Here is a 57,671-nt window from a genome sequence, read left to right as displayed (position 1 = left end):
GATAATAAAAAGTCTATATTTTCAACGTCCATTACTAAATCTTGCATCCACAATGTAGCTCTTTTTCCTACTGTAGTTAATTGAGCTGGTTGAAAATGTGTAAAGCCTAATGTTGGCATGTCTTTATATTCTAGAGCAAAATTTTTCAAATGATTTAGAACTGTAACTATTTTATTTTTAATTAGATCTAAAGCATCTCTCATTATTATGATATCTGTATTATCTCCAACATAACAAGATGTAGCTCCTAAATGGATGATTCCCTTTGCACTTGGACATTGAAGACCATATGCATATACATGACTCATAACATCATGTCTAACTTCTTTTTCTTTTTTAGCTGCCTCGTCATAATTTATATCATTGATATGTTCTTTTAACTCTTTTATTTGTTCCTCAGTTATATTTAATCCGAGTTCTCTTTCTCCTTCTGCTAAAGCTACCCATAATTTTCTCCAAGTTGTAAACTTCATATCATCAGAAAAAATAAAACTCATTTCCTTTGATGCGTATCTTGAATTTAAAGGTGTGCTATATAAATTTCTCATCAAAAAACCTCCACACGAATATATTTTATACTTTTTCTTTCAATATTCGTATTATATCATATTTTTTTCATTTTTGCCTATTTAATTTTAGAATTATTTACACTCTTTTGTATTTAAATTTATTTTACATTTTTGTTATTATTGTCTCTAAGAATCATATATATATACTAGTGATCATATTAAAGATTGGAGTGAAGAAATATGTGTAAGATAAGTATCTTAGATAAACTTTCCTTTTTATTAGTTCTTATAGGTTCATTAAATTGGGGAACAATAGGCTTGTTTAACCTAAACATAGCAAAATTAATTTCTATGAATATTACTATAATAGAAAGGTTTATTTACATTGCAGTATTTTTAGGTGCTTTAGATTTGTTTTCATTGCTATTTAGATGTAATTTAATAACGGATGAAGATTAGACTTCCACTAAAGATCTGCATGAGTAATCGATATCAAAAATTGTACTTATATAAATCATATAATACTTATAATACTGATGTACCAAAAAAGGTTCCATATTAATAATATGGAACCTTTCGTGGTATATTAGTCTTCTAAAGTTTGAACTAATTTAACTATTTCTTCAACAGCTAAAGCTTCGTCATCTCCTGAAGCTACAACCTTGATAGTAGCATCCTTAGTTACTGCTAAAGATAATACTCCGATTAAGCTCTTTACATTTGCTTTCTTGCCGTTATATTCTATGCTAACGTCTGACTTAAATGAAGAAGCCTTCTTAACTAATAATGTTGCTGGTCTAGCATGAAGACCAGATGAATTTTTTACTGTAACCTCTTTTGCTATCATTATATACACCTCTTTACAAAAAATTAATAAATATAGCATTTAACTATTATAGTATAATCGTTTTTATTGATAATTTCAACTGAAAAATTGCTGCTCACATCAGAATTTCGAAATAATTTTAATTATCTAGGTTGTACTATTAATTTTATGGCTGTTCTTTCTTCTCCATCTATTTGTATATCTGTAAAAGCCGGTACACATACTATATCTTTTCCACTTGGTGCAACAAATCCCCTTGCTATTGCAATAGCCTTAACAGCTTGGTTTATAGCACCTGCGCCAACCGCTTGAATTTCTGCAATGTTTTTTTCCTTTATTATAGCTGCTAGTGCACCTGCTACAGAATTAGGATTTGATTTTGTTGATACTTTTAATACTTCCATTTTTGTTATTCCTCCTAGAATTTAATATACAAATCGTTTACATTAAATATATTCTATATAATTCCTAAAATTCCTTTTAGAATTACTAAATTATTTTTTTCTTTCTAGGTATTTTGTTTCTTGCATATTCAATCATAGTTTAAATGAATTAATTCCACCTAATCTATAATAAAACGAAGTATATTTCATTGCTTAACAAAATATACTTCACTTTTTTATTTAGCAAAATCTACTGCTCTAGTTTCTCTTATGACATTAATTTTAATTTGTCCTGGATATTCAAGTTCTTCCTCGACACTCTTAACTAAATTACGTGCCAATTCAATCGTTCCAGCATCATCTACTTTATCTGGTTTAACCATAATTCTAATCTCTCTACCAGCTTGAATGGCATATGACTTTTCTACACCTTCATGTGAATTTGCAATTTCCTCTAACTTTTCCAATCTCTTAATGTATGCTTCCAATGTCTCTCTTCTAGCGCCTGGTCTAGCTGCTGATATTGCATCTGCTGCTTGAACTAGTACCGCTTCTAAAGATTGCATTTCTACATCTGAATGATGCGCTGCTATTGCATTTATTACTAATGGCGATTCGTGATACTTTTTAGCTAGATCTCCACCAATTAGAGCATGAGGCCCTTCTTGTTCTTGATCAACAGCTTTACCAATATCGTGTAGCAATCCTGCTCTTTTAGCTAAAGTAACATCTAAACCTAGCTCTGAAGCCATTAAGCCAGCTAAGTATGAAACTTCTATGGAATGCTTTAACACATTTTGCCCATAACTTGTTCTATACTTTAATCTACCAAGAAGTCTTATAATTTCAGGATGTAGTCCATGTACACTAGTTTCAAGAGCTGCTTGCTCTCCTTCTTCTTTTATACTACTTTCTACGTCCTTAGTTGCTCTTTCAACCATCTCTTCGATTCTTGCTGGATGTATTCTGCCATCCACTATTAACTTTTCTAGTGCCATTCTCGCAACTTCTCTCCTAATTGGATCAAAACTAGAAAGAATGACTGCTTCTGGAGTATCATCTATAATTAAATCAACTCCTGTTAATGTTTCCAAGGTTCTAATGTTTCTTCCTTCTCTACCTATTATTCTACCTTTCATCTCATCATTCGGTAGTGCAACAACGTGTACAGTTGATTCAGACACATGATCGGCAGCACATCTTTGGATCGCAGTCGTAATTACTTCTCTTGCTCTCTTGTCTGCCTCTTCTTTTGCCTTACTTTCAATATCTTTTATCATTAAAGCTGCATCGTGGGTAATTTCTTTTCTTATTTCATCTAAAAGAATCTCACGTGCATCTTCACTAGAAAGAGCCGATATTCTTTCAAGTTCTGCTCTTCTTTCTTCATAAAGCTTCTGTACTCTTGCTTCTACTTGATCTACCTCAAGCATTCTTTGATTGATTGTTTCGTCTTTCTTTTCAAGAAGTTCACTCTTCTTATCAAGTGATTCCTCTCTTTGGATTACTCTTCTTTCAAGCCTTTGAATCTCATTTCTTCTCTCACGAGATTCCTTATCAAAATCATTTCTTAATTTATGAAGTTCTTCTTTTGCCTCAAGGATTGACTCTTTTTTAGCTGATTCCGCTTCCTTTTTAGCTCTAGTCAAAACTTCTTCTGCTTCATTTTCAAGCGATTCAATCTTAGCTTTTGACGCATTTTGAATCGTTTTATAAACCACTATTCCTAATATTAATAGAACAACTATATCTATTAATATCATAAACGCTAGTTGCACATAAACACCTCCCAATTTAATATTTTCTCATTATATTACTAACAAGAAAGTATAGTAGGTGCCATATTCTTCTCACTGCATTCGGAATATGATAAACCAGTATTCCTTTTTATTCTATATTAAAAACAAAATTATGTCAAGTTTGCGCATATATCTGTTACGTGCTGTATTATGCTGTTAAATACTTAATATAGCTGCATATATATGAGTTAACATAATATATGCAGCTATATATTTATTAATAAATATTATAAAGTAAATTTATATCTATATTTAAACTTTCTATTTATTCAATACATTTTATTATTTTGTTTCTACATCAACTTTATCTTTATCTTTTATATCTTCCTTTGTTCTCTCTGGTGCAGCTCCCTTAAATAATTCAGCAGCCGGAAGATTATACTTTTCTCTAATTTGATTTTCTATATCTAATGCTACCTCTGGATTTTCTTTTAAATATATTTTAGCATTTTCTCTTCCTTGGCCTAATCTTATGTCTCCATAAGAAAACCAAGCTCCACTTTTTTGAACAATCTCTTCTTTCACTCCAACATCCACTATGTTACCAGTTCTTGAAATACCCTCATTATACATGATATCAAACTCTGCTTGCTTAAATGGTGGCGCAACTTTATTTTTCATGATTTTTATTCTTGTTCTATTACCAATAATAGCATCACCTTGTTTTATAGAATCTATTCTTCTAATGTCCATTCTTACTGATGCATAGAATTTTAATGCTCTTCCTCCAGTTGTTGTTTCTGGCGAACCAAACATAACTCCAATTTTTTCTCTTAATTGGTTAATGAAGATTGCAACACAATTAGTCTTATTTATTGATCCTGCAAGTTTTCTTAACGCTTGTGACATAAGTCTTGCTTGAAGGCCCATGTGCGAATCTCCCATTTCACCTTCAATTTCAGCTTTAGGTACTAATGCTGCGACTGAATCTACTACTAAAACATCAATAGCTCCAGAACGAACTAAAGCTTCTGCAATTTCAAGACCTTGTTCTCCTGTATCAGGTTGAGAGATTATTAAGCTATCTACATCAACACCAAGTTTTTTAGCATAACTAGGATCTAGAGCATGTTCTGCATCTATATATCCTACAGCTCCACCTTTTTTTTGTGCTTCCGCTGCTACGTGAAGCGCAATTGTAGTTTTCCCTGAACTTTCTGGCCCATAAATTTCAATAATTCTTCCCTTAGGTAATCCACCAATTCCAAGGGCTATATCTAAATCTAAACATCCAGTTGATATTGCTTCCATATTTGAAACATTATGATCGCCTAATATCATTACTGATCCTTTTCCAAATTGCTTTTCTATATGACTCATTGCACTTTCAATTGCTTTTAATTTTTCCGCATCTATATTTCCCATAATACTTATTAGCTCCCTTCTATCGAACTTATGTTCTGTATTTATTATAAATTAATTAAAGACTATAGTCAATAATTAATTCTAAGAAAAGCCCCTTCTTTGCTAGCAAAGAAGGAACCTTTTTAATTCATATCCATTTTTTTATATTTCTAAACATGGACCTTATATATTTTATTTATCGTAAGAAACAGCTTCTTTATTTTTCTTAAAGTAATCATAACCTGAAATTAAAGTTACTATAACTGCAATCATAAGCGCTATATTTGGAACTATTCCAAAAAATAGTTTTAGATAATGATTATCTATAACAAAAATTTTCAAAAGCCTTGCGTCATGTATATTAATTTTTAATAACAACAAAATTATTGCTATTATTTGTATGACCGTTTTGATCTTCCCCCACCAACTTGCAGCTATAACTCTTCCTTGCGCTGCTGCTATTGATCTTAAGCCTGAAATAGCAAACTCACGAGCAATTATAACAACTGCAGCCCATGATGGTACTACATGTAATTCCACTAAGGAAATTAATGCAGCTGTTACCAACAACTTATCTGCTAAAGGATCCATAAACTTTCCAAAGTTAGTTATTTGATTTCTGCTCCTAGCAATATATCCATCTAACTTATCAGTTAATGATGCTAAAATAAATATAAATGTAGCTATAAAGCTACCATAAGGTATATCTTTAACAGCTATAAACACTAAAAATACAGGAACTAAAAATATCCTAATTAAGGTTAACTTATTTGCAAGATTCATCCACAACAACTCCCACTAAATCATAATCCATATTCTCTATTATTTTTACCTTTACAAATTCACCATTTTCTATTTTTGCATTTGATTCAAATAATACATTTGCATCTATATCAGGAGCCATTTCATAGCTTCTTCCATAATAGCACTTTCCATTATATCCCTCAACAAGAATATCATATAACTTTCCAATTTTCAATTTATTTATTTCTTCTGAAATATTCTTCTGTAAAAGCATTAGAGCTTTTTCTCTTTCTTCTTTAACGCCTTCTTCTATTTGCCCATCCATTTTAGCTGCTGGAGTATCTTCTTCTTGGGAATAAGTAAACGCTCCTACTTTATCGAGCTTATATTCTTTTAAGAAATCAATAATCTCATTAAAATCTTCCTCAGTTTCGTTTGGAAATCCCACTATAAATGTTGTTCGTATAACAATTCCAGGAACTTTTTCTCTTAAAATTTGTATTTTATTTATTATATCTTTTTTGCTAGTTTTTCTTCCCATAAGTTTTAAAATCTTATCACTTATATGCTGTATAGGTATATCTAAATATTTTACAACTTTTTCATTACACGCAATTTCGTTTATAAGTTCATCATATATCTCTTCCGGATAACAATAAAGAACCCTTATCCATTTAATTCCTTCAATTTTAGATAATTCCTTAAGAAGAACATGAAGATTCTTTTTTCCATAAATATCACTGCCATATAAAGTAGTATCTTGAGCTATTAGTATAATTTCTTTTACTCCACTCTCACTCAAATCTCTTGCTTCATTTATAATATTTTCCATCTTCCTACTTCTAAATTTTCCCCTTATTTTAGGAATTATACAATATGTGCAGAAATTATTACATCCTTCCGCTATTCTTATATACGCGCTCTCTCTTTGAGTTGTAATAATTCTCTTTCCTTCATTAATATTTTCATCTGAATAATTTAAAAGTTCCGTTGCCAATTTATTTCCTTCTATGAATTCAGTTATAATTGCATTTATTTTATTATAATCATTAACCCCTAGCATTATATCTATTTCGGGTATTAATGTTCTCAACTCTTCTCCGTGTCTTTGAGTAAGACATCCTGTAGCTATAAGCAGTTTGCATTTATAGTTAATTTTATAATTAGCCATCTCTAAAATTGTATCAATGGATTCTTGTTTAGCACTCTCTATAAATCCACATGTATTCACTATAATTATATCTGCATTTTTAGGATTATTAGTTATCTCATATTCATCACTCATCTTGCCTAGTATTATTTCTGAATCAACTCTATTTTTGTCACAGCCTAAGCTTACCATTCCAACTTTATATTTGTTTGAAGCCTCTTCATTGTATTTTTCTTTATTCTTAGCTATTTCTATTTTAATTTCGCTCAACTTCTTATATCCTCCTACGTTCTAATAGTCTTAATTATAACAAATTAGAACTACATTTTACAAGTTGCTATTATATATACTGCTCCTATATCTCATAAAAATCGCTTATTATTTTAGTTTAAGAGAGTTAGATTAAAAAAGTTAACACAAAGTTTAATTTTATTTCATAATTAATTTAAGATTAAAATCTTAAAATCCGAAAATATTCTTCATTAATTTTCATCTTCATGTTCTTCACCTAATAGCTGCTGCTTTGTAATAAGTACCTGCCTTGGCCTGCTTCCATCTTTTTCTGATATAATGCCTCTTTCTTCTAACTGGTCCATGATTCTAGAAGCTCTATTAAATCCTATCCTAAACTTCCTCTGAATAAACGAAGTTGATGCTTGACCATACTCCACTACAACATTTATCACTTCATTAAGTAATTCATCTACATCACTATTATTCTCATTTGTATCTACAGACCTTGAATCTGCTGCATTATTAATATGATCCATTATATCTTCTTCATAGCTAGTATCACCTTGTTCACTCTTAATAAATGATATAACTTGCTCTACTTCTTCTTCAGATATGAAACAACCTTGAACTCTAAGAGGTTTACTTTCTCCTACTGGATAATATAACATATCACCTTTTCCTAAAAGTTTTTCTGCTCCAGACCCATCTAAGATAGTTCTAGAATCAATTTGAGATGATACCGCAAATGATATTCTAGATGGAATATTAGCTTTAATTACCCCTGTTATTACATCTACTGATGGCCTTTGAGTTGCTATAACCAAATGCATACCTGCCGCTCTTGCCATTTGTGCTAATCTTCCAATGTAATCTTCCACATCATTAGGACATACCATCATAAGATCAGCAAGTTCATCTACTATAATAACTATATATGGGAGTTTTTGTTCTATTATACCCTTATTGAATAATTCATTATACGACTCCATATTTCTAACTCCTGAGTCTGCAAAAAGTTTATACCTATTGGTCATTTCATTTACTGCCCAGTTTAGAGCTGCAGCCGCTTTCTTAGGATCCGTAACAACCGGAATTAAAAGATGCGGTATTCCATTATAAACATTTAACTCAACAACCTTTGGATCTACCATCAGAAGTTTAACTTCTTCTGGATTATATTTATATAACAAACTTATTATAAGAGAGTTTATACATACACTCTTACCAGAACCAGTTGCCCCTGCAATTAGTGTATGTGGCATCTTACTTAAATCTCCCACAACACATTTCCCTGAAATATCTTTTCCTAGAGCAAATGCAAGCTTTTTCTTAGACTCGATAAATTCATCATTTTCTAGAACTTCTCTCAAGAAGACTGGTGTTTGTTTTCCATTTGGAACTTCTATACCAACTGCCGCCTTACCTGGAATTGGAGCTTCTATTCTTATTCCCGACGCCGCTAATCCCAAAGCTATATCATCCGATAGATTTACTATCTTACTAACTTTGACGCCTGGACTTGGCTGAAGTTCGAATCTTGTAACTGATGGACCTTTCGTAACTTGAGTAACCTTAGCATCTACTCCAAAATTAGATAATATTTCTTCAAGTTTATTAGCATTCTCTATTAATTCTTTTTTATCACTGCTATTAAGTTTTGTATTTGAATTTAATTTTAATAATTCAAAACTTGGATGCTTATATTCTTTAGTTTCTTTTTGTTCCATAATATGTTCTTGTATCTCTTTATTTACCACTTCTTTAACATCATTATCTAAGTTTTCTTTTTTCTTAGTATGGCTTTGCGTAGGTTTTTCTAAGAAACTATCTATCTGAATATCTGATGATACTTCAGCTTTTGATATGGGTGAAATTTCTGTATCCTCATTAGTATTTTTCATAAAATCTAGAATTTTTATTTTCTTTTCTACACCTGAAAGGAATGCTTGTTTTTCATTTTCCCTATCATCTTTTTCTACTATATTTATAAAGTTCTCTCTAACTGGTTTCTGTTCATCCCTTACTCTTCTACTTCTTCTACTATTTCTTATTTTTTCACCTTTATTGTAAGCCTTTATCCCTAAATCATACAAAGTAATATCGAAAATTAACGTGATAGCAATTATCGAAAACGCAAGAAGAACTATATACGTCCCCAGGGCCCCTATAATTTTATACATCGGATAACATATAAGATATGCCATTATCCCACCATGAGGAGTCTGTGAGCTATCATTAAGTATAATCTTAACATTTTCGAAAAAACTACCTTGACCATCTAAGCTTTGAATATTTATTGTCCCAAATGTCAATATAGTAACTGCCACCAATATAGTTATTCCAAAAAAATTCTTACTTAATTTAATATTCCCTCTTGTTTTTATATATTGAAACCCAAAATATATCAAATAAATAGGCAATGCATTTGCACCTATTCCGATTACTACATATGATACTCTTTGTGCTAAAGATGATAATATTCCAGCTAAAGAAGTGTATATTGCTATACCAAGTATTATCCCTGTTGCAATATACACTATTCCTACTACATCTGGATTTATTGTATTTTCATCTTTTTTACTTTTTGTAGTGCTATGTTTGCCTTTAGTCCTACCCACCTTAAATCACCTCATATTTTTATTTCTACATAAGATAGCAATTCTCCTTTAATAAGATAACACTAAAAACAAAAATCGGCTATAGATTTTTTCTATAACCTTAAAAATAGACTACTATTTTTCTATGAGTTCATTAAGTTTACTTAAAGCTTCTCGTATTCCTCCAACCTCATCAATAAGACCGCATTCAACTGCTTGCTTTCCAATTAACATTGTTCCTACATCATTTAACAAATCATCTGTTTGAAGCATAAATCTCTCTAAAGTATCTGGTTTTACATTTGATGTTCTAACTATGAATTCATTTATTCTTTCCTGCATTTTTTTAAAGTATTCAAATGTTTGTGATACTCCAATCACAAAACCATTCATTCTTACTGGATGAACGATCATTGTTGCAGATGGTGTTATAAATGAAAAATCTGCTGATGTAGCAAGAGGTACTCCTATGGAGTGTCCTCCTCCAATCACTATGGACACTGTTGGTTTTGACATACTTCGAATCATTTCAGATATAGCTAAACCTGCTTCCACGTCTCCTCCAACAGTATTTAATACTATAAGCAATCCTTTTGACTCATCATTTTGCTCGATATCTATTAATTGAGGTATAATATGTTCGTATTTTGTGGCTTTTGTTTGCGGCGGAAGTACTGAATGTCCTTCAATCTGCCCTATTATAGATAAAACCTGTATTCTTTTATTCGGAGTTGCTAATGTAGTATTTCCAAGTTCTTTTACATTTTCTATCTTATCCTGTACTTCTGATGTGTTTTTATCTTCCTTTTCTTTCTCATTGCTATTTAAAATATATTTCTCCATAAAATAATTCCTCCTATACTCTTTTTATTTTGTACAGTAGGAATTATTTTATTCATAAGTGAAATTCCAAATCTATGATTTGGTTAATTGAACTTACTCCCTATAAAACTCAAGGAACTCAGTGCATCGAGTTTCCTTTATATTAAAGTTTAAAAGTTTTATGTAAAACATTTATTGCTTCTTTTTCGTTTTCAGAGTGAACCAAGCACCAGATTGTCATATGTGAATCTGCTGTTTGTAGTACTTCTATATTATTATCACTTAATGCCTTGATAATTTTAGCCATTACTCCTGGTATTCCCTTCATTCTCGAACCAATAACCGCTACTTTGCTACAGTTATCTATCAAAGTGTACTTTAAATTCGCATTGTTTAGAACATTTTCTAAAATCTCTTTATCTACTTGATTTATAGTGAAAATCTGTTCATTAGGAAATATATTTATTAAATCTAAGCTTATTTTATTTGCCGCTAATAAATCTAGTACATTTTTATATTTCGCATTTCCTTGATTTTCTACAGCCCTGATAGAAATCTGAATTCTATTCTTTTGACTTGCAATTCCTGTCATTATCCTATCATTACCTTTATCTCCAAAGTTGTTTATTAAAGTTCCTTTACTATTGCTCATAGTATTTTTAATTAATATAGGAATATTGCCTTCCATTGCAACTTCTACAGCTTTTGGATGAATTACAGTTGCGCCCTTATCCGCTAATTGGAATACTTCGCTATAACTTATTACATCAATTAAGTTTGCATTTTCAACTATTCTTGGATCCGCCGTCATAATTCCATCTACATCAGTATATATTTCAATAGCTGAAGCTTTAAGAGCTACTCCTAAAATAGAAGCTGTTGTATCACTCCCCCCTCTACCTAAAGTAGTTAAATATCCATTTTCAGTCATTCCTTGAAATCCAGTCACTACAGGAATTCTTCCTTGAGACACTAACTCTAATATTTTTTTAGGCTTCACCTCAATGCACGTTGCATCTGTAAAATTATTATCAGTCAATATCCCCGCTTGTCCTCCAGTAAGTGGTACAGCATCAATTCCAGCATTATATAAATCATTACTCATAACAACTGAGCTAATAATCTCTCCACATGTCATTAATAAATCTTGTGCTAACTTATTTGCATTTTTAAATTTGTCATTTATCAGAGATAATAATGTATCCGTTGCATATGGCTGCCCTTTTCTCCCCATAGCTGATACTACTACAACAGGACTATAGCCTTCTTTAATAGCATTTTTAACTTTTTCAATCACTTTCTTCCTATTTTCTTCAGTAGACACTGAAGTTCCTCCAAACTTTTGTACAACTACTTTCATTAAATTTCCTCCTGAATTATAACTTTACTTTTTTTATTACTTCTTCATCTGCATCTAATATAATGGTTTTTGCACCAATTTTTTTTACACAATCCCATGGAATCTCTAAAAAGTCTTTACTACTAAAGAGATTAAATTTTCCACCACTTAAATTAACTATCAAATATTTAAAGTTTCCTTCTTCATCTATTATTAAATCATTATTTAATAGATAGTCATACTTTTCACCATCATTTATATTAATAAGTTCGTATCTCTCTATATCACTTAAATATTTTACCTTTTTTTCTTCACTCATAATAAAAACCCCCTTTTAGTACTCATAAAATAATATGAGAAAAGGAGGTGTATTATTACATAATTTTTTACAAATTAATTTTACCATTATGATTTGAGTTATCATATGCTTTGGCATTCTTTAGTATTATAGAATCTAATTTGCTATATTCTACATCTTGCCCGACATATGCTGCATTTAGAACTCCTTTTTTAAAACATCTTTCTAAGACGTATTGTATATCATCTTTTCTTATATCATCTATTCTCTTTATTACTTCTTCTTGAGTTTTTATTTTATTTCTAAATAAGAATGTCTTTGCATTTGAAAACATCCTCGAACTCGTACTTTCAAGTCCTAAAATATAATTGGCTTTAATTTTCTCCTTGTTTATTTCAAGCTGCTTATCAGTTATTCCATTCTTACTAAATAGAGTAATTTCTTTTTCTATAACTTCTAGAGCTTTCTCTCCATAGTTTCTATTTAAGCCCGCATATATATTTAGCGTTCCAACTCCCTGAAATGGTTGCAAATAAGATGTTATAGAATAACATAATCCTAGTTCCTCTCTCACTTTTTGGAAAAGAATTGAAGATGCACCACTTCCAAATATATTATTAAGCAATACTAACGCGTAATTGTTTTCATCTCCATAAGGCAATCCCTCTAATCCTAAAGAAATATGGAGTTGCTCAATTTCTTTTTTTGCATATGCAGAATCAACTTGTATTATAGTTTTATTATATTCTGGCGTATATTCACCTTTACTTTTCCATCCACCAAAATATTTATTAATCAATTCCTCTAACTCTTTATCATTGAACTTACCACAAACTGATATTACAGAATTATAAGGAGTATACTTTTCACTAATAAAATTCAATATCTTTTCTCTAGTAAATGACTTCACCAATGGTATTGTTCCCAAAATTGGAGATCCTAACGACCCATTTCCAAAGCAGGCTTTTGAATGTGTATCATCTAATACATCTTCCGGTGAGTCTTCACTCATATTGATTTCTTCAATTACTACACCTTTTTCTTTCTCTATTTCTTCTGGATCAAATTTTGCATTTAAAAGTATATCTGAAAGAACATCTAACGTTAAATCTAGGTGGGTATTTAATGCCTTAATATAATAACAGGTAGCTTCCTTACTTGTGAAAGCATTAATCTGTCCTCCGACATTCTCAATATCCTCCATTATTTCTTTTGAAGTTCTTTTATCAGTTCCTTTAAAAAACATATGCTCAATAAAATGTGATATTCCATTAACTTCTGGGCTCTCATTTCTAGATCCATTTTGAACCATTACTCCAACACTGATAGAATTTAAGTGTTCTATTTTTTCTGTTACAATTCTTAATCCATTTTTAAGGGTATATGTGTTATACATTTTGTACTTGCCCTCCTTCTTAGTTAAAAAAAAGGCAATTAATTGCCCTTTATTTCTCTTCCTTATTTTCTTGTTCTAATAAAGCATCTTTTCTTGAAAGATTTATTCTACCTTGATTATCAATTTCTGTAACCTTAACTAAAATATCATCTCCAATAGATACTACGTCTTCTACTTTGTTCACTCTTTCTTTAGCTAACTTAGAAATATGAACTAATCCTTCTTTACTTGGTAAGATCTCAACAAATGCTCCAAATGTAGTTATCTTTGTAACTTTTCCAAGATAAACTTCTCCAGCTTTAACTTCTTTAGTTAATCCTTCTATTATCTTTATAGCTCCATTAACACCTTCATGGTCAGTTGAGCTTACAAATACAGTTCCATCTTCTTTTATATCGATTTTAACTCCTGTATCTTGTATTATCTTATTTATAACTTTACCGCCTGCTCCTATTACATCCCTTATTTTATCAGGATTTATGCTCATAATTTGCGTTTTTGGAGCATATAATGAAACATCTTCTCTAGGTATAGAAATACATTCGTTTATTTTATCAATTATAGTAAGTCTAGCTTTTCTAGCATCTCTTATAGCATTTTCCACTACATTAAAGCTAAAACCTTTAAGCTTAGTATCAACTTGAATGGATGTTATACCTTCTGTTGTTCCGGCCACCTTAAAATCCATATCTCCAAAGAAATCTTCTATTCCTTGAATATCAGTCAATACTGCTTCTTCACTTAAATCTTCTGAAGTTATTAACCCCATTGCAATACCAGCAGCTGGTCTTTTAATTGGCACGCCTGCATCTAATAATGCTAATGTTGAACCACAAACTGATGCTTGTGAAGTTGATCCATTTGAACTTAAGACTTCTGATACTAATCTTATTGTATATGGGAATTCTTCTTCGGAAGGAATTAATGGTTCTAAAGCTCTTTCTGCTAAAGCTCCATGACCTATTTCACGTCTACCAGGACCTCTTAAAGGTTTTACTTCTCCAACACTGTATCCTGGGAAATTATAATGATGCATATATCTTTTCGATTGAGCTTCGTCTATTCCATCTAAGATTTGAATTTCGCTAATTGAGCCAAGAGTTGCAACTGTCATTACTTGAGTTAATCCTCTTGTAAATAGTCCTGTACCATGTGTTCTAGGTAAAATTCCTACTTCACATCCTAATGGTCTGATTTGATCAAATGCTCTTCCATCTGGTCTTCTCTTATCTTTTAGAAGCATATGTCTTACAACTTTCTTTTGCATGGTATAAAGAACTTCTTTAATATCGCCCATTTTATCTGCATACTTTTCGCCAAACGCTTCATTAACTTTTTCATAAACTGCATCAACAGCAGCATTTCTTTCATCTTTTTCCATGATGTACATTGCTTCTTTAATCATGTCAGATGCAAATTCTTTAATTTCTTTTTCAAGTTCTGGATCTACAGTATATAATACTGGTTCATCTTTCTGCTTTCCAAATTTAGCTACTGCTTCTTCTTGGAATGCAATAATCTTTTGACACTCATTAAAACCATATTTAATAGCGTCTATCATAGTATCTTCTGGTATCTCCTGTCCACCAGCTTCAATCATCATTACTTTTTCTTTTGTAGCACACACTGTTAAGTGAAGAATGCTTTTTTCACGACCTTCAGTATCTGGATTTGTAACGAACTTACCATCGATAATTCCTACTTGTACTGCTGCTGTTGGAATTGTGTAAGGAATACTTGACAGGCATAATGCAAGCGATGCTGCATTAATTGCTAAGATTTCTGGCAAATTATCTTTTTCAACGGATACAACTGTAGTAACAACTTGAACGTCATTTCTGTATCCCTTTGGAAATAGAGGTCTTAGAGTTCTATCAACAGCTCTACCATTTAATATAGCTTTTTCTGATGGTCTTCCTTCTCTCTTGATAAATCCACCCGGGATTTTACCTACTGCGTATAATCTTTCTTCATATTCAACACTTAGAGGAAAGAAATCAATTCCTTCTCTTGGCTTCTCTGATGCATTAACATTAGTTAAAATCACTGTGTCTCCATAGCTAGTAAATGTTGCTGCATTTGATAACATACCTACTTTTCCGAATTCAACTTTCAATTCTCTTCCAGCGATTTCAGTCGTTAGAACGTTATTCATAATTTATGACCTCCCTTTAGGTTCATCTAATCATTAATAATTTTGTATAATTTTTCTATAATTTGTATAGTTTAAAATAATAGAGCGGAAAACTCCGCTCTAAAAATTATCTTCTTAAACCTAATTCTTTGATTAAAGTTCTATATCTTTCGATATCTTGATCACTTAAATAGTTTAAAAGACCTCTTCTTTGACCAACCATCATTAATAGTCCTCTTCTTGAGTGATGATCTTTCTTATGAACTTTTAAATGTTCAGTTAAAGATTGAATTCTTTCAGTAAGTAAAGCTACTTGAACTTCTGGTGAACCAGTATCTCCTTCGCCTCTTCCAAACTTTTTAATTATTTCTAATTTTCTTGCCTTATCCATTATAAGTGCACCTCCGTGTATTATATTAATTATCCCCTAGTTCCAAGTAAAAGATGGCACCTTACAACTTAGAATTAGGTTCCCTGTGTTATTATATCAAAAGTAACTATTATTGTAAACTATATTATTAAAGCCGACGTACAATTCTCATTTCTTGCAAAAGCTTTATCTCTTTCAAGCTGGTTCTTTAACTCTTCTAAACTATTAAATTTTTCTTCATTGCGGATTTTTTTTATAAAGCTTACATCTATTCTATCTCCATATATTTCTTTATTAAAATCTAATATATATGTCTCCACTGTTAAATTTTTACCTTCAACCGTAGGATTGTATCCAACAGATGTAATTCCTTTATATATATTATTATTTACCTTAATATTAGTATAATATACACCAATCTTAGGTAAAATGAAATTTTCATCATATTTTAAATTCGCTGTAGGAAAACCTATAGTTCTTCCAATTTTCTTTCCATGAATAATTTCGCCACTTAATGTGTAAGGAACACTAAGCATCTTATTAGCTTCCGAAACCTCACCATCTTGAATATCTTTTCTAATTCTAGTACTACTTACAACATCGTTATTATATGTACATGGATCCATAACATATAGTTCATACCCATATTCATTTTGTAATTCTTTTAGAAGTTCTACATTCCCTAAATTCTTGTATCCAAATTTATAATTAAACCCTACAACAAACCCCTTGATATTATAATTAACTATCAAAAACTCTATAAATTCCTTTGGCGTCATTTTCATAAATTCAAGATCAAATTCCTTAAAACAAACTATATCCACCTTATGATTTTCTAGAATTTTTGCTTTCCTTTCATTATCCATCAAAAGTTTTACTGAGTTTTCTTTATTTATAAGAGTTCTAGGATGGTTTTTAAATGTAAAAACCATACTTCTCCCTTTATTTTTTTTTGCAACCTCTACTACTTTATTTATTAAAGAAAGATGCCCAATATGAAGTCCATCAAAACTTCCAAGAGCTATATAATTATTAGAACTTTGAATATCTTTTGAATGTTTATCTATAATAATCATTATCCTTACTCCTAAATTAAGTCACCCGAAAAAACAGCTACATACTAGTTAAGATGCCTAAAGCAACAATTTTTCGATTTTGAATCCATCATCATCTTGTTTTCCAATTCCTATAAAAGTACCCTCGCTATCATATACCCTATATAAAACATTTTTTTCTCTTTCCTCATTTGTTAATCTCTTATCAAATACTTTAACTCCATTTACTAATAATTTAGTAAATGTGCTTTTTACTGTAATCTTAGGGTAAAAAGAAAGGGCATCCTCTATAGTCATTATATAATCTTGTATATTTTCCTTAGTTAAATCATCTATGTTTACACTATCTACCTGTTTAAAAATAGACGTTTCAGATCTATTTAATTCTGCCATAGCTGCTCCAACTTTGAGTTTTTCGCCAATATCGTAACATAAACTTCTAATATATGTTCCTTTTGAGCAAGCTACTTTCATATATACATAAGGTAATTCAATCTTCAAGTCCGATATATTAAATATCTTAACCTTTCTAGCTTCTCTTTCAACCTCAATACCTTGCCGCGCCAAATCATAGAGCCTTACCCCATTTTTTTTAAGAGCAGAATACATTGGTGGAACTTGGTCATATTCTCCAACGAAAGATATTACAGCCTCTGAAACCATATCACTTGTAATATGATCTATTTCATTTCTTTCTAATATTTCGCCTTCAAGATCATATGTTGTTGTCTTCACTCCAAGCAGAAATTTCACCTCATATACCTTATTACTATTCATTATATAATCAATAGTTTTTGTAGCTTTTCCAAGACATACCGGAAGGACTCCAGTAGCTTCTGGGTCCAAGGTTCCAGTATGACCAACTTTCTTCTCGTTAGCTAAGAACTTTATCTTTCTAACTACGTCAAAGGAAGTCATTCCTTTATTTTTGAATATATTTAGTACTCCAGTTATCTGTGAAGTTTTTGTATCTTTCATATATGAATTCTCTATTCCTTCCTTATATAAGTGAAGTTCTTACTTATTTTTCATAAGTATAGTTTATATTTTATTTTTTTATGAGCAAATCTCTTCTTTAAGTATCCTTAGCAGATTTTCTTTTGCAGCTTCTATACCTACGCCTTTTTGCATAACTCCAGCGGCTTTTATATGTCCGCCACCACCATATACTTCTGCAACTTTTCGAACATCTACATTATTTTTAGATCTTAAACTTCCTTTAACTCCATCTTCAACTTCTTTCAAAAGCATAGAAACCTCTACACCTTTAATTCCAAGGCCAACTGAAATTATATCTGAAGTATCAGTATTTTTTAAGTTAAACTTTTCTAACATTCCTTTCGGTATCTGAAGGATCGCTACTTTATTTTCTAAAGCAAGCTCAATATTAGATAACACACATCCCATTAATTTTATTTTTTCAAAGGGCTTGTTATCAAAAAGATTGCTATGAACCTTACTGTTGTCTACTCCAAGTTCTATAAGTTCTGATACTATTTTATGAGTTCTTTTAGTAACATTAGAATGCCTAAAAGAGCCTGTATCTGTCACAATTCCTGTATAAACTGCGTTCCCTATATTTATTTCAACATCAGTTCTATTCCTAAAATCAATTCCCAACTCTTCTGCTAATAAATATGATATTTCACATGTTGCAGCTGCACTTACATCTACATAATTAATAAATCCATATTCTTCATTTGAAATATGATGATCAATATTAATAACCTTGCCGTTATAATTACTTAGATCTGCGGATATTCTTTCAACATTACCACAATCTAATATTATTACAAGATCAGTACCTTCTTTAGGCTCTAAAGTATTGCCATCAATTTCATTGGCAAAAGAAAGGAAAGAGAGGTTATCAGAAATAACATCTCTTGATATAATATATGAATCCTTTCTTAAATACCTTAATGCATTTAGTAATGCCAAAGTGCTGCCTATAGCATCTCCATCTGGAGATGTATGGAATGATAACCCAATTCTTTTTGATTTTAAAATTTCTTCTTTTATTTCTTTAAGACTACTCATTACCCTTACTTATCCTTTGAATTAATTCATCCATATGCATACCATAATTTATAGAGTCATCTAATTCAATAATTATTTCTGGTGTGTGTCTTAAATTTATTTTCTGGCCTACTGATTTTCTTATAAATCCACTTGCATTTTTTAATGCTTCCAGATTATTTTTCTTTTCTTCATCATCTTTAGAAAATATGCTTACATAAACCTTAGCATATCTTAAATCTTTTGTAACTTTAACATCTGTAACTGAAATCATAGCTGTAAGTCTTGGATCTTTAACTTCATTTTGAATCAAACTACTAATTTCTCTTTTAAATTCTTCGTTAATTCTTCCACCTCTATAGTTTGCCATGTTGATCTTCACCTCTTTTAAAGTTCTTTTCTCTTAATTGCCTCCATCATGAAGCACTCAACGATGTCGCCTTCTTTTATATCGTTAAACTTTTCAACTGTTAAACCGCATTCGTATCCTGTATTAACTTCTTTTGCGTCATCTTTAAATCTTTTTAATGATGATAATGACGATTCAAAGATTACTATTCCATCTCTTATAACTCTTGTTTCTGCATTTCTTTGAAGTTTACCCTTCAAAACATAGCAACCAGCAATTGTTCCTATATTGGAAATTTTATAAGTTTCTCTTACTTCTGCTGTTCCTAATATAACTTCCTTATAATCTGGTTCAAGCATTCCTATCATTGCTGACCTAACATCATCAATTGCATCATATATAATTCTATAAGACTTAATATCTACTCCATCTCTATCAGCTTGAGCAGCTGCATTGTTATCAGGTCTTACATTAAATCCTATAACTATTGCATTAGATGCTGTCGCAAGAGTTATATCTGTTTCAGTAATAGCTCCAACGCCGCCATGAATAACTCTTACCTTTACATCATCAGTAGAAAGTTTTTCTAAAGATTGCTTTATAGCTTCAACAGAACCTTGAACATCCGCTTTTACTATTATAGCAAGTTCTTTAACCTTACCTTCTTTAATTTGGTTATATAAATCTTCTAATGATACTCTATGGTTAGCAAGTAAAGTTTCTGCTTTTAATTTATCTTTTCTGCTTTCGGCCATATTTCTAGCAGTTTTTTCATCTTTTACTTGATTAAATCTATCTCCAGCTTCTGGAACTTCAGAAAGTCCTAGAACTTCCACTGGAATAGATGGTCCAGCAGATTTTATTTTTTTACCAGTATCATCAAACATAGCTCTTATTCTACCATACGTAGATCCGACTAATATAGAATCTCCTACTCTTAAAGTTCCATTTTGAACTAAAAGACTAGCAACTGCTCCTCTACCTTTATCTAATTTAGCTTCTATAACAGTTCCAACGGCTCTTCTATCTTTGTTTGCTTTAAGTTCAAGCATTTCTGCAGTAAGTAGAACCATCTCTAATAGCTTATCAATATTAAGATTTTGTTTCGCAGATACTTCTTCACATATAGTATCTCCGCCCCAGTCTTCTGCAAGCAATCCTTGTTCAGCTAATTCCTGCTTAACTCTATCTACATTTGCTCCTGGTTTATCTATTTTATTTATTGCAACAACAATAGGAACTCCTGCTGCTTTACAGTGATTGATAGCTTCCTTAGTTTGTGGCATGATTCCGTCATCTGCAGCAACAACTAATATAACGACATCTGTGATTTGTGCACCTCTAGCTCTCATAGCTGTAAATGCTTCATGACCTGGAGTATCTAAGAATGTTATTTCTTCTCCGTTCAATTTAATAGTATAAGCACCTATATGCTGAGTTATACCACCTGCTTCTGTATCAGTAACTTTTGCTTTTCTTATACAATCAAGTAAAGATGTTTTACCATGGTCAACGTGACCCATAACAGTTACAATTGGTGGTCTCTTTTGAAGATTTTCTTCATCATCTTCTTCTATTTTTAGTACTTCCAACTCTTGAATTTCTTCTTTTCTTTCAACTAAAACTCCATATTCAGCGCATACCTTTTCTGCAGTTTCAAAATCTATTTCCGCATTTATCGCTGCCATAACTCCTGCAAAGATTAACGTTCTTATTACATCATTTGAAGGTTGTTGCAATTTTTCTGCCAATTCCTTAACAGTTATGCTTTCGCCAATTTCAATTACTTTGCCTTCAGCCTCTGCTTCAGCAGCTATTCTTGCTTCTTCTTGTTCTTCTTTTTTAGTCTTTTTCTTTTTCTTTATACCTTTGTTAAGTTGTTCAGCTAATTCATCTTCATATACGTCAACTATGCTTTTTGAATTTTCAGCATTATCACCTGATAATACTAAATCGCTTACTGATTTTCCTGCTAACAATTCTTTTATTAATTCAGCATCTTCATCTTCAATTGTACTCATATGATTTTTTACTTCTATATTAAATTCTTCCTTTAATATAGTTATTAATTCCTTTGACTCTATGTTTAATTCTTTTGCTAATTCATGTACTCTTATTTTTGACATGCAGTCACCCCCGTATTATTATCTACTCATATATTTTTTTCCTCCTCATATAACGCTAACATTCTTTTTGCTATATCGTTATCTAGAATTCCCAACAACATAATTTCTTTACGTCCAATTGGAGGTCCTAGTTGTTCTTTTGAGAAGTCTTCAATATATGGTATATTTTTTTCATTACAATGCTTTTTAAATTTATCTTTAGATTTATCTGACAAATCATTGGATATGATAAAAAGATAAATTTTAGTATTATTTCTATAATCGTCACACTTGCTATATCCTTCAAGCAAATTTCCCGATTTCTTTGCTATACTTAGAAAGTTAAAAAACTTATTCATTATTTACTTCATCCTTTAGTTTATTATAAATTTCTTCACTTATAGGAATTTCTAAATTTCTACTAAGTCTTTTTGCTTTAAATGCTTTTTCTAAGCACTCTGTGTTCTTACAAATGTATGCGCCTCTTCCCGATTTTTTACCAGTTAGATCAACACACACTTCGCCTTCTGGAGTTTTAACTACTCTTATTAATTCTTTTTTTGGTTTCATTTCCATGCAACCAGTGCACATTCTTAAAGGAATTTTCTTAACCTTCATGAAAAGCACCCCTCTATTCTTGTATTTCTTCCATTGAAGTTTCTTCATCTATCAAATCATCAACTTCAATATCATCTGAGATTTCTAATTCATTTAAATCTGTAGTTTGTTCATTTTCAATTTCAACTTCGGTATTTAGAATTCTTTCGTCTTCTTCATCTTGTGCTTCTTTTTGAGATTTACTCTTTATATCAATCTTCCAATTTGTAAGTTTAGCCGCAAGTCTTACATTTTGGCCTTCTTTACCTATTGCAAGCGATAATTGATTATCATCAACAACAACCTTTGCAGATTTATTGCTTTCATCAACTACTACACTTAACACTTTTGCAGGACTTAAAGAATTAGCTATAAATTCTTCTGGACTTTTGCTCCATTTTATTATATCTATTTTTTCGTTTTTAAGTTCATTAACTATACTTTGTACTCTTACTCCTTTTGGTCCCACACAAGCACCCATTGGATCTACTTCTTCATCGTTTGAGTATACAGCTATTTTACTTCTTGAGCCTGCTTCTCTTGAAATACTTTTAATCTCAACTACTCCCTCAAATATTTCTGGAACTTCAAGTTCAAATAATCTTTTAACCAATCCAGGATGTGTTCTTGACACATGTATTTGAGGTCCCTTATTACCATTTTTAACTTCAACTATATATAGTTTTAACTTTTCGTTGAATTTATATTCCTCATTTGGAATTTGTTCATTAGGTCCTATTATACCTTCCAATTTTCCCAGGTTTACAAAAACAATACCTTTATCTTTTCTTAATATAGTTCCTGTAATTATATCAAATTCTTTTTCTTTGTACTCATCATATATTATACTTCTTTCAGCTTCCTTAATTCTTTGAGTAACAACCTGCTTAGCAAGTTGAGCTGCGACTCTTCCAAAATTTTTAGGAGTTACTTCTAAATTTATAATATCATCAACTTCACTTTTAGGATTTAATTCTTTAGCTTCTTCTAATGAAATTTCTGTTACATCATCATACACCTCATCAACTACTGTCTTTTGAGCATATACATGTATTTCTCCTGTTTCTCTATCAATATTAACTTTTACGTTTTGTGCATTTGTATTGGCATTGGCATAATTTTTCTTATATGCTGCAACCATCGCATCTTGAATAGTTGTAAAAAGTAAATCTTCACAAATCCCCTTTTCCTTAACTAATTCTTTAAGAGCACCTACAAACTCTTCATTCATTTTTATACCCTCCTCGTTATATTTCCCCTTCTAAATTTGCTGATTTAATTTTATCTCTTGGTATTTTAATTTCTGTTTCTCCTTCTATTAGCATAGAATCCTCAGAAACATCTCTTAATACTCCTTTTACGCTTTTTACTCCATCTAGTGAACTAGTAAGCCTAATTAATACTTCGCTTCCTATGTACTTTTTAAAGTGCTCTTCTTTATATAATCCCCTATTAAGACCTGGTGAAGAAACTTCTAGATAATATGCTTCTTTAATTGGGTCTTCTACATCTAGAACCTCACTAACTCTTCTTGAAACTGCTTCACAATCATTTAATGATACTCTGCCTTCTTTATCTATATATATCCTTAAGTAAAACTCACCGTTTTCCTTAACATATTCTACATAATATAATTCACATGACAATTCTGAAACAATAGGTCTTACTAATTCTTCAATTCTTTCAATCAATACATCTTTTTTCATCTTTCTAACCCTCACTTTCATCTTTTAAAAACACATATCATATATCTATCTTATGCATTTTTAAAATTTGTAATCAAAAACGCAACTATCTTAAGTTAGTTGCGTTACAAACAGAAAGAGCGGGTAACTTCCCACTCCTTTTTTCTAGCTATTAGAAATAAATCTTCTTACATGATATCACAAACAAATTAACTTTACAAGGGATATTGCCAAATTTTAAATATCCATTCAATATTTTAATTCATAGTTCATAATTCACAATTATAAAATATATTATTTTAAAAAGATATTATCCTACAATTTTTCTATTTCTTCCATTAGAGCATCAATTAACTCTTCTTCTTTTACCTTCTTTATGATCTCACCCTTTTTAAAAATTATTCCTTCTCCTTTTCCACCAGCAATCCCAATATCAGACTCTCTAGCTTCTCCTGGTCCATTTACAACACATCCCATAACAGCGACTTTAATATCTTTTTTATAAGTTTCAAGTCTCTTCTCAACTTCTTCTGCGATTTTTATCAAATTTATTTGAGTTCTGCCGCAAGTTGGACACGATACGAATTCAACGCCTTTTTTCCTTAATCCCAATGCCTTTAAAATTTCAATTCCAACTTTTATTTCTTCAATTGGATCAGTAGTTAATGATACCCTTATAGTATCTCCTATTCCTTCTGCAAGAAGTGTTCCTATTCCTACGCTTGATTTAATTGTTCCCTTTTGAATAGTCCCAGCTTCTGTCACGCCTAAATGAAGAGGATAATCACACTTCTCTGATATCAACCTATAGCATTCTATCATCATTTGCACACTAGATGATTTTATCGATATTACAATATCATAAAAATCTAAATCTTCTAAAATTTTAACATGCCTTAAAGCACTTTCAACTAAACCTTCTGCAGTTGGCATACCATACTTTTCTAGAATGTCTTTTTCTAATGATCCAGAATTAACACCAATTCTTATTGGTATTTGTCTCTCGCTGCAAGCTTCCTTAAGTATTTTTATTCTATCTATACTACCTATATTCCCTGGATTTATCCTAAGAGCAGAAACACCATTTTCTATTGCTTTCAGCGCCAGTTTATAATCAAAATGTATATCTGCAACTACTGGAATTGGAGATCTTTTTGTAATTTCCCCTAGGCTTTCTGCATCTTCCGTGTCCAAAACTGCGCATCTTATAATATCACACCCAGCGCTATATAGCTTTTCTATCTGATTCAAAGTATTTTCCACATCTTTAGTGCGAGTATTAGTCATAGATTGTACTGTAATAGGAGAATCCCCTCCAACAAATACATTTCCAACCTTGACTTTTCTAGATTTTCTTCTTTCCATACAATGTATCTCCTCTAATTTATAGTTAATTTACAATGTAAACATCTTATATTCCGTATATTCCTCTTTTATAAAAATCTTTGTAATACTATTTTATAGAAATATTATCTTATGATCACTATAGACTATACATTGCTAAAACTATGTATAGTAAATTTGATATATTAAACTTGCATTCATATGAGAATCGCTTCAAATCGAATGCAAGTATTTATAATCACAATTTTTTTCTTATATCTAAAACTTTACAGGGAATAATATATCTTTTATTGTAACTAATATCATTAATCCTATAAGTGCAGCAAATCCTATATAATTTAACACTCCAACTATTTTATCAGGCACTTTTCTTCTAGTTATCAATTCTATAAGCAATATAACACACCAGCCACCATCTAGAGCTGGAAAAGGCAATAGATTAAAAACAGCCAGATTAACACTTAAGAAAGCAGTAAAATAAAGCAATGGCCAAATTCCAGCTTTAGCACTTTCTGCTGATATCTTAACTATTGTAAGCGGACCACCTACATCTGTCTTTAGATTAGCCTTACCTGTGAATATCATTTCTAAACCCTTAAAAGTTTGAGAAACTAACGAAGCTGTCTGATTAAAACTTTGCTTAAAACTCTCTGCATATCCCGGATTTTGAACTCTTTCAAAATTAAGTCCTATTAACAATTGTCCTTGTTCATTCTTCTTTGGTGTTACTACAACATCTTTCTTTTCTCCATTTCTTTCAATAGAAATACCCACTGGATTTCCATTTGATAATACTATTCCAGCCGAAATATTATCGTATGAGAAAGCTCTCATTCCATTTACTTTTACAATTTTATCTCCCGGTAAAATCCCTGCTTCCGAAGCTGGGGAATCCGGAGTAACACCAGTCGGAATTTTATTGGTGTATCCAAATGCATGTATAAAAAAAGTAAAAATAACTATTGCTAATACATAATTCATAAAGACACCAGCAATTATTATGCTTATTCTTCTCAACGGAGATTTTGCTGAAAAACTTCTTTCATCCTCAACACTTTCTTCTTCTCCCATCATTTTTACATATCCACCTATTGGAAACAACCTCAAAGAATATTGCGTTTCTTTTCCTTTGTTAGAAAAGATTTTCGGTCCCATTCCAATTGAAAACTCCTCAACTCTTACTCCATTAAGTTTTGCTAATGTAAAATGTCCAAGCTCGTGAACTATTATCAAAACTCCGAATGCTAATATAGCCAAAATTATATACATATTAAATCTTTCCCTCCTTAAAGTACTGCATTTTTCATTACATATTCCTTAACTTCTTTGTCTAGTTCAATAATATTTTCTAGATTTAATTCTTTATTTGCCTGATTTTCAAATACCTCCATGCATCTTTCTATTATGTCAGCTATTTGTAAAAACTTTATCTTTCTAGCTAAAAACAACTCTACTGCTGCTTCATTTGCTCCATTTAAAATAGTTGGCATAAGTCCACCTGTCTTTCCAGCTTTAAACGCTAAATTTAAAGCTTTAAAAGTATCTATATCAGGCTTTTCAAATGTTAATTGAGATATTTCATAAAAATCTATTGTATCTGCAATAAGCTTTTCTCTATTTTCATAAAGTAAAGCATATTGTATTGGTAATCTCATGTCTTGTGCTCCAAGTTGTGCAACTATACTTCCATCATTATATTCTACCATTGAATGCACAATACTTTGTGGATGAACTATGACTTGTATATTATCATACTCGCAGTTAAAAAGCCAGTGTGCTTCTATCACTTCAAGTCCTTTATTCATAAGCGTTGCGGAATCTATTGAAATTTTTCTCCCCATATTCCATTTCGGATGTTTTAGTGCGTCTTCCACCTTTATATCTTCAAGGCTTTCTAGAGTTCTTCCTCTAAACGGTCCTCCTGAAGCAGTTAAAATTATTTTCCTTAAAGTATTTATATCATTCCCCCTTAAGCATTGAAATATAGCACTGTGTTCTGAATCAACCGGGAGTATCTTTACATTATTTTTTTTAGCAGCTTTCATTACAATTTCCCCTGCTACAACTAAAGTCTCCTTATTAGCAAGTGCAATGTCTTTTTTTGCCTCTATAGCTTTCATCGTAGGCTCTAATCCTATCATTCCAACTACAGAAGTTACTACCATATCAATCTCATTTAAAGATGCTATTTTATTAAGTCCTTCTATACCTTCCAATACTTTAATTATTTTATTGTGATCATCACAATACCTCTTTATTTCATGAGCACTTACAACATCCATCATAGCTACATAATGAGGATTGAACTCCTCAATTATTTCAATAACCTTTTTTACAGACGTATTCGCTGTTACTCCTATAAGCTTTAGTTCTCCATTTGATTTTCTTATTACATCTAAGGTCTGAGATCCTATAGAACCAGTAGCCCCTAGTATAGAAATGTTTTTCATCGTTTTTTCCTCCTAAAAGCAAATCTTAATTAGTACTGATTAAAGTTTAGCTTGAAGATGAGAAGTCTCTTGGCCTCAAATAAATTATTTAAATTGGACTATAATCCTTCATTCTTCATAATTACTCAGTACTATAAATTATTTCTTTTGCTAAAATGCTATACATTGGGCCAATTAATATACCTAAAACACCAAATATTTTCACTCCTATGTATATAGATAGCAATATAACAAGAGGGTGCATATCTAATTTATCGCCTAAAAATTTAGCCTCTAGTATTTCCCTAATAACTTGCACTAGTATATACAAACATATAAGACCAAATGCAGTAAGGAAATTCTTCATTATAATATTGTATATTATAATCGGAATAAATACAATTATAGTTCCAACATATGGTAATACATCTAAAATTCCGCATACTATTCCAAGCGCAAAAAAGTTCGATACCCCAAGTATAAAGAAACCCATTATTATCTCCATAGTTGAAATTATGACTAAGATTCCCTCTATTCCTATCATTTGAGTAAAGTTTTCTTTTTGATCCCTAAATCTTATCATCATTTCCTTCGGAAGTAACATAGAAATTAATCCTAAGATTTTTGACTTATCAATCAATATGAAAAAAGCGCATATATTTCCTATAAAATAAGCTAAAACACTGTCCCCAGTATTCACTGCTCCCCTTCTTATATTCTGATCATTAATCATAGATATTACACTCTTTCCAATCTCTAAGTTGTTAAAATTTACATTTAATGCAACTGAAATATCTTGAATAAATTTCTCTATCCACTCTAAATTTGTTAAATACAATTTTCTAATTATATAAAAAATTTCACTTCCCAAATATATTGTCACAAGTATTATAATAATATTAACAGTAATAATGCTTAAAGCACCCGCAATCTTACTTGGCATTTTAGCCTTAATCATGATTTTGTATATAGGAGAGCATACTATAATTATTATAATCATGGATAAAAAAGGCTTAAAATAATATTTTATAAAAAAGGTTCCTATTAATACAAATACGAAAGACAATAAAAGTGAGAAAAGTTTCTTATAAGTCTTAAAAATATTCTTCACCTCACTAACTTAATAATTATTAATATTTGTATATTATATGCCAAGTGTACTCTATTAAAAACTTCATAACTTAACTTATATAAAAAAACCGTGAATTATTTATAAATTTAAAGTTATCGTAATAACTTTTATAAGAAATAATAACTTCACAATTTTATAAAATTCAATATATATGCTGAAATAATAGATTATTTACATTTAAGATAATTGTTAACTTGACAGTTAATTAAGAATAGAATCCCGAAACTTAATTGCATCATATATAAATAAATTTAAATTGTACAATTAACGCAAAAAAATTAAGCCTTATATAAGTCATACTATATAACGCTTAATTTCTCTCTTATTTTTAAATCTTTATTATAAAAGTTAAGTAATAGAATACTGCCGCCGCCGAAAAAATTATGCTATCAAATCTATCCAGCACTCCTCCATGACCAGGAATTAAATTACTATAATCTTTTACTCCTACATATCTTTTTATCGAAGAAGCAACCAAATCTCCTAATTGTCCAAATAATCCACATAAAATACCGATAATAAAATAATTATATATCGGCATAATATTAACATATCTCTGTACTATTATTCCAAATATACCTGTAAAAACAGTCGCTCCCACAAGTCCTCCTATTGAACCTTCTATAGTTTTCTTAGGTGATACTTTAGGTGAAAGTTTATGTTTTCCGAAAAGTTTTCCGCTATAAAAAGCAGCTGTATCCGAAAGCCATGATCCTATAAATATGATCCAAACTAAAAACTCACCATGTGATTTTATATTAACCAGATACACAAAACTAAATAAAATTCCACAATATATAAAGCCTAACAATGTTAATGATGTATCAATAAAAGTGTATTTCAAATTTACAACCGGAAATATCAATAATATAAATGTTGCAGCAACAATAACATACATCATATTTTCAAAATTGTTATTCAAAAGATAATATATTATTAGCAGGATATATCCTGCACTTCTCATTGGCTTTAAGTTATTCTCTTTTAATGCATTGTAAAATTCCCAAAGAGCCATTGCTGATAATGCAAATATAAAGCATTTAAGATAAACTCCTCCAAGAAATACGAACACTATAAATGGAGCAATCATAGCAGCACCCAAATATCTATTATTAGACTTCAAAATCTAACCACTCCTCTATTTAACTTTTCCAAAGCGCCTATCCCTATTTTGATAATCCGCTATAGCTTTTCTTAAATCTTTTTCTTTAAAATCAGGCCAATTAATATCAGAATACCAAAATTCTGAGTAAGCACATTGCCATAATAAAAAGTTACTAAGTCTTTGTTCCCCAGATGGTCTAATAATTAAATCCGGGTCAGGTATCCCTTTCGTATACAAATATTTCTCTACTAACTCGTCATTAATGTCTTCTTCTTTTATTTTATTATCTTTTACATCTAAACTAATAAGCTTAATAGCTCTAACAATTTCGTCTCTGCCTCCATAATTTAATGCAAAATTCAAATTTATTTTTGTGTTATTTTTTGTAATTTCCAGAGCCTCTTCCAAAGCATCTTGACATTCCTGTGGCAATCTTGCCATATCTCCTAAAACATTCATTCTAACTCCATTTTTATGACATTCATCTAATTCTTTTTTCAGATAAGTGACCAATATTTTCATTATTGCTCCTACTTCATCTTTAGGTCTAGCCCAGTTTTCAGTCGAAAAAGCATATAAAGTTAAATTTTTTATTCCAAGTCTTGTTGCTTCCTTTAAAACTTTTCTAATGCTCTCCATACCTGCTCTATGTCCCATGCTTCTAGGTAAATTCTGTTCTTTTGCCCATCGTCCATTTCCATCCATTATTATAGCTATATGATTTGGTATGTTATTCATATCCAAGTCAAAATTTTGATTAAATTCCTTTTTTGATTTAAATATATTTAACATCTTTCTCCCCCTAGTTTATTAACGAAACTTGACTTACCCTCATATATTCTTTATATACATTATTAATACTAAACCTTTTTCATATGAAGTCAATAATAAAGTCTTTACTAATTATCCTCATTTAAACAAAATCTAATAATATGTATTACTCTTCAACAATTTCACATATATTCTACTAGTACAAACATTGAATTTCTATTTCAATTGTCATAAAAGCACTTAATTCATACCAAATCTTTTCACCCAAAATAAGTTAACTCTTATACGAGTTAACTAAGTTTATAAATTCAAGTGCTATATTTAGGCCTTTACTTATGTGCTTGTTCAAAGAATAAATTATTCCTATTTCCAATTATAAACTCCAAAATCTTACATAGGAAAAAACCTGCTTTTTAGCAGGCTTTAAAATCTAAACTGATAAGACTTCTTTTTCCTTTGCAGCAATTATAGAATCTATTTCCTTTACAACTGCATCAGTCTTCTTTTGAACTTCATCTTCAGCTTTCTTTACTTCATCTTCCGATAAATCAGCATCCTTTTTCAAGTTTTTTATCTTATCATTAGCAGTTTTTCTTATTGATCTTACAGCTACCTTAGCTTCTTCTCCTGTTTTCTTAACATTCTTAACAAGAGTTTTTCTAGTTTCTTCTGTCAATTCTGGTATTACTAATCTGATGATTGAACCATCACTTGAAGGATTTAATCCTAAATCTGATTTCAAAATAGCTTTTTCTATATCTTTCAATAGAGGCTTTTCCCACGGTGTTATCATAAGTACCCTTGGTTCTGGTGCTGAAACATTAGCCACTTGGCTAAGTGGACACATGCTTCCATAATATTCAACTTGAATTCTATCAAGCATCGTAGGATTAGCTCTTCCTGCTTTCATTGTTGATAAATCTGATTTTAATACAGATATTGTTTTTTTCATTTTTTCTTCTGCATTTTGAATAATATCCTTAATCATGATTCTCCTCCTATTTCTTTTTTACTAATGTACCTATATTTTCTCCATACATAGCTCTTCTAATATTTCCTGGCTCATCTAATCCAAATACAAGGATAGGAATTTCATTGTCCATACACAACGAAGTTGCTGTAGAGTCCATTACTTGTAATCCTTGCTCTAATACTTCTATATATGATAGTGTATCATATTTTTTTGCATCTGAATACTTATGAGGGTCTTTATCATAAACTCCATCAACTTTTTTAGCTAAAAGAATTACATCCGCTTCAATTTCAGCAGCTCTTAATGCAGCAGTAGTATCTGTTGAAAAATATGGATTTCCTGTACCAGCAGCAAATATAACAACTCTTCCTTTTTCTAAGTGTCTCATTGCTCTTCTTCTTATGAATGGTTCTGCAATTTCTTTCATTTCTATAGCAGTTTGTACTCTTGTTTTAACTCCAACTTGTTCCAAAGAATCTTGTAACGCTAATGCATTTATACAAGTTGCCATCATTCCCATGTAATCCGCAGTAGTTCTATCCATGCCTTCTCCGCTTCTGCCTCTCCAAATGTTTCCACCGCCAACTACTGTTCCTACTTCAACGCCCATATCGATTAATTCCTTAATCTCAAGCGCTATTCTTTTTGCTACACTAAAATCAAGCCCAAATCCACTAACTCCTGCTAATGCTTCTCCTGAAAGTTTTAAAATTACTCTCTTGTATTTACAATCTGCCATTTATAATTACCTCCTGAATATTTTAGGGATCAATAAAAAACCTCTTTAATAAGTATATGTACTTTATTTCTTAAAAAAAGAGAACACAAAGTGTTCTCTTTAGGTTTTAACTATTTACCGATTTGTCTTGCAACTTCTTCAGCAAAGTCTACCTTTTCAACTTCGATTCCTTCTCCTCTTTCGTATCTTACGAATCTAGTTATTTTAACTGGAGAACCAACCTCTTTAGATTTTTCATCTAAGAATTTAGTAATTGTCTTATCAGAATCTTTTACCCATGGTTGTTCTAAAAGACAAACTTCTTTAAAGTACTTTTGAATTCTTCCCATAACCATTTTTTCAACGATATTTTCTGGTTTTCCTTCATTTAAAGCTTGAACTCTGTAGATTTCTTTTTCTTTTTCCATAGATGTTGTATCAACATCATCTTTACCTAAGAATAATGGGTTTGCTGCTGCAATTTGCATACAAACTTCTTTTGCAACTTCGTCTAAAACTTCTGAAGCTTTATCGCAAGAAACTTCTACTAAAACCCCAATTCTTCCGCCACCGTGAATATAGCTACTAACTATTCCATTATCAATAGAGAATTTAGTAAATCTTCTTACTGACATGTTTTCACCAAGTTTTGCTATTAAAGCTTTTAAACTTTCTGCAACTGTTGCTTCTCCATCAAACTTTTCTTCAAGAAGTTCTTCCACTGTTTTAACTGAAGTTTCAGCTACCATTTTAGCTAACTTATCAGCAAAACCAACAAATTCTTCATTTAATGCAACGAAGTCTGTTTCACAGTTGAATTCAAGAACTGTTCCTGTTTTCTTATCATCTGAAATATATGTCTTAACTATACCTTCAGCAGCAACTCTACCTGACTTCTTAGCTGCATCTGCAAGTCCTTTTTCTCTTAAGAATTCAACAGCCTTTTCAATACTTCCTTCTGTTTCAACTAGAGCTTTCTTACAATCCATCATTTTAGCTCCAGTCATTTCTCTTAGTTCTTTAACTAATTGTGCGCTTATATTTGCCATAAATTTAATTCCTCCTCTATATCGAAAGTAATCCTTAACACCTAATAAAAGGGCAGTTGGAGTGAACTCACTTACCCTTTTACAGTTTATATAAACTACTCAGCTAATTGTTCGCCTTGTCTTCCTTCCATAATAGCATCAGCCATTTTAGCAGTTATTAATTTAACAGCTCTAATAGCATCATCATTACCTGGAATTACGTAGTCAACTTCTTCTGGGTCACAGTTAGTATCTACAATAGCAACAACTGGTATTCCTAAAATCTTAGCTTCTAAGATAGCATTTTTTTCTTTTCTTGGATCAACTATGAACATTGCTCCAACGTTTGATGCATCTAAGTTTCTGATACCGCCAAGATTCTTTTCAAGTTTTTCCATTTCGCCCTTAAGCTTTATAACTTCTTTCTTTGGAAGAACGTCAAAAGTTCCATCTTCTTGCATTTTTTCAATTTGTTCTAATTTTCTTATTCTACCTCTGATAGTTGAGAAGTTTGTTAACATTCCACCTAACCATCTGTTATTTACGAAATGCATGTTACTTCTGATAGCTTCTTCTTGTATTGCTTCTTGTGCTTGTTTCTTAGTTCCAACGAAAAGTATATCTTTTCCTTCTTCAGATACTTGCTTAACGAAGTTATAAGCTTCTTCAGCCTTCTTAACTGTTTTTTGAAGGTCTATTATATAGATCCCGTTTCTTTCTGTGAAGATATATGGAGCCATTTTAGGATTCCATCTTCTTGTTTGGTGACCGAAATGTACACCTGCTTCTAATAATTGTTTCATTGATATTACTGACATTTTGTTACCTCCTTGGTTTTTACCTCCACTATCTTCTTCTTATAAATTTCCCTTAAAATAAGGGCACCAAATCTATAAATTGGATAGTGTGTGTATTTCTTACCTTAAGTAGTATATCATAAGGTATTTATGGTATCAACAAAAATTTTTCAATTTAGACACTTAGAATTATACTTCTTAAATCTTTTTTATTTTATAAAGAGATGAGAATGCCTAATAAAATTTTATTAATCATCTTAAAGTGTTATCAAAATAGTTAAATTTTATACACAAATGGAATAAACTATAGCACAAAATCGCAAGCGACTGTGGAGCCTGAGATTTTTTCACGCATCTGCCTTTTCGAACACATGTGAGAAAAACTTGGCAGGCGAATAAGATTTCTTTTTTATTCTTTTTAAAATACAAAAACTAGTCAATCAACCTTTTTTAATTTATCCACAGATTTTATTGGAATATAAATTCCTAAAGAATAAAAAAATAGCTATAGATCATTTCTGTCTATAGCTACCTTATTATTTAATCTTTTTCAACTCATCCATTAGCTTTTCATTTAATATCCTAATATAAGTGCCCTTCATTCCAAGTGATCTTGATTCAATTACCCCTGCACTTTCAAATTTTCTAAGCGCATTTACTATAACGCTTCTAGTTATACCAACTTTATCTGCTATCTTTGAAGCCACTAAAAGTCCTTCATTTCCATTCAACTCATCAAAAATATGTTCAACTGCTTCCAACTCTGAGTATGAAAGAGTTCCTATTGCTAATTGAACTACTGCTTTTTTTCTAGTGTCTTCTGTTATTTCATCCTGCATAGCTCTAAGCATTTCCATACCTACAATTGTTGCACTATATTCTACTATAACTAAATCCTCATCGGTAAACGGATTACCGAATCTAGCTAAAATTAATGTTCCTAATCTTTCTCTGCTTCCTATAATAGGAACTATTGTCGATAGCTTATCTACCTTCTTGCATTTACCAATCTCTTGAAATACGCATCTGCCTTCGTTAGGGAGATTAGATAATGTTTCATTAACTTCCAACAATGTCTTATTATAATCTTCTGGAAATTTTTTATCCTCTATCACCTTTTTTTTCATGGCTTCACATTCAAAATCTTTACCAAAAGTATATCCAAGTACTTTCCCTTTTTTACTTATTATGTATACATTACATTCAAGAACTTCGCTTAATAATGTACATATATCTTGAAATGCTACAGGTTCTGTACCAGATTTCTGCAGAATCTTATTTAACATTCTAGTTTTAGTTAATAATGATGACATATTATAATCCTCCTTGGCAGCTGTATAACAATATTATTTAGCAAAAGAATATTATTGTTAGAAAATTCTTAATTTATTGAATTTTTTTACAGGTTGCTACCAAGACTAGTTTATCATATAAAATCTTGCTTTTCAACACTCTTTTTATTAGATTCGACAAAATAATATTACTTATTTAAATATAAAGCTGTTTTCTTCGTATTTATTTTTACTCTTCTTTTGTATCCTCTTTTTTTAATTCTTCTTTATAATTACATTCACTATTCGAGCATTGTATATAATTTCCTTTTGTTTTCGAATATTTTGCTACCATATAAGAATTACAATTAGGACATTTTTCTTTTACCGGCTCATACCAACTTACAAATTTACATTCAGGATAGCCTAAGCAACCATAGAATTTCTTTCCTTTTTTACTTTTCTTGGCTACAATCGGTTTTCCACATTCAGGACATGGAACATCCAATTCCTCAACTATAGGTTTAGCATTCTTACACTCAGGATATCCTGGACATGCCAAAAACTCTCCAAACCTTCCTCTTTTAATAACCATCATACGTCCACATTTTTCACATTTTACATCGCTGACTTTATCTTCAATTACAACCTTCGATATTTCTTTCTCAGCCTTTTCAATAGCGATCTTTAACGGACTAAAGAATTCTTCTACTATTCGGGTCCAATTCTCAGTTCCTTCTTCTACATCATCAAGCTTTCTCTCCATATCTGCCGTAAAATCAACATCAACTATTTGTCTGAAATATTCACTTACAATATTATTTACTATTTCGCCAAGTTCAGTTGGAATTAGATTTTTCTTTTCACGAACAACATAATTTCTTCCTAGAAGCGTTGAAATTGTCGGAACATAAGTACTAGGTCTACCTATGCCTTTTTCCTCTAGCAATTTAACAAAGGATGCTTCAGTATACCTAGGCTGCGGTTGTGTAAAATGTTGTGTTCCATTTAGCGAGTCTACTTTTAACTCTTCATTTTCTTTAAGCTCTGGTAATAGTACAGAACTTTCGTCTTCTTCGCTTGAGTATTCATATATCTTCATAAAACCATCAAAAGAAATTACTGATCCAGATGCTTTAAATTTGTAGTCTCCATTTGCTATATCTATTGAATTTGTATTTAATTCACAAGACGCCATTTGACTTGCAACAAATCTATTCCATATTAGAGAATACAATTTATATTGTTCTGGATTTAAATTTCCTTTAGCAATCTCAGGTGTAATTTCTACATAAGTAGGCCTTATCGCTTCATGAGCATCTTGTATATTTTTTTTGCCCTTATATACTCTAGGAGCACTTGGCAAATATTCTTTTCCATAAGTACCTTCTATAAATTCTTTCGCTCTTTCTTGAGCTTCCTCTGAAATTCTTACAGAATCAGTTCTCATATATGTTATTAACCCAACCGTACCATAATCCTTAACTTCAACACCTTCGTAAAGTACTTGTGCAATTGACATAGTTCTCTTTGTCATAAAATTCAATTTTCTATTTGCATCCTGTTGAAGAGTACTTGTTGTAAATGGTGGAAGAGGATTTCTATTTTTCTTACCTTTTTTTATGTTCTTTACTACAAAGCTTCCTTGATTAAGTTCTTCTATAATACCATTTGATGTTTCTTCATTTCCAATTTCAATCTTCTTTCCTTTATATGTTGAAAGTCTAATAGGAAACTTCTTTCTTTCTTTTCTAATTATGCAATCTATAGACCAATATTCTTTTGGTACAAATTCATTTATTTCCTTTTCTCTATCGCAAATTAATTTTAAAGCAGCTGATTGTACTCTTCCTGCACTAAGTCCCCATTTTACATTTTTCCATAAAATCGGACTTATTTCATAACCAACAAGTCTATCTAATATTCTTCTTGCTTGTTGTGCATCAACTAAATCTAAATCTATTTTTCTAGCCTGCTTTATAGATGCTTTTACAGCAGTCTTCGTAACTTCATTAAACACAATCCTGCATGTTTCATCCTCTGAAATTTTTAATATGTTGGCTAAATGCCACGAAATCGCTTCCCCTTCTCTATCAGGGTCGGTTGCGAGATAAACTTTTTCTGCTTTTTTTGCAGCTTTTCTTAGTTTATCTATTAATTCTCCTTTTCCTCTAATAGTTATATATTTAGGAGTATAGTTATTGTCTATATCAACACCTAATGTACTCTTAGGTAAATCTCTTACGTGTCCCATTGATGCTTCTACAATATAATTCTTACCCAAATATTTGCCGATTGTTTTTGCTTTAGCCGGCGACTCAACAATTACAAGTTTTTGACCCATAGTACAACTTCATAAAATTTATGAAGTATTCACCCCCTACACATTTTTAAATTGTTTTCACATAGTAATTTCCCGGTAGACAAATAATTTCACTTTTTATTTGCATTTCAAATAATAATGCGTATAAAGCTCCTCTATCAACAGATGTATTTTTAAAAATATCATCTATGTGAATTGGTGAATCTGTAATTAGCTCTAATATTTCACTTTTCTCCGGTGTAAAATTCATTGGTTGAATTTCAACATGTTCTAAACTAAGTAAAACTCTTAAATCTTCTATATCAGTACATATACTAGCACCATCTCTAATTAGTTTATTACAACCACTTGCCCCAGCATATAATATAGAACCTGGCACAGCGATAACTTTCTTCTCCTGCTGCTGAGCAAGTCTAGCTGTTATTAACGATCCGCTTTTTTCTGAAGCTTCTATAACTATTACACCTTCACTAAGACCACTAATTATTCTATTTCTTTTAGGAAAATTTTCTCTTAATGGTGCTGTCCCTAGTAAAAATTCAGAAATTACTACGCCTTTTTCTGCTATTTTAGAAAACAAAATTTTATTTTCTGATGGATAAGCTCTATCTATTCCACATCCTAATACGCATATGTTATATCCATCATTCTCTAAAGCCGTTTTATGTGCAATAGAATCAATTCCTCTTGCACCTCCGCTTATAAGCGTTATATTATTAGTAATGAGCTCCTTTGTCAAGAGTTTTGTTACAGTTAGTCCATAATTTGAGCATTTTCTCGCTCCTACTACACCTATAGATTTATTATTTATAATGTCTATATTTCCTTTATAAAAAAGGAAATAAGGAGGATTTAAAATTCCTCTCAATTTCTCTCTATATAAAGGATTAGCGTATGTTATATATCCTATATTTTCTTTATATAATGTTTCTCTTAATTTTAAAACTTCATAATGCAAATCATCTTTTTGAAAATTTTTTAATTTTTTAGATATCGTTTCGCTTTCTTTTAATATCTCCTCAAAATTATTATATACATTTTCTGCTGTTTTATATTTATTTATCAATTTTATTTTTTGAAAACTTGTTATATCAATAAGTATTAACCATAATTCATAATCCATGTATATATATCCCCTTCTAAACCTATATAATTTCTCCATTAATATTTTTCCTATAACTAAACGCTTCTAAAATATGAAACTCTAAAATATCCTTTTGATTATCTATATCTGCTATGGTTCTTGCTAATTTTATTACTTTTCCATAGCCTCTTAATGATACATTTGATGTATTGTAATATTTTTTTAAAAGCTCTGAGCATTTCTTATTAACCCTACAAATTTCAAAGATATCCTTTCCTTTTATATCTGAATTATACTTATAGACTGTATCTTTGAATCTTAGTTTTTGTATATCTCTAGCTCTAAGAACATTTTCTTTCATAATTTTCGAGTCATATGAATCTTTTTTATTTTCTATTTCATCGTAATTGAGCCTAGGTACATAATTTAATATATCAATTCTATCTAACAAAGCACTTGAAAATTTCTTAGAATATTTAGTAATTTTAGTGTTTAAATAATATTTGCTATCATTAAAATCTTTATCCTCATTGTTTTCTACTGGGTTAAAAGCTCCAACTAATAAAAAATCAGCCGGCATTTGATAATTTCCACTAAGCCTATTAATATTTACACTTTTTTCTTCAAGTGGTTCTCTTAAAGATTCAAGAGCATCTTTCTTAAATTCTAAGATCTCATCTAAAAATAAGATACCATTATGTGCAAGAGTTATTTCTCCAGGCTTTATTTCTTTTCCTCCACCAATTAAGGCTATTCTCGTAGTTGTATGATGTGGTGCTCTGAAAGGTCTACTAAGATGAGAAATCCTTGTCATAAGACCACATGCACTATATATTTTTGCAATTTCTATCAATTCCTCTTGAGACAAGGATGGAAAAATTGAAATTAATGCTTTTGCAAGCATTGTTTTACCACATCCTGGCTCTCCATAAAGAACTATATTATGCTTTCCAGCTGCTGCGATTTCTAATGCCCTTTTAGATGAATATTGCCCTATAATGTCACCATAATCTAACGAATCTAATATTTCTTCCTCTTCATTACTATCCGCCTCATAAGGAAGCATATCTTCATATGTAATATACGAAATAACTTCTTTTAAATTTTTTAATGGGTAATATTCAACATCCTTAAAATAATAACTTTCTTCTAAATTTTCGTAAGGAAAAATAAACTTTCCAATTTTCTTCCTTGCGCCCTCTATTATTATAGGTATGGTACCTTTTACCCCTTTAAGCTCACCAAATAGTGATAGCTCTCCAAATACAATATAATCCTCCAAATTCCTTCTACAAATCTGATTTGATTCCATTAGTATACCAATCGCAATTGGTAAATCTAAAAGAGAGCCAATTTTTTTCACATCTGCTGGAGCTAGATTAATAGTAATTCTTCCTAACGGAAATTCAAATCCACAGTTTACTATTGCTGCTCTAACCCTTTCTTTCGCTTCTTTTACAGAAGTGTCTGGAAGACCAACAATATTAAACACTGGTAAACCTTTAGATATATCCACCTCTACTTTTATTAAAAAACCTTCTAATCCATTGTGCGTTGCACTAATTATTTTTACTGCCATATAAATCACCTACTAAAAATTATAGACATACATTTAAATATTAATTCCATAAAAATGCATTTGTTATATTTATTTTTTAATTGTTAATAATTCAAATATGGAGTAGTAATATGACTAATTATATTTTAATAATCTAAATTGGAAGTGATATTGTGAAAAAGATACATAAAGATATAGGTAAGTTTAGCGAGGGCTTAGCAAAGGAATATTTAGAAAATAATGATTATATTATTTTAGATTGCAATTTCAAAAACTTCTTAGGAGAAGTTGATATTATATGCAAAAAGAATAATTTACTAATTATTGTGGAAGTTAAGAGCAGATATAATAATAATTATGGATTACCAAGGGAATCAGTTAACTTTTCGAAACAAAAATCTATAATAAAAGTAGCCAATTCTTATATTAATTACAAAAGATTATTTGATATTAACGTTAGGTTTGATGTCATTGAAGTTTATTTAAATTTTCAAAATACAAATTTTAAAATAAGTCATATAAAGGATGCCTTTAGGCTTAACTAATCACTTAACTTGCCTGAATCCAAATATAAATCTATCATCTCAATATTTAGAAGAACAAAATCGCAGGCGAATATATTTTCTTTTTTATTCCCTTTTAAAAGTCAACCTTCCGAATTAGCCTTTCTTATAAGTTATACACATATTGTCCATCGATATAATTTCCTAGAGTATAAAAAAATCTATAAGAATATTATTTATTTTAATATTCTTATAGATTTAGAAATCAATTTCTTTATCATAAACATATCACTGTACGCTTCATCAAAATTCTATTAACACACAATTTAATTACAATAATTTTGTCAAAAAACTATTTCTATGAATGTCGCATTTTCCATATTTCTTTAATCCCTCTATATGTTTTGATGTGCCATATCCGACATTATTTTCAAAGTCATAATTGGGATATTTTTTAGCATATTCTTTCATAAGCTTATCTCTATATACTTTTGCTACAATTGATGCCGCAGCAATACTTGCACTTTTTGTATCACCTTTTATAACAGATTTATTCTCTATGCCAATGTTCTTAATTAAATATCCATCAGATAATACTAAATCTGGCTTTATACTAAGGGAATTACAACTCTCTAAAAATACTTTATTATTTGAAAATGCTATTCCTTTCTCATCAATTTCTTCATTAGAAGAAACTGCAATCTGATAACTTAATGCTTTTTCTTTTATAATTTCAGAAAGCTCTTCTCTTTTATGTTCTTTTACTTTTTTTGAATCATTTATATATAAGATTAAATCTTTGTCTAAAACATTTATATCCAAAATAACACTACAAGCTACAATCGGACCAGCAAGAGGTCCTCTCCCAACTTCATCTACACCTGCTATATATCGATAATTTCCAAATGATTTATCAAATTCATACATTGTTTTGACTCTTTTAACTTCATTTAAATATGAATCTAAGTCTTTTTCAATTTTTTTCTTTAGCGATAACACATTTTTTCTTTTATCTTCTTTTAGCCAGTTTATAAGTTTTATATGTTCGCCATTTTTATATAAGTCAATTATAGATAACTTATGTATTTCTTCCTTAATTTCCGCAAATGATAATGACTTTATATCTTCATTAAACTGTATCATTTTCATCTATTGGGCGTTCTAATGTGATATTGCCCATTTTTCCTCCTCTGAATTCATCAAGTAGTATAACAGCTATTCTATTATAGTCAATTTGTCCTCCAGAAATTAAAGCACCTCTTTTTTTGCCTATAGCGTCTAATGTTTCTAATGGATTTTTAAAAATTTCTTTGAGTTTATATCTCTCTTTTAGCTTCTCTTCATAACTACTTTGTAATCTCTCAACGAGCTTTAAAGCTAATTCTTCTATATCCATTATTTCATCTTTTATCGCACCAGTAAAAGCTAAGTTCAAAGCCGTTTCATCATCTTCAAATTTAGGCCATAGAACTCCAGGGGTATCCAGCATTTCAATTCCAATTCCTGTCTTTATCCATTGCTTACTCTTAGTCACTCCAGGTCTATCACCTGTTTTAGCTATATTATTTCTTGCCATCTTGTTTATAAAAGTAGATTTTCCTACATTAGGTATTCCAACCACCATAACCCTTATTGTTATGTTTACCATACCCTTAGATTTCAATCTATCATGCTTTTCTTTTAATAGATCTAATAACATAGGCTTTATATTTTTAAGTCCATCACCTTTTAAGCAATTAACTTCCAATACTTTAACATCTTCTTTAGTTAAATAATTTATCCATTCTTTTGTAGCTCTACTGTCAGTCAAATCACTTTTATTTAAAAGTATTATTCTTGGCTTTCCCTCCAGTAGTTTTTCAATATCAGGATTTGCAGAACTCCTCGGAATCCTAGCATCTCTTATTTCAATTATAGCATCTACTAGTTTTAAGTTTTCTTTAATTTCTCTTTGAGTTTTTTTCATATGTCCCGGAAACCAATTAATTGCCATATGAATTCCTCCTTTTTATATTTAGATAGAACAAAATCCCAGGCGAATATATTTACTTTTATTCTTTTGGTTCTTTTCAAACCCATTTGAATAGATTATTGTATAAATTTCCCACAGATTTAAATACATTATAAATTCCTAAAGAATAAAAAAAAGGACTGAAACAGTCCCCTTTTTAAATACTATCTAGTTAATAATTCTTTAACTTTAGCAGACTTACCAACTCTATCTCTTAAGTAGTAAAGTTTAGCTCTTCTAACTTTACCTTTTCTAGCGATTTCAATTTTGTCGATGATTGGCGCATTCATTGGGAATGTTCTTTCAACTCCAGTTCCATAAGCAACTCTTCTTACAGTGAAAGTTTCTCTTAAACCACCATTTTGTTTTTTGATAACAGTACCTTCGAACATTTGAATTCTTTCTTTGTTACCTTCTTGAATCTTAACATATACCTTTATAGTATCTCCGATAGCAAATTTAGGTAAGTCAGTTCTGATTTGTTCAGCCTCTATAGCTCTAATTATTTCGTTCATTGTGCATTCCCTCCTTAACGATAATTTGACGTTCTTAACACATATGTATGACAGCGGAACGCCCGTACTAGCACAAACTTAATATTATCACATAATTTTTTATATTTCAACAAAAATTATTTATTATTCTTATTTTTTAATATTTTAATATCTTCTTTAGTTAATGTAATTTTCTTATATAAATCAGGTCTAATCTTCTTGGTCACTTCAAGAGACTTAAGTCTCCTCCATTTTCTTATATTTTCATGATGCCCAGATAATAGTATTTCAGGAACCTTATCCCCCTCAAACTCTTCTGGTCTAGTGTATTGTGGATATTCTAAAAGTCCATTATAAAATGATTCTTCCATAAAGCTCTCTTCTTTTCCCAAAACACCAGGGATTAGCCTTAATATACAATCAATGACCGGAATAGCAGCCATCTCTCCGCCAGTCAATACAAAATCTCCAAGTGAAATTTCCATATCTATATGCTTATAAACTCTTTCGTCTATACCTTCATAATGTCCACATAAAAATATAAGTCCTTCTTCTTTAGAAAGCTCTTTAGCAATCTCTTGGTTAAAAGTTTTTCCTCTCGGTCCTAAGAAAACAACCTTGCCTTTATTACTCAACTTTGCATGCCTTATAGTATCAGCTATAGGTTGAGGCGCCATGACCATTCCAGCTCCGCCTCCATAAGGATAATCATCAACCTTTTTATGTTTATTTAACGTATAATCTCTTATGTTTAGCGTATCTAACTCTACTATATTACTTTCCCTTGCTCTTCCTATTATACTATGATCAAAAATAGAAAACATTTCTGGAAATAACGTTAATATACTAATCTTCATCTTGCCATTCACCTACTGGCTTAATGATGATTTTTTTTAAATTTATATCTATGTCTAGAACTATATCTCTAAGAACCGGTATTAATAGTTCTTTAGGTTCCTTAATCCAATATACATCATTGTTAGGAGTACTTATTACGTCAAAGATTCTTCCAATTTCTTTTTCATTAGTATCATATATAGTACATTCTTTTAAATCTGAAACATAATATGTATCAGGTGGAAGTTCTGGTTCATTCTCGCGTGGTATTTCAATATACTTTTGCTTATAAGTTTCAGCATCATTCATAGAATCTACGCCTTCGATTTTTAGTATAACTCTATCTTTTTGAAATTTAACCCCTAAGATTTTCTTTTCTACTCCATCTACTAAAACAGTTTCTAGACGTTTAAATTTATTTACATCTTCTGTTAGAGGATAGACTTTAACTTCACCTTTAATTCCATGCGTATTTACAATCTGACCAATTTTAAATAAGTTTTCCACTATTTTCACCTCATTATATATATTTAATCTTAAATATATTAATTTATAAGATTAAGGCTTACCTTTATAAAAATAATTTAAAGAAACTACAATATATATTTTCTAAAAATATTCTTCTGTGACATGACTCAAACATTTATATTTATGTATCTTATCTCTATACATAATAATTTTACATCCTATGATTCTTTTAATTGAAACTTATATATTAGAATAATCGGCAACAAACATATAATTTATACATTCTATTATTAGAAATATTATTATTCATAATAACATCCCAGATTATAGACATAATAAAATAAGATTCTTGTAAAAATATATGTATCATATAGATTAAAACGCTACTTTTTTAAATATACTTAAAAAGAGCTAGGTTACCCTAACTCTAAATTTTTAGATGATTTCTACTATAACTCGTTTATTCTGTTTAACTGCTGCAGCTTTTATAACTGTTCTTATAGCTTTCGCAATTCTTCCTTGCTTACCTATAATCTTACCCATATCTTCTGGTGCAACTTTTAATTCAAGTATTATGGATTGTTCTCCATCTACTTCATTAACAGTAACTGCATCTGGGTTATCAACAAGGGATTTAGCCATAAATTCAACTAATTCCTTCATAAACGCCTACAATTAGTATGTACTAACTGTAGAATTCACCTCCAAAAATTACTTAGTAAGACCTGCATTATTGAAAAGTCTCTTAACTACTTCTGTTGGTTGTGCTCCATTAGATAACCATTCATTAGCTTTTTCTTCGTTGATTTTAACTTCAACTGGTTCAGTTAATGGATTATAGTATCCAATTTCATCGATGAATTTACCATCTCTTGGTGCTCTTGAATCTGCAACAATTATTCTATAGAAAGGAGCTTTATGAGCACCCATTCTTCTTAATCTGATTTTTACTGCCATTTTAATTTCACCTCCTTTAAAGGATAATAAATATATATTTTAACTCTAATGCTTAGAAAGGTAACTTTCCAAATAGGCCGCCTTTCTTTGCCTGCTTCTGGAATGATTTCATTTGCTTCATGTTCTTTTTCATCATTTCATAGCCTTTCATGAGTTTATTAACTTCTTGTATGTTGGTACCTGACCCTTTAGCTATTCTGCTTTTTCTTGATGGAGACTTTAATATAAGGCTTGGATTTCTTCTCTCTTTTAATGTCATTGATTGAATAATCGCCTTAGTCTTATCAAGAGCCTCAGTTCCCTTTTCAAAGTCAACCCCTTGAAGTTCCTTTGAATTTAACCCAGGTATCATTTCCATGATTTTATTTAAAGGTCCAAGTTTTTTCATTTGTTCCATTGCCATTAGATAATCCTCAAAGTTAAATTCTTGATTTAACATTCTCTTACCTAAATCAGCAGCTTCCTTTTCATCAATGGCTTCCTGAGCTTTTTCGATAAGCGATAATACATCACCCATTCCTAAAATTCTTGATGCCATTCTATCAGGATGGAACACTTCAAAATCATTCATTTTTTCGCCAACACCAGCATATTTGATTGGTTTATCAATTATACTCTTAATTGACAGTGCAGCCCCACCTCTTGTATCGCCATCGAGCTTAGTTAAAATAACTCCACTTAGATCTAGATCATTATTAAAGTTTTCTGCAACATTAACAGCATCTTGACCTGTCATAGCATCAACAACTAATAATATTTCTGATGGATTTACATTCTCTTTTATATTTTTTAGTTCCTGCATTAATTCTTCATCAATATGAAGTCTACCTGCAGTATCTATGATAACTACATTATTTCCATTATCTTTTGCATGTGCTATACCATTCTTTGCAATCTCAACAGGATTTACTTTATCTCCCATCGAAAATACTGGAATTTCAATTTGTTTTCCTACAACTTCTAATTGCTTTATAGCTGCTGGTCTATAAATATCACAAGCTACCAATAATGGTTTCTTATTATCTTTTCTAAGGTTTAGCGCAAGTTTACCACACATAGTAGTTTTACCTGCCCCTTGTAATCCAACTAGCATTATAACTGTAAGTCCTGAACTACTATAATTAAGTTTACTTTCAGTTCCACCCATAAGATTAGTAAGTTCTTCATTAACTATCTTTATTACATGTTGTCCTGGTGTTAGACTTTCAAGAACTTCACTTCCAACACATTTAGAACTAACAGAAGAAATAAATTGCTTAACAACTTTATAGTTAACATCTGCTTCTAGTAAGGCAAGCTTTACTTCTCTCATGGCTTCTTTTATATCTTTTTCAGTCAACTTTCCTTTACCTTTTAATTTTCTAAAAGTTTCCTGTAATTTTTCACCTAATCCTTCGAAAGCCATGTTTACTCCTCCTTATAAATTTTCTAGCTTTTCTTTATATTTTATAATATCCTCATCATCTATGGAATATTTATTTTTTAAGTGTTCTAAAAAATTCATAATTTCCTTTTTTCTATTTATACTCTTTTGAAGCAAGTTAAGTTTGCATTCATAGGAGAGAAGTTGTTTATAACATCTTTTGATTAAATCATGAATAGCCTGACGACTCGTTTGATTAAGCTCAGCTATTTCAGCTAACGATAAATCATCGTTATAATACCACTGCATAATTTCACTTTGCTTTTCTGTTAATAAAGGACCATAAAAATCCATAAGTAACGAAATCTCAACTCTATCTTCCATTTAATCACCTTACCCACAAAAGAGATTTTAACAGGATTATTTAAAAGTGTCAAGTACTTTTACTTAACACTTTTATTTTTTTACACACAGTTCCTATATTTTAAATTGATCTGTACATGCCAATGACTTTTAAATCATTTAAATTCATTCTATTAATAGCTAAAAACTCTGTAAAACCTGATGTTTCCAATAAATATTTACATATTTTCATATGTAAATATTTAAAAATGAATCTTTGAAACTATATTTATATAAACATATATACCTACAAATCTATATTTATATAAATATAGATTTGTATAAATATTTAAACATAGTTTCATTCTTATATATTTTTCTAGAAATATTTTTCTGAGAAAATTAAAGAAAATAATATACAAAACGTGCTGATCTATTATTTTTTTGATTGTTCCTAGATCAAAGCTTCTGCAAAACCTTCTGCATCAAACTTTTGAAGATCATCAATACCTTCTCCAACTCCTATGTATCTAACAGGAATATTCAAACTCTGCTTTATAGATAAAACAACACCACCTTTTGCAGTCCCATCTAATTTAGTTAGTACTATTCCATCTATTGGACAAGCCTCCATGAATTGTTTTGCTTGAATAACAGCATTCTGCCCCGTTGTTGCATCTAGAACTAATAAAGTTTCTTTCCTATAACCTTGTAATTCCCTGTCAATTATTCTATTTATCTTTTCAAGCTCATTCATTAAGTTCTTCTTATTATGAAGTCTTCCAGCCGTATCACATATTAATAAATCAACATTCCTAGCCTTTGACGCTTCAATTGCATCGAAAATAACCGCAGCTGGATCTGACCCCTCCTGATGCTTAACTATATCAACTCCAGCTCTTGAACTCCATACTTCAAGTTGATCAATAGCTGCAGCTCTAAATGTATCTGCAGCAGCCAGCAATACTTTTTTTCCTTCCTCTTTATTCTTTGCCGCAAGTTTTCCTATAGATGTAGTCTTACCAACACCATTTACCCCAATTACAAGCATTACTTTCTTTTCTTTTTCTTCATCCTCGTATGCGCCTTCAAGTAATATATCTCTAATTACTTCTTTTAACGCTGGTTTTACTTCTTGAGGATCATTTATCTTTTCTTTTCTGATTTTGCTTCTTAATCTTTCTATGATATCTACTGTTGTATCCATGCCAATATCAGACATGATTAATATTTCTTCTAATTCTTCATATAAATCTTCGTCTATAGTTACTGCTAAATTTAAAGCCTCATTAATTTTATCAGTTAATCCATCTCTTGTCTTTGCTAATCCCTCTTTTAGTTTATTAAATAAATTTCCAAACAAATTCATTTCCTCCTAATTAAAATTTTCTGCTAAGTCTACTGAAACTACCTTTGATACACCTTTTTCCTCCATCGTTACTCCATATATAATATCACTTACCTCCATAGTACCCTTTCTATGAGTTATAATTATAAATTGCGTATTTTCAGAGAACATTTTCAAAAACTCTGCATACCTATATACATTTGCGTCATCTAAAGCCGCTTCTATTTCATCCAATATACAGAAAGGTGTTGGTTTCATCTTTAAAATTGCAAAAAGTAAAGCTATTGCAGATAGAACCTTCTCTCCACCAGACATTAGATTAATATTTTGAAGTTTCTTTCCTGGCGGCTCTACATTTATGTCAATATTAGCTGTAAGCTCATCTCCTTCACCTAAAATAAGCTCTGCACTTCCACCTTTAAATAAGTCCTTAAAAGTTTTGTCAAAATTATAGTTTAGTATTTTGAAATTTTCCTTAAATAAAATTTTCATTTCATTAGTCATTTCTTCAATAACAGCATTTAATTCCCTCTTTGCATTTTCTAAGTCCTGTGCTTGAGTAGACATAAATTCATACTTTTCTTTAATTTCTTCGTACTCTTCTATTGCTGCTAAGTTTACCACTCCAAGTTTTGTTATCTTTCCTTTAGTAACAAAAATTTCTTGCTTTAAAGCTTCCTCATCAACTACCGGTTCGCATTTATCTAATGCTTCTGCATAAGTTAATTCTAACTCTTCATTAAGCTTCTTATAAATATGCTCTCTATCATTTTCTTTCTTAGCTTTAATTACTTCTCGTTTATTAACTTCCATTTCCTTTAAGCTGACTTCATCCAAAACACCACTTATTACATTGTCTTTTTCTTTAAATTCTTGCTTTAACTTTTCTTTTAATATTTCATCATCTTTAAAATTCACTTCTAAATCACTAATATTAACATTATTTTCTTCTATATTCTTATTCTTAGCCTTTATATCTAAATTTAAACTTTCAATATTCTTTTTATTTTCTTCATTTTCCTTATTTAAAAGTTCATTTTTAACCTCTAAATCTTTTGTTTCTTTTTCTATTCTTAAAAATTCATTCTTTTTATTCTCTATTGCCTCATCTAATTTAGCTTTGCTTATCTTCATTTCTGTAAGTTTAGTATCACTATCATTAACTTCTTGAACTTTAGTTGTCATTAATTGTTCCAGTTCTACACTTTTACTCTTGTTAGCTGTATTTTCACTTTCAATCAATTGAACTTCAGATTCTTTAGCTTTAATTTTTTCTAAAATAACTTCTCTTTCACTTACTATCCTTTTTATTTCTTCTTTAGCAGTTTCTAAATTTCTTTTTAACTTGTCCGTATCAGACTGTAACCCTTTAATCTCACTTTCCTTTTTTGTAAGTTCAATATTTTTTTCATGAACTTCATCCCTTTTATTCAGCATATCCTCATCTAGGTTTTGAATTTCTTTCTTAATATCTTGAACTAATACCTTCAACTCTTCATATTTTTCTTTTTTATTGTTTGTTTCTAATACTAATTCTTCAATTTCTCTTTTTCTACCTAAAACATTTGAATTTTTTCCCTTTATGCTTCCACCTGTTAATGCTCCTCCTGGGTTTACTATTTCTCCATCCAAAGTAACAATTCTATAATTATATTTTCCGATTCTTGCAATATTAAGAGCACAATCCATATCACTACAAATTATTGTTCTTCCTAGAGCATAATCCATTATATTTTTATACTCTTTATCATAAGATATTATGTCACTCGCAATACCAATATATCCATTAGCTTCAGTAACACTTCTATCCAGCTCTAATCTCTTTCCTCTTATAATATTTAAAGGTAAAAATGTTGCTCTTCCTAAGTTATTTTTTTTCAAATATCCTATAAGGACTTTTGCTATTTCTTCATTTTTTGTTATAACGTTTGAAATCGCAGCACCTAAAGCTATTTCTATAGCCACTTCATAATTCTTGCTTACAGTGAAAATTTCCCCTAAAACTTTAGTATCATTTGCAGCTGTAATTCTTTCCTTATGAATTGATTCCATTAATGATTTTACAGATCTATTATACCCCTCATAATGCCTTTCTAAGTTTTCCAGCATTGATCTATTTGCATCAAGTTTTGTTAAAGTTCCACTCAACTCTCTAAGTTCATTTTCTTTTTTAGTTAAATTTGCTGATAGCGAACCTATTTTTTTCTTGTGCTCTACTATTTGTATATTTAACAACTTTATATTGTCTTTGTACTTTTCAATTTCATTATCTAAATCCTTATAAGTCGCTAAATTAATAACGATATTATTCTCTAAAAAAGATATAGACGAATTTAGAGTTTCTCTCTTCTCTTCTCTTAGCGAAAGATCTTTATTTAGCATAGTAATCTCATTCTTCATGTCTGAATTACTTCTTAAAAGTTCAAATTCACCTTCTCTTAAAGATTTTATCTCTTCTTCTATACTTTTAAGTTCCTTAGAACTTTTTATATTATGTTCTTCTAAATTTGCTATATCTTCTTTTTTTAATTTTTGTTCTTCTAGTCTTTCACTCAGTTCATTTTCTAATAATTTCTTATTTTCATTCAGCTGATTTACCTTAACCAAGATGTCATCCAGCTCATAATTATTTCTATTGATTTTTTCTTCAAAACTCTTAATTCTTTCTCTGTAAAGTTCTATACTTTTTTCATCTTCACTAACAGTCTCTTTTAGACTATAGTATTTCTCTTTCTCTTCTAAATTCTTCTTTTCTAGTTTCTCTATCTTCAGTTCTAACTCTTTAAGTTGTGACTTGTAACTACTTACTTCTTTACGCTTATCTTCAATTTCTTTAATTTTTGAATTTAAATCTTCATTGAAGCCTTTTAATTCTTCTTCCATCTTATCTATGCTATGTACTATAAGTGATACTTCTTTCTTTTTCAAATTATTAGATAGCTCAGTAAACTCTAATGCTTTCTCCCTTTCAATCCTTAAAGGTTCTATTCTCTCTTCATAAGTTGATAGAATATCATTTATTCTAACTAAGTTCTCATCTGTATTGCTTAACTTTTTCTCCGCTTCTTCTTTTCTATTCTTAAACTTTACAATACCCGCTGCTTCTTCTAAGAGATTTCTTCTATCTTCAGGCTTACCACTCAATATAGCTTCAATCTTACCTTGTCCAATTAATGAGTAACCTTCCTTACCAATTCCTGTATCCATAAAAAGATTTATTACATCTTTAAGTCTGCATTTTGAATTATTTATTAAATATTCCGATTCACCCGATCTAAATATTCTTCTTGATACAACTACCTCGTTATATTCTGTTGCAAGCTTTTCATCACTATTATCAAGCGTTAATGAAACCTGAGCGAGACCTACAGGTTTTCTAAATTGCGTTCCAGCAAAGATTACATCTTCCATTTTTCCGCCTCTTAGAACCTTAATACTCTGCTCTCCCAATACCCATCGTACTGCATCTGAAATATTACTCTTTCCGCTTCCATTAGGTCCTACAACAGCCGTAACGCCTTTTTTAAATTTTAGTTCTGTCTTATCAGCAAAAGATTTAAATCCTCGTATTTCTAGAGATTTTAAAAACATGTGTCCTCTCCTTAAAAAGAAAATATACTAGGTAATAATGTTACAACAAAGATCACTATAATAAAAATAGTCATTGCAATTATCATTTTTTCTCTAGTCTTTTTTTTCATATCAAACAACTCCTTATTATAATTTAGTTTATAGTAAACCTTATTAAATATCAATAATTCACACAAAAGAAAATGTTAAGTTAAGATTCATGAACGTAATTAACATTTTAAAAGCGAGAGTCTCCTCTCGCTAGTATGCTATGTCTAACTTTCTATTTTTCAAACAAAGTTTTATATGACCTCTTTCAATATCATCATCTTGTTTCACATCAACAATCTTACCATTATCTTTAAGCCTGTTAAAATATAATTTTTTATTAGCATAAAGCTTACTTACATCTCTTGAGTTAATATAAATTACTCCATTTTTTTCATCCGTCATATTTTCTAAAATAATATCTGACAATAAACTGCCCTCAACTAATTCTCTAAATGATGGATGAAAAGGACCTGCCACTATGTCCTTTCCTTCATTTATACTTTCTGTCGGCTGAAGACCAATTCTTATTACATTGATGTTATGCTTCTTATACATATCATACATAACCTTGCTTATGTCAACTGCCTCTTCAAGAGAATATGGAATGTACTCATTGTTAGTATACATTCTTTCCATTGGAGTATCTTTTATAACTAAAGACGGATATATTCTGCAAATATCTGGTTTCATCTTAATTGACTCTCTAGTTGTCTGCATATCTCTTTCAAAAGTATCTCCAGGCAGTCCCGGCATTATTTGATGACCTAATATAAATTTATATTCTTTTATTAATTTAGATGCATTTATAACATCCTGAACGCTATGTCCTCTGCCAGCTTTTTTTAATACCTCTTCATCCAGTGATTGAACTCCAAGTTCTATTATGTCGACTCCATACTCTTTAAGATATGTAAGTATATAATCATTGATGTAATCTGGTCTTGTAGAAAGTCTTATTTTATCTATAAAACCTTTTTCTTTAAACTCCTTAGCCACTTTTAGAAGTTCTCTTTGTTTGTCTTCTTTAATCCCTGTGAATGTACCACCAAAAAATGAAATTTCAATAGTTGCATTTTTATTCTTTATAGTTTCTAAATAATCATTTATTGTGCTAATTACGGAACTCGCCGTAACCTCTTCATCATCAACACCTGTTATTCTATCTTGATTACAGAATACGCAATTATGTGGACACCCTTCATGCGGCACAAATATAGGTATTATATAATAATTTTTACTCATGTCTACCTTCCAACATATCTAATGCTTGTTTAGCTGCATTTTGTTCTGCTTCTTTTTTACTGTAGCCTGAACCTTCACCCATTAATTTTTTATCTATGACTACATTGGTAAAAAATTTTCTTCTGTGAGGTGGTCCTTCAAATTTTGTAAGTTCATATTGAATTACTACTTCTCCGTCTTTTTGAAGAAGCTCTTGTAGCTTTGTCTTGAAATCCAATACTATTTCATTATTTATTGCTTTATTTATTATTTCCTCAAAATGAAGCAATATAAAATCCCTTACAAAGCCAATACCTTTGTCTAAATAAACAGCAGCAATGATTGCCTCGACTGCATCTGCCTGTATTGAAATTCTTTCTCTTCCACCTGTGATTTCTTCACCTTTACTCATTCTAATGTAAGAACCTAGATTTATTTTTTTTGCAATTTCGTAAAGAGAATTTTCACAAACTATCAAGCTTCTTATTTTTGTCAGCTCACCTTCTGTTTTATGTTTGTAATTATTAAAAAGATATTCTGTAATGCAAAGCTGTAATACAGAGTCTCCTAGGAACTCAAGTCTTTCATTATATTCCGCATCCTTAAATTGATTTCCAAAAGAGCTATGAGTAAGAGCAGTTTTTAGCAATGTATGGTTATTAAAAAAAACCCCTAAATTTTCTTCTATTTCTTTAAGTGTATATCTATTCATGTATTCCACTCCTTGAAGTTTATTCTTCAACTTGCTAATTTATTGTTAGATGTTACGCATAACAAATTCAAGAATAAACTATTAATTTGGTATATTGGTTACTATAATGATTTTACTTTCTAAATTCCAACTAAAAACATCGTTATCATAGACCGTAACATTTGTACGCAAATATATTATAAAAGCATATTTCACTAAAATCTATTTTAAAATGAATTTTAAATTTAGTTGTCATTTTGTAAAATATAAAATCCCGCAAGATGCGGGATTATTTTATTCTTCGTGATGAGCTTTTACGTAATTGACAACATCTCCAACTGTTTTAAAGTTTTCAACGTCTTCGTCAGGTATTTCCATATCTAGTTCATCTTCTAGAGCCATTATAAGCTCAACTATATCTAATGAGTCCGCATTTAAATCTTCAATAAATGATGCTTCCATAACAACGCTTTCTACATCGATACTTAATTTATCAGCAATAATTGCTTGGATCTTTTCAAACATTTGTTTCACCTCCCAAGTTCTACATTTAGATAATATTATATATTGTTTAAATCGTCAATATTAGTTTCAATATATTTTAACTAATTTTCCGAAGAAAATTCATTTCTTATATCTTTTAATACATTATTATCATAAAAAATTTTAGTTTGTTTAATAGAATTCTTAAACGCTCGTGCGTCTGAACTACCATGAGCTTTTATACAAATTCCATCAACACCCAGAAATGGAGCTCCACCATATTCCTTATAATCAAACTTTTTCATTATGTTTTTTAGTACAGGCTTTAGTAAAACCACCCCTATTTTAGATATAATTGATGATTTAAGCACTTCATCTTTAACTATGCCTAATATACTTGAAGCTGATCCTTCATACATCTTTAAGGCTGTATTCCCCACAAAACCATCACTTACTAAAATATTAGTGTCACCAGTAGGTATTTCTCTTGGTTCTATATTTCCTTTAAAGTTTATAGAGCTTTCTTCCTTTAAAAGCTTAAAAGCAGCTTTCGTAAGTTCATTTCCTTTTTCTTCTTCTTCTCCAATATTTATAAGTCCTATGGTTGGATTTTTAACATTGAAAACCTTTTGATAATATATTTTTCCCATCTTTGCAAATTGCACCAAAAATGACGGTTTGCAATCTACATTAGCACCAACATCTACTATCATAAAATTTCCACGTCTTCCTGGCATTATAGGTGCAAGAGCAGGCCTTTCTATTCCTTTAATTCTGCCTACTATCAATGTACATCCAGCTAAAAACGCTCCTGTACTCCCTCCTGATACTACAGCATCACAAATTCCTTCCTTAACTAAATTTAAAGCCTTAACTATACTTGAATCCTTTTTCTTTCGCAAAGCCATAACAGGATGTTCATTAGGTGAAATCACTTCCTTTGCATCTACTACAATAACTTTTTCCTTGGGATAAGTATATTTCGCTAATTCTAGATTTAGAACTTCTTCTGGGCCAGTAATATATAGCTGGATATCATCATATGCCTTTAGGGCTTGAATAACACCATCTATTACTGCTACAGGTGCATTATCTCCTCCCATGCCATCTATAGCTATTTTCATCTGAATACCTCCCTTCTTCCACTTTAATTATAAATAAATTAATTTAATTAATAAATAGAATATTTTAATTTTTACTCAGATAATAATATCAAACTAAACTCACAAAAACATTTATATATATTGAAATTGAATTTCTACATTTTAGCCTTAACTAAGCACTTGCCTCACTAAAATTTAACATTTTACTTACCAAAGCTTTAAATACAAATTTATTATTGCAATATGTATATCTATATACACATATATATTTCTTTATATAAGAAAAGAAAGTCATAAAGACTTTCTTTTACTTTTCAGAAGCTACAACTTCCTTACCTTTATAATAACCACAATTTTTACATACTCTATGAGCAAGTTTCATTTCGTGGCATTGTGGACATTCAACTATGCCAGGTAAACTAGCTTTAAAAGTTTGAGATCTTCTTGCTTTTACTTTAGCTTTTCCTGATTTTCTTGCTGGACAACCCATTCATTACACCTCCTTATTATCAAACAAACCTTTCAAGGCTTCAAAACGTATGTCTACATCTTCTTTTCGACATGAACATGAATTATGATTTAAGTTACATCCACATTCTTGACATAGCCCTTTACAGTCGTTTTTGCAAACTCTTTTAATAGGTAGTGTTGAAATTATGCTACTTTCGACAATTTCTGTGATGTCTAAAACATCATCCATTACAACAATAGCTTCATCATCACCACTATCTCTATTAGTTGTAAACCTTTCTTCTATATCAATATCTATTGGATAGATAAAGGTATCTAAACATCTTGAACATACCATTTCTAAATCAGTTTTGATTTTAGCATTCAATATTAATATATCACCATCTGATAAGATATTCCCAACAACTTCAAAAGGATTTATTGGTTTAATTATATCTCCTTCAAAATCAAATTGCGGCACATCAAGGATATAATTAATTTTCTTGCTTCTATCTTTACCTGAAATAATATCTGAAATTTGTACTTTCATAAAATCACAGGGTAATCATATAATAAAACTAATGTAAATTATATAATATCTCCTCTTTCACTCCTTAGCACATATATTTATAAAACAAACACAACTAATTATATAAATTGCGTGCTAAAAAGTCAAGAAATTTATTATAAATTCCTATTTCTCCATATGAAAGAAAATAACAAACTCATGATACAAATGTTTTTGTATGTAGCATAACTGCTCCTTTTTACGTATATATCTTATTCAACAAAAAGAATCATAGATATATTATAGTGAATTATTGAAAAAACATGCTGACAAATTATAAATAAAAACCAATCAGCATGTTAACTTACTATTTTTTCAATTATGCCTTACTTAACTAATTCTAAAGTTTCTTTAGCAATCATTAATTCTTCATTTGTAGGTATTACAACTACTTTTACCTTTGAAGTTTCTTTAGAAATTTCCATACCATCTCCGATATTATGACTTTCGTTCTTTTCTAAATCTACTTCTATTCCTAAGAATTCCATATTAGTTAAAGCTCTTGATCTTATTTCTGGAGCATGTTCTCCGATTCCTGCTGTAAATACAATTGCATCCACACCACCCATTACGGCAGCATAAGCACCTATTTGCTTCTTAACTTGGTATCCGAATATGTCCATTGTAAGTAATGCTCTAGGATCATTATCATTTTCTACAGCACTTCTAATATCTCTAAAGTCTGTTCCTATTCCTGATATACCTAAAACCCCTGATTTCTTATTTAAGATATCATTTACTTCATCTATAGAATATCCCTTTTCCTTTACTAAATAAGTAACTATTGCTGGATCTATACTTCCAGATCTTGATCCCATTATAATACCATCTAACGGAGTGAATCCCATTGTAGTGTCTACAGATTTTCCACCATCAACAGCTGTAATACTTACTCCATTACCTATATGACAAGTTACTATCTTTAA

Annotated in this window: 57 protein-coding genes (2 of these 57 cut by a window edge); 2 read left to right on the top strand and 55 right to left on the bottom strand. The window is 30.4% G+C overall.

Annotated features, from left to right (window positions below; all coding sequences use genetic code 11):
- Positions 1-548, bottom strand: partial view of an adenylosuccinate lyase gene (purB, locus tag T483_RS0124780; protein WP_026889241.1) — the 5' end (the start) only. The gene continues 883 nt to the left of window position 1, outside the view; 548 of the gene's 1,431 nt are visible here — the first part of the coding sequence; the start codon lies at positions 546-548; its stop codon lies beyond the left edge, outside the window.
- 201 nt (positions 549-749) lie between these two features.
- Here purB and T483_RS0124775 point away from each other — a divergent pair, with 201 nt between their 5' ends.
- Positions 750-968 (top strand): DUF378 domain-containing protein, encoded by a 219-nt coding sequence (locus T483_RS0124775; RefSeq protein ID WP_026889240.1) that lies wholly within the window; start codon positions 750-752, stop codon positions 966-968.
- 127 nt (positions 969-1,095) lie between these two features.
- Here the strand turns inward: T483_RS0124775 and T483_RS0124770 are convergent, their stop codons facing one another.
- The 36 genes from T483_RS0124770 to T483_RS0124595 form a co-directional block, all read right to left on the bottom strand.
- The gene (locus tag T483_RS0124770; protein ID WP_011968555.1) at positions 1,096-1,356 is read right to left on the bottom strand and encodes an HPr family phosphocarrier protein; all 261 of its coding nucleotides are present in this window, start codon (positions 1,354-1,356) and stop codon (positions 1,096-1,098) included.
- Between the two features lie 122 nt (positions 1,357-1,478).
- Positions 1,479-1,739 carry a stage V sporulation protein S gene (locus tag T483_RS0124765; RefSeq protein WP_009169189.1) on the bottom strand — a complete coding sequence of 87 codons (261 nt, stop codon included), beginning with the start codon at positions 1,737-1,739 and terminating at the stop codon, positions 1,479-1,481.
- Between the two features lie 215 nt (positions 1,740-1,954).
- On the bottom strand, positions 1,955-3,496 hold the full coding sequence (gene rny / locus T483_RS0124760; RefSeq protein ID WP_026889239.1) for a ribonuclease Y: 1,542 nt from the start codon (positions 3,494-3,496) through the stop codon (positions 1,955-1,957).
- A gap of 303 nt (positions 3,497-3,799) precedes the next feature.
- Positions 3,800-4,882, bottom strand: coding sequence for a recombinase RecA (gene recA / locus T483_RS0124755; protein ID WP_026889238.1), 1,083 nt, complete (start codon positions 4,880-4,882; stop codon positions 3,800-3,802).
- A gap of 171 nt (positions 4,883-5,053) precedes the next feature.
- Positions 5,054-5,644: a CDP-diacylglycerol--glycerol-3-phosphate 3-phosphatidyltransferase gene (gene pgsA / locus T483_RS0124750; RefSeq protein WP_026889237.1), complete on the bottom strand. Its 591-nt coding sequence runs from the start codon at positions 5,642-5,644 to the stop codon at positions 5,054-5,056.
- Positions 5,628-6,947 (bottom strand): 30S ribosomal protein S12 methylthiotransferase RimO, encoded by a 1,320-nt coding sequence (rimO, locus tag T483_RS0124745; RefSeq protein ID WP_196244925.1) that lies wholly within the window; start codon positions 6,945-6,947, stop codon positions 5,628-5,630. Before rimO ends, pgsA begins: the two co-directional genes overlap by 17 nt.
- A 290-nt stretch (positions 6,948-7,237) precedes the next feature.
- Positions 7,238-9,607, bottom strand: coding sequence for an FtsK/SpoIIIE family DNA translocase (locus tag T483_RS0124740; protein WP_026889235.1), 2,370 nt, complete (start codon positions 9,605-9,607; stop codon positions 7,238-7,240).
- Positions 9,608-9,721: 114 nt separating this feature from the next.
- Positions 9,722-10,429 carry a ClpP family protease gene (locus tag T483_RS0124735; RefSeq protein WP_026889234.1) on the bottom strand — a complete coding sequence of 236 codons (708 nt, stop codon included), beginning with the start codon at positions 10,427-10,429 and terminating at the stop codon, positions 9,722-9,724.
- Between the two features lie 142 nt (positions 10,430-10,571).
- Positions 10,572-11,768: an aspartate kinase gene (gene dapG, locus T483_RS0124730; RefSeq protein ID WP_026889233.1), complete on the bottom strand. Its 1,197-nt coding sequence runs from the start codon at positions 11,766-11,768 to the stop codon at positions 10,572-10,574.
- Positions 11,769-11,784: 16 nt separating this feature from the next.
- Entirely contained in the window at positions 11,785-12,066 is a 282-nt protein-coding gene (locus T483_RS0124725) for a YlmC/YmxH family sporulation protein (RefSeq protein ID WP_026889232.1), read from the bottom strand.
- A gap of 67 nt (positions 12,067-12,133) precedes the next feature.
- Positions 12,134-13,441 (bottom strand): M16 family metallopeptidase, encoded by a 1,308-nt coding sequence (locus T483_RS0124720; protein ID WP_026889231.1) that lies wholly within the window; start codon positions 13,439-13,441, stop codon positions 12,134-12,136.
- Positions 13,442-13,490: 49 nt separating this feature from the next.
- Positions 13,491-15,596, bottom strand: coding sequence for a polyribonucleotide nucleotidyltransferase (locus T483_RS0124715; RefSeq protein ID WP_026889230.1), 2,106 nt, complete (start codon positions 15,594-15,596; stop codon positions 13,491-13,493).
- Between the two features lie 106 nt (positions 15,597-15,702).
- Positions 15,703-15,966 (bottom strand): 30S ribosomal protein S15, encoded by a 264-nt coding sequence (gene rpsO, locus T483_RS0124710; protein ID WP_026889229.1) that lies wholly within the window; start codon positions 15,964-15,966, stop codon positions 15,703-15,705.
- A gap of 119 nt (positions 15,967-16,085) precedes the next feature.
- Complete coding sequence (locus T483_RS0124705) at positions 16,086-17,021, bottom strand: bifunctional riboflavin kinase/FAD synthetase (protein ID WP_026889228.1); 936 nt, start codon at positions 17,019-17,021, stop codon at positions 16,086-16,088.
- 57 nt (positions 17,022-17,078) lie between these two features.
- Positions 17,079-17,978 (bottom strand): tRNA pseudouridine(55) synthase TruB, encoded by a 900-nt coding sequence (truB, locus tag T483_RS0124700; protein WP_080697147.1) that lies wholly within the window; start codon positions 17,976-17,978, stop codon positions 17,079-17,081.
- Between the two features lie 78 nt (positions 17,979-18,056).
- Complete coding sequence (locus tag T483_RS0124695; protein ID WP_026889226.1) at positions 18,057-19,037, bottom strand: DHH family phosphoesterase; 981 nt, start codon at positions 19,035-19,037, stop codon at positions 18,057-18,059.
- Positions 19,030-19,386, bottom strand: a complete 357-nt coding sequence (rbfA, locus tag T483_RS0124690; protein ID WP_026889225.1) for a 30S ribosome-binding factor RbfA — start codon at positions 19,384-19,386, stop codon at positions 19,030-19,032. Before rbfA ends, T483_RS0124695 begins: the two co-directional genes overlap by 8 nt.
- A gap of 17 nt (positions 19,387-19,403) precedes the next feature.
- Positions 19,404-21,491 (bottom strand): translation initiation factor IF-2, encoded by a 2,088-nt coding sequence (infB, locus tag T483_RS0124685; RefSeq protein ID WP_026889224.1) that lies wholly within the window; start codon positions 21,489-21,491, stop codon positions 19,404-19,406.
- A gap of 26 nt (positions 21,492-21,517) precedes the next feature.
- Positions 21,518-21,829 (bottom strand): ribosomal L7Ae/L30e/S12e/Gadd45 family protein, encoded by a 312-nt coding sequence (locus tag T483_RS0124680; RefSeq protein ID WP_026889223.1) that lies wholly within the window; start codon positions 21,827-21,829, stop codon positions 21,518-21,520.
- The gene (rnpM, locus tag T483_RS0124675; RefSeq protein WP_017210732.1) at positions 21,822-22,088 is read right to left on the bottom strand and encodes an RNase P modulator RnpM; all 267 of its coding nucleotides are present in this window, start codon (positions 22,086-22,088) and stop codon (positions 21,822-21,824) included. The genes T483_RS0124680 and rnpM overlap by 8 nt, the downstream gene beginning before the upstream one ends.
- A 13-nt stretch (positions 22,089-22,101) precedes the next feature.
- Positions 22,102-23,298 carry a transcription termination factor NusA gene (gene nusA, locus T483_RS0124670; RefSeq protein ID WP_026889222.1) on the bottom strand — a complete coding sequence of 399 codons (1,197 nt, stop codon included), beginning with the start codon at positions 23,296-23,298 and terminating at the stop codon, positions 22,102-22,104.
- 16 nt (positions 23,299-23,314) lie between these two features.
- Positions 23,315-23,773, bottom strand: a complete 459-nt coding sequence (gene rimP / locus T483_RS0124665) for a ribosome maturation factor RimP (RefSeq protein WP_026889221.1) — start codon at positions 23,771-23,773, stop codon at positions 23,315-23,317.
- 294 nt (positions 23,774-24,067) lie between these two features.
- Positions 24,068-25,117 (bottom strand): flavodoxin-dependent (E)-4-hydroxy-3-methylbut-2-enyl-diphosphate synthase, encoded by a 1,050-nt coding sequence (gene ispG, locus T483_RS0124660; RefSeq protein ID WP_026889220.1) that lies wholly within the window; start codon positions 25,115-25,117, stop codon positions 24,068-24,070.
- Between the two features lie 237 nt (positions 25,118-25,354).
- Complete coding sequence (rseP, locus tag T483_RS0124655) at positions 25,355-26,365, bottom strand: RIP metalloprotease RseP (RefSeq protein WP_026889219.1); 1,011 nt, start codon at positions 26,363-26,365, stop codon at positions 25,355-25,357.
- Between the two features lie 17 nt (positions 26,366-26,382).
- Positions 26,383-27,546 carry a 1-deoxy-D-xylulose-5-phosphate reductoisomerase gene (gene dxr, locus T483_RS0124650; RefSeq protein WP_026889218.1) on the bottom strand — a complete coding sequence of 388 codons (1,164 nt, stop codon included), beginning with the start codon at positions 27,544-27,546 and terminating at the stop codon, positions 26,383-26,385.
- Between the two features lie 121 nt (positions 27,547-27,667).
- Positions 27,668-28,636, bottom strand: a complete 969-nt coding sequence (locus T483_RS0124645; RefSeq protein WP_026889217.1) for an AI-2E family transporter — start codon at positions 28,634-28,636, stop codon at positions 27,668-27,670.
- A 349-nt stretch (positions 28,637-28,985) separates the two neighbouring features.
- On the bottom strand, positions 28,986-29,780 hold the full coding sequence (locus T483_RS0124640) for a phosphatidate cytidylyltransferase (RefSeq protein WP_026889216.1): 795 nt from the start codon (positions 29,778-29,780) through the stop codon (positions 28,986-28,988).
- Between the two features lie 15 nt (positions 29,781-29,795).
- Complete coding sequence (locus T483_RS0124635) at positions 29,796-30,554, bottom strand: isoprenyl transferase (RefSeq protein ID WP_026889215.1); 759 nt, start codon at positions 30,552-30,554, stop codon at positions 29,796-29,798.
- Between the two features lie 409 nt (positions 30,555-30,963).
- Positions 30,964-31,521: a ribosome recycling factor gene (gene frr, locus T483_RS0124630; protein WP_026889214.1), complete on the bottom strand. Its 558-nt coding sequence runs from the start codon at positions 31,519-31,521 to the stop codon at positions 30,964-30,966.
- Positions 31,522-31,531: 10 nt separating this feature from the next.
- Positions 31,532-32,245 (bottom strand): UMP kinase, encoded by a 714-nt coding sequence (gene pyrH / locus T483_RS0124625; RefSeq protein ID WP_026889213.1) that lies wholly within the window; start codon positions 32,243-32,245, stop codon positions 31,532-31,534.
- Between the two features lie 110 nt (positions 32,246-32,355).
- A complete protein-coding gene (gene tsf, locus T483_RS0124620) occupies positions 32,356-33,273 on the bottom strand; it encodes a translation elongation factor Ts (protein ID WP_026889212.1) in 918 nt (305 codons plus the stop codon).
- 95 nt (positions 33,274-33,368) lie between these two features.
- Positions 33,369-34,070: a 30S ribosomal protein S2 gene (gene rpsB / locus T483_RS0124615; RefSeq protein WP_026889211.1), complete on the bottom strand. Its 702-nt coding sequence runs from the start codon at positions 34,068-34,070 to the stop codon at positions 33,369-33,371.
- A gap of 515 nt (positions 34,071-34,585) precedes the next feature.
- The gene (codY, locus tag T483_RS0124610) at positions 34,586-35,362 is read right to left on the bottom strand and encodes a GTP-sensing pleiotropic transcriptional regulator CodY (protein ID WP_026889210.1); all 777 of its coding nucleotides are present in this window, start codon (positions 35,360-35,362) and stop codon (positions 34,586-34,588) included.
- Between the two features lie 208 nt (positions 35,363-35,570).
- Positions 35,571-37,664, bottom strand: coding sequence for a type I DNA topoisomerase (topA, locus tag T483_RS0124605; protein WP_026889209.1), 2,094 nt, complete (start codon positions 37,662-37,664; stop codon positions 35,571-35,573).
- Between the two features lie 46 nt (positions 37,665-37,710).
- The gene (gene dprA / locus T483_RS0124600; RefSeq protein WP_026889208.1) at positions 37,711-38,766 is read right to left on the bottom strand and encodes a DNA-processing protein DprA; all 1,056 of its coding nucleotides are present in this window, start codon (positions 38,764-38,766) and stop codon (positions 37,711-37,713) included.
- 22 nt (positions 38,767-38,788) lie between these two features.
- Entirely contained in the window at positions 38,789-40,306 is a 1,518-nt protein-coding gene (locus tag T483_RS0124595; protein WP_026889207.1) for a YifB family Mg chelatase-like AAA ATPase, read from the bottom strand.
- 152 nt (positions 40,307-40,458) lie between these two features.
- Here T483_RS0124595 and T483_RS0124590 point away from each other — a divergent pair, with 152 nt between their 5' ends.
- Positions 40,459-40,830 carry a YraN family protein gene (locus T483_RS0124590; protein ID WP_026889206.1) on the top strand — a complete coding sequence of 124 codons (372 nt, stop codon included), beginning with the start codon at positions 40,459-40,461 and terminating at the stop codon, positions 40,828-40,830.
- Positions 40,831-41,118: 288 nt separating this feature from the next.
- Here the strand turns inward: T483_RS0124590 and T483_RS0124585 are convergent, their stop codons facing one another.
- From T483_RS0124585 to T483_RS0124495, 18 genes are all read right to left on the bottom strand, one after another.
- Entirely contained in the window at positions 41,119-41,931 is an 813-nt protein-coding gene (locus T483_RS0124585) for a ribonuclease HII (RefSeq protein ID WP_035790597.1), read from the bottom strand.
- The gene (gene ylqF, locus T483_RS0124580; RefSeq protein WP_026889204.1) at positions 41,918-42,781 is read right to left on the bottom strand and encodes a ribosome biogenesis GTPase YlqF; all 864 of its coding nucleotides are present in this window, start codon (positions 42,779-42,781) and stop codon (positions 41,918-41,920) included. Before ylqF ends, T483_RS0124585 begins: the two co-directional genes overlap by 14 nt.
- A gap of 182 nt (positions 42,782-42,963) precedes the next feature.
- Complete coding sequence (gene rplS / locus T483_RS0124575) at positions 42,964-43,314, bottom strand: 50S ribosomal protein L19 (RefSeq protein WP_017210749.1); 351 nt, start codon at positions 43,312-43,314, stop codon at positions 42,964-42,966.
- A gap of 116 nt (positions 43,315-43,430) precedes the next feature.
- Positions 43,431-44,150 carry a tRNA (guanosine(37)-N1)-methyltransferase TrmD gene (gene trmD / locus T483_RS0124570; protein ID WP_026889203.1) on the bottom strand — a complete coding sequence of 240 codons (720 nt, stop codon included), beginning with the start codon at positions 44,148-44,150 and terminating at the stop codon, positions 43,431-43,433.
- A complete protein-coding gene (gene rimM, locus T483_RS0124565; protein WP_026889202.1) occupies positions 44,140-44,637 on the bottom strand; it encodes a ribosome maturation factor RimM in 498 nt (165 codons plus the stop codon). The genes trmD and rimM overlap by 11 nt, the downstream gene beginning before the upstream one ends.
- 396 nt (positions 44,638-45,033) lie before the next feature.
- The gene (locus T483_RS0124560) at positions 45,034-45,261 is read right to left on the bottom strand and encodes a KH domain-containing protein (protein ID WP_011968514.1); all 228 of its coding nucleotides are present in this window, start codon (positions 45,259-45,261) and stop codon (positions 45,034-45,036) included.
- A 48-nt stretch (positions 45,262-45,309) separates the two neighbouring features.
- The gene (gene rpsP, locus T483_RS0124555; RefSeq protein WP_026889201.1) at positions 45,310-45,555 is read right to left on the bottom strand and encodes a 30S ribosomal protein S16; all 246 of its coding nucleotides are present in this window, start codon (positions 45,553-45,555) and stop codon (positions 45,310-45,312) included.
- Between the two features lie 52 nt (positions 45,556-45,607).
- Positions 45,608-46,960 carry a signal recognition particle protein gene (gene ffh / locus T483_RS0124550; protein ID WP_026889200.1) on the bottom strand — a complete coding sequence of 451 codons (1,353 nt, stop codon included), beginning with the start codon at positions 46,958-46,960 and terminating at the stop codon, positions 45,608-45,610.
- Positions 46,961-46,972: 12 nt separating this feature from the next.
- Positions 46,973-47,302, bottom strand: coding sequence for a putative DNA-binding protein (locus tag T483_RS0124545; protein ID WP_026889199.1), 330 nt, complete (start codon positions 47,300-47,302; stop codon positions 46,973-46,975).
- Positions 47,303-47,714: 412 nt separating this feature from the next.
- Positions 47,715-48,623, bottom strand: coding sequence for a signal recognition particle-docking protein FtsY (gene ftsY, locus T483_RS0124540; RefSeq protein ID WP_026889198.1), 909 nt, complete (start codon positions 48,621-48,623; stop codon positions 47,715-47,717).
- Positions 48,624-48,635: 12 nt separating this feature from the next.
- On the bottom strand, positions 48,636-52,199 hold the full coding sequence (smc, locus tag T483_RS0124535) for a chromosome segregation protein SMC (RefSeq protein WP_026889197.1): 3,564 nt from the start codon (positions 52,197-52,199) through the stop codon (positions 48,636-48,638).
- 240 nt (positions 52,200-52,439) lie between these two features.
- Positions 52,440-53,471 (bottom strand): elongator complex protein 3, encoded by a 1,032-nt coding sequence (locus tag T483_RS0124525; protein ID WP_026889196.1) that lies wholly within the window; start codon positions 53,469-53,471, stop codon positions 52,440-52,442.
- Positions 53,464-54,162, bottom strand: a complete 699-nt coding sequence (gene rnc, locus T483_RS0124520) for a ribonuclease III (RefSeq protein ID WP_026889195.1) — start codon at positions 54,160-54,162, stop codon at positions 53,464-53,466. The genes T483_RS0124525 and rnc overlap by 8 nt, the downstream gene beginning before the upstream one ends.
- A 273-nt stretch (positions 54,163-54,435) precedes the next feature.
- A complete protein-coding gene (gene acpP, locus T483_RS0124515) occupies positions 54,436-54,666 on the bottom strand; it encodes an acyl carrier protein (RefSeq protein ID WP_009169140.1) in 231 nt (76 codons plus the stop codon).
- A gap of 80 nt (positions 54,667-54,746) precedes the next feature.
- Complete coding sequence (gene plsX / locus T483_RS0124510; protein ID WP_026889194.1) at positions 54,747-55,748, bottom strand: phosphate acyltransferase PlsX; 1,002 nt, start codon at positions 55,746-55,748, stop codon at positions 54,747-54,749.
- A 286-nt stretch (positions 55,749-56,034) separates the two neighbouring features.
- Positions 56,035-56,217, bottom strand: a complete 183-nt coding sequence (gene rpmF / locus T483_RS0124505) for a 50S ribosomal protein L32 (protein WP_026889193.1) — start codon at positions 56,215-56,217, stop codon at positions 56,035-56,037.
- Between the two features lie 3 nt (positions 56,218-56,220).
- A complete protein-coding gene (locus T483_RS0124500; protein ID WP_026889192.1) occupies positions 56,221-56,727 on the bottom strand; it encodes a YceD family protein in 507 nt (168 codons plus the stop codon).
- A 344-nt stretch (positions 56,728-57,071) separates the two neighbouring features.
- Positions 57,072-57,671: the final stretch of an acetate kinase gene (locus T483_RS0124495; RefSeq protein WP_026889191.1), read on the bottom strand. 603 nt of this gene lie beyond the right edge of the window; 600 of the gene's 1,203 nt are visible here — the last part of the coding sequence; its start codon lies off the right edge, out of view; the stop codon is at positions 57,072-57,074.

The organism is Clostridium beijerinckii HUN142, from assembly GCF_000621745.1.
In the GTDB taxonomy this organism is placed as follows: domain Bacteria; phylum Bacillota; class Clostridia; order Clostridiales; family Clostridiaceae; genus Clostridium; species Clostridium beijerinckii_A.
This window is presented reverse-complemented; position numbering and strand designations above follow the sequence as displayed.

What these genes read in the sequence shown, in the direction of transcription:
- T483_RS0124775 (WP_026889240.1), top strand. Translation starts at nt 750, where the DNA reads ATGTGTAAGATAAGTATCTTAGATAAACTTTCCTTTTTATTAGTTCTT.
- T483_RS0124770 (WP_011968555.1), bottom strand. Translation starts at nt 1,356, where the DNA reads ATGATAGCAAAAGAGGTTACAGTAAAAAATTCATCTGGTCTTCATGCT.
- T483_RS0124765 (WP_009169189.1), bottom strand. Translation starts at nt 1,739, where the DNA reads ATGGAAGTATTAAAAGTATCAACAAAATCAAATCCTAATTCTGTAGCA.
- recA (WP_026889238.1), bottom strand. Translation starts at nt 4,882, where the DNA reads ATGGGAAATATAGATGCGGAAAAATTAAAAGCAATTGAAAGTGCAATG.
- pgsA (WP_026889237.1), bottom strand. Translation starts at nt 5,644, where the DNA reads ATGAATCTTGCAAATAAGTTAACCTTAATTAGGATATTTTTAGTTCCT.
- rimO (WP_196244925.1), bottom strand. Translation starts at nt 6,947, where the DNA reads ATGGTAAGCTTAGGCTGTGACAAAAATAGAGTTGATTCAGAAATAATA.
- T483_RS0124735 (WP_026889234.1), bottom strand. Translation starts at nt 10,429, where the DNA reads ATGGAGAAATATATTTTAAATAGCAATGAGAAAGAAAAGGAAGATAAA.
- dapG (WP_026889233.1), bottom strand. Translation starts at nt 11,768, where the DNA reads ATGAAAGTAGTTGTACAAAAGTTTGGAGGAACTTCAGTGTCTACTGAA.
- T483_RS0124725 (WP_026889232.1), bottom strand. Translation starts at nt 12,066, where the DNA reads ATGAGTGAAGAAAAAAAGGTAAAATATTTAAGTGATATAGAGAGATAC.
- T483_RS0124720 (WP_026889231.1), bottom strand. Translation starts at nt 13,441, where the DNA reads ATGTATAACACATATACCCTTAAAAATGGATTAAGAATTGTAACAGAA.
- T483_RS0124715 (WP_026889230.1), bottom strand. Translation starts at nt 15,596, where the DNA reads ATGAATAACGTTCTAACGACTGAAATCGCTGGAAGAGAATTGAAAGTT.
- rpsO (WP_026889229.1), bottom strand. Translation starts at nt 15,966, where the DNA reads ATGGATAAGGCAAGAAAATTAGAAATAATTAAAAAGTTTGGAAGAGGC.
- T483_RS0124705 (WP_026889228.1), bottom strand. Translation starts at nt 17,021, where the DNA reads ATGATTATTATAGATAAACATTCAAAAGATATTCAAAGTTCTAATAAT.
- truB (WP_080697147.1), bottom strand. Translation starts at nt 17,978, where the DNA reads ATGAAAGATACAAAAACTTCACAGATAACTGGAGTACTAAATATATTC.
- T483_RS0124695 (WP_026889226.1), bottom strand. Translation starts at nt 19,037, where the DNA reads ATGAGTAGTCTTAAAGAAATAAAAGAAGAAATTTTAAAATCAAAAAGA.
- rbfA (WP_026889225.1), bottom strand. Translation starts at nt 19,386, where the DNA reads ATGGCAAACTATAGAGGTGGAAGAATTAACGAAGAATTTAAAAGAGAA.
- infB (WP_026889224.1), bottom strand. Translation starts at nt 21,491, where the DNA reads ATGTCAAAAATAAGAGTACATGAATTAGCAAAAGAATTAAACATAGAG.
- T483_RS0124680 (WP_026889223.1), bottom strand. Translation starts at nt 21,829, where the DNA reads ATGAATAAGTTTTTTAACTTTCTAAGTATAGCAAAGAAATCGGGAAAT.
- rnpM (WP_017210732.1), bottom strand. Translation starts at nt 22,088, where the DNA reads ATGAAGGTTAAGAAAATTCCTTTAAGAATGTGCACTGGTTGCATGGAA.
- nusA (WP_026889222.1), bottom strand. Translation starts at nt 23,298, where the DNA reads ATGAATGAAGAGTTTGTAGGTGCTCTTAAAGAATTAGTTAAGGAAAAG.
- rimP (WP_026889221.1), bottom strand. Translation starts at nt 23,773, where the DNA reads ATGAAAAAAGATGTATTGATTGAAAGAATTGAAGAATTAGTAAGACCT.
- ispG (WP_026889220.1), bottom strand. Translation starts at nt 25,117, where the DNA reads ATGGAAAGAAGAAAATCTAGAAAAGTCAAGGTTGGAAATGTATTTGTT.
- rseP (WP_026889219.1), bottom strand. Translation starts at nt 26,365, where the DNA reads ATGTATATAATTTTGGCTATATTAGCATTCGGAGTTTTGATAATAGTT.
- dxr (WP_026889218.1), bottom strand. Translation starts at nt 27,546, where the DNA reads ATGAAAAACATTTCTATACTAGGGGCTACTGGTTCTATAGGATCTCAG.
- T483_RS0124635 (WP_026889215.1), bottom strand. Translation starts at nt 30,554, where the DNA reads ATGTTAAATATATTTAAATCAAAAAAGGAATTTAATCAAAATTTTGAC.
- frr (WP_026889214.1), bottom strand. Translation starts at nt 31,521, where the DNA reads ATGATTAAGGATATTATTCAAAATGCAGAAGAAAAAATGAAAAAAACA.
- pyrH (WP_026889213.1), bottom strand. Translation starts at nt 32,245, where the DNA reads ATGGCAGATTGTAAATACAAGAGAGTAATTTTAAAACTTTCAGGAGAA.
- tsf (WP_026889212.1), bottom strand. Translation starts at nt 33,273, where the DNA reads ATGGCAAATATAAGCGCACAATTAGTTAAAGAACTAAGAGAAATGACT.
- rpsB (WP_026889211.1), bottom strand. Translation starts at nt 34,070, where the DNA reads ATGTCAGTAATATCAATGAAACAATTATTAGAAGCAGGTGTACATTTC.
- codY (WP_026889210.1), bottom strand. Translation starts at nt 35,362, where the DNA reads ATGTCATCATTATTAACTAAAACTAGAATGTTAAATAAGATTCTGCAG.
- topA (WP_026889209.1), bottom strand. Translation starts at nt 37,664, where the DNA reads ATGGGTCAAAAACTTGTAATTGTTGAGTCGCCGGCTAAAGCAAAAACA.
- dprA (WP_026889208.1), bottom strand. Translation starts at nt 38,766, where the DNA reads ATGGATTATGAATTATGGTTAATACTTATTGATATAACAAGTTTTCAA.
- T483_RS0124595 (WP_026889207.1), bottom strand. Translation starts at nt 40,306, where the DNA reads ATGGCAGTAAAAATAATTAGTGCAACGCACAATGGATTAGAAGGTTTT.
- T483_RS0124585 (WP_035790597.1), bottom strand. Translation starts at nt 41,931, where the DNA reads ATGATACAGTTTAATGAAGATATAAAGTCATTATCATTTGCGGAAATT.
- ylqF (WP_026889204.1), bottom strand. Translation starts at nt 42,781, where the DNA reads ATGGCAATTAATTGGTTTCCGGGACATATGAAAAAAACTCAAAGAGAA.
- rplS (WP_017210749.1), bottom strand. Translation starts at nt 43,314, where the DNA reads ATGAACGAAATAATTAGAGCTATAGAGGCTGAACAAATCAGAACTGAC.
- trmD (WP_026889203.1), bottom strand. Translation starts at nt 44,150, where the DNA reads ATGAAGATTAGTATATTAACGTTATTTCCAGAAATGTTTTCTATTTTT.
- T483_RS0124560 (WP_011968514.1), bottom strand. Translation starts at nt 45,261, where the DNA reads ATGAAGGAATTAGTTGAATTTATGGCTAAATCCCTTGTTGATAACCCA.
- rpsP (WP_026889201.1), bottom strand. Translation starts at nt 45,555, where the DNA reads ATGGCAGTAAAAATCAGATTAAGAAGAATGGGTGCTCATAAAGCTCCT.
- ffh (WP_026889200.1), bottom strand. Translation starts at nt 46,960, where the DNA reads ATGGCTTTCGAAGGATTAGGTGAAAAATTACAGGAAACTTTTAGAAAA.
- T483_RS0124545 (WP_026889199.1), bottom strand. Translation starts at nt 47,302, where the DNA reads ATGGAAGATAGAGTTGAGATTTCGTTACTTATGGATTTTTATGGTCCT.
- smc (WP_026889197.1), bottom strand. Translation starts at nt 52,199, where the DNA reads ATGTTTTTAAAATCTCTAGAAATACGAGGATTTAAATCTTTTGCTGAT.
- T483_RS0124525 (WP_026889196.1), bottom strand. Translation starts at nt 53,471, where the DNA reads ATGAGTAAAAATTATTATATAATACCTATATTTGTGCCGCATGAAGGG.
- rnc (WP_026889195.1), bottom strand. Translation starts at nt 54,162, where the DNA reads ATGAATAGATATACACTTAAAGAAATAGAAGAAAATTTAGGGGTTTTT.
- acpP (WP_009169140.1), bottom strand. Translation starts at nt 54,666, where the DNA reads ATGTTTGAAAAGATCCAAGCAATTATTGCTGATAAATTAAGTATCGAT.
- plsX (WP_026889194.1), bottom strand. Translation starts at nt 55,748, where the DNA reads ATGAAAATAGCTATAGATGGCATGGGAGGAGATAATGCACCTGTAGCA.
- rpmF (WP_026889193.1), bottom strand. Translation starts at nt 56,217, where the DNA reads ATGGGTTGTCCAGCAAGAAAATCAGGAAAAGCTAAAGTAAAAGCAAGA.
- T483_RS0124500 (WP_026889192.1), bottom strand. Translation starts at nt 56,727, where the DNA reads ATGAAAGTACAAATTTCAGATATTATTTCAGGTAAAGATAGAAGCAAG.